The 54,847-nt window shown below is 67.7% G+C and carries 54 protein-coding genes (1 of these 54 cut by a window edge); 16 read left to right on the top strand and 38 right to left on the bottom strand.

The annotated features are described in order from the left end of the window. A partial coding sequence (locus QRN67_RS27220) for an FAD-binding oxidoreductase (RefSeq protein ID WP_285414404.1) occupies positions 1–390 on the bottom strand: 390 nt, incomplete at its 3' end. After that, positions 387–869: a DUF2069 domain-containing protein gene (locus QRN67_RS27225; RefSeq protein ID WP_285414405.1), complete on the bottom strand. Its 483-nt coding sequence runs from the start codon at positions 867–869 to the stop codon at positions 387–389. The genes QRN67_RS27220 and QRN67_RS27225, both read right to left, overlap by 4 nt. Between QRN67_RS27225 and QRN67_RS27230 the strand changes: the two genes are divergently transcribed. Further along, positions 868–2,079 (top strand): YihY family inner membrane protein, encoded by a 1,212-nt coding sequence (locus QRN67_RS27230; RefSeq protein WP_285414406.1) that lies wholly within the window; start codon positions 868–870, stop codon positions 2,077–2,079. The genes QRN67_RS27225 and QRN67_RS27230 overlap by 2 nt on opposite strands. Before the next feature lie 232 nt (positions 2,080–2,311). Beyond that, a complete protein-coding gene (locus QRN67_RS27235) occupies positions 2,312–7,885 on the top strand; it encodes a DUF3320 domain-containing protein (RefSeq protein WP_285414407.1) in 5,574 nt (1,857 codons plus the stop codon). Between the two features lie 93 nt (positions 7,886–7,978). On the opposite strand, the gene QRN67_RS27240 is transcribed toward QRN67_RS27235, so the two are convergent. Further along, entirely contained in the window at positions 7,979–8,317 is a 339-nt protein-coding gene (locus QRN67_RS27240) for an Mpo1-like protein (RefSeq protein WP_285414408.1), read from the bottom strand. A gap of 113 nt (positions 8,318–8,430) precedes the next feature. Between QRN67_RS27240 and QRN67_RS27245 the strand changes: the two genes are divergently transcribed. Together QRN67_RS27245 and QRN67_RS27250 are read left to right on the top strand one after the other, a co-directional pair. Further along, complete coding sequence (locus tag QRN67_RS27245) at positions 8,431–8,814, top strand: thioredoxin family protein (RefSeq protein WP_285414409.1); 384 nt, start codon at positions 8,431–8,433, stop codon at positions 8,812–8,814. 14 nt (positions 8,815–8,828) lie between these two features. Next, a complete protein-coding gene (locus tag QRN67_RS27250) occupies positions 8,829–9,491 on the top strand; it encodes an NAD-dependent epimerase/dehydratase family protein (protein WP_081270261.1) in 663 nt (220 codons plus the stop codon). Positions 9,492–9,497: 6 nt separating this feature from the next. Here QRN67_RS27250 and QRN67_RS27255 read toward each other — a convergent pair whose 3' ends face one another. Next, entirely contained in the window at positions 9,498–10,448 is a 951-nt protein-coding gene (locus QRN67_RS27255) for a LysR family transcriptional regulator (protein WP_285414410.1), read from the bottom strand. A gap of 116 nt (positions 10,449–10,564) precedes the next feature. On the opposite strand from QRN67_RS27255, the gene QRN67_RS27260 reads away from it, so the two are divergent. From QRN67_RS27260 to QRN67_RS27270, 3 genes are all read left to right on the top strand, one after another. Next, positions 10,565–11,995, top strand: a complete 1,431-nt coding sequence (locus QRN67_RS27260) for a M20 family metallopeptidase (RefSeq protein ID WP_285414411.1) — start codon at positions 10,565–10,567, stop codon at positions 11,993–11,995. An 8-nt stretch (positions 11,996–12,003) separates the two neighbouring features. Then, on the top strand, positions 12,004–12,993 hold the full coding sequence (locus tag QRN67_RS27265) for a Bug family tripartite tricarboxylate transporter substrate binding protein (protein WP_285414412.1): 990 nt from the start codon (positions 12,004–12,006) through the stop codon (positions 12,991–12,993). A 136-nt stretch (positions 12,994–13,129) separates the two neighbouring features. Continuing rightward, complete coding sequence (locus tag QRN67_RS27270) at positions 13,130–14,161, top strand: Bug family tripartite tricarboxylate transporter substrate binding protein (RefSeq protein WP_285414413.1); 1,032 nt, start codon at positions 13,130–13,132, stop codon at positions 14,159–14,161. An 18-nt stretch (positions 14,162–14,179) separates the two neighbouring features. Here QRN67_RS27270 and QRN67_RS27275 read toward each other — a convergent pair whose 3' ends face one another. Then, positions 14,180–14,998, bottom strand: coding sequence for an alpha/beta fold hydrolase (locus tag QRN67_RS27275; protein ID WP_285414414.1), 819 nt, complete (start codon positions 14,996–14,998; stop codon positions 14,180–14,182). 1 nt (position 14,999) lies between these two features. Next, positions 15,000–16,310, bottom strand: coding sequence for an O-acetylhomoserine aminocarboxypropyltransferase (locus tag QRN67_RS27280; protein ID WP_081270266.1), 1,311 nt, complete (start codon positions 16,308–16,310; stop codon positions 15,000–15,002). Positions 16,311–16,484: 174 nt separating this feature from the next. On the opposite strand from QRN67_RS27280, the gene QRN67_RS27285 reads away from it, so the two are divergent. Continuing rightward, on the top strand, positions 16,485–16,937 hold the full coding sequence (locus tag QRN67_RS27285; protein WP_081270267.1) for a CBS domain-containing protein: 453 nt from the start codon (positions 16,485–16,487) through the stop codon (positions 16,935–16,937). A 27-nt stretch (positions 16,938–16,964) separates the two neighbouring features. On the opposite strand, the gene QRN67_RS27290 is transcribed toward QRN67_RS27285, so the two are convergent. Together QRN67_RS27290 and QRN67_RS27295 are read right to left on the bottom strand one after the other, a co-directional pair. Beyond that, positions 16,965–17,942, bottom strand: a complete 978-nt coding sequence (locus QRN67_RS27290) for a Bug family tripartite tricarboxylate transporter substrate binding protein (RefSeq protein ID WP_285414415.1) — start codon at positions 17,940–17,942, stop codon at positions 16,965–16,967. A gap of 8 nt (positions 17,943–17,950) precedes the next feature. Continuing rightward, positions 17,951–19,042: an adenosine deaminase family protein gene (locus QRN67_RS27295; protein WP_285414416.1), complete on the bottom strand. Its 1,092-nt coding sequence runs from the start codon at positions 19,040–19,042 to the stop codon at positions 17,951–17,953. Between the two features lie 88 nt (positions 19,043–19,130). Between QRN67_RS27295 and QRN67_RS27300 the strand changes: the two genes are divergently transcribed. Then, complete coding sequence (locus QRN67_RS27300) at positions 19,131–20,084, top strand: LysR family transcriptional regulator (protein WP_285414417.1); 954 nt, start codon at positions 19,131–19,133, stop codon at positions 20,082–20,084. Positions 20,085–20,089: 5 nt separating this feature from the next. Here QRN67_RS27300 and QRN67_RS27305 read toward each other — a convergent pair whose 3' ends face one another. From QRN67_RS27305 to QRN67_RS27315, 3 genes are all read right to left on the bottom strand, one after another. After that, positions 20,090–20,719 carry an N-acetyltransferase gene (locus QRN67_RS27305; RefSeq protein ID WP_285414418.1) on the bottom strand — a complete coding sequence of 210 codons (630 nt, stop codon included), beginning with the start codon at positions 20,717–20,719 and terminating at the stop codon, positions 20,090–20,092. Further along, entirely contained in the window at positions 20,716–21,609 is an 894-nt protein-coding gene (locus tag QRN67_RS27310) for a universal stress protein (protein WP_285414419.1), read from the bottom strand. Before QRN67_RS27310 ends, QRN67_RS27305 begins: the two co-directional genes overlap by 4 nt. A 359-nt stretch (positions 21,610–21,968) precedes the next feature. After that, complete coding sequence (locus QRN67_RS27315) at positions 21,969–23,189, bottom strand: polyhydroxyalkanoate depolymerase (RefSeq protein WP_285414420.1); 1,221 nt, start codon at positions 23,187–23,189, stop codon at positions 21,969–21,971. Positions 23,190–23,270: 81 nt separating this feature from the next. On the opposite strand from QRN67_RS27315, the gene QRN67_RS27320 reads away from it, so the two are divergent. Further along, positions 23,271–23,927 (top strand): glutathione S-transferase family protein, encoded by a 657-nt coding sequence (locus tag QRN67_RS27320; RefSeq protein WP_285414421.1) that lies wholly within the window; start codon positions 23,271–23,273, stop codon positions 23,925–23,927. A gap of 24 nt (positions 23,928–23,951) precedes the next feature. Here QRN67_RS27320 and QRN67_RS27325 read toward each other — a convergent pair whose 3' ends face one another. From QRN67_RS27325 to QRN67_RS27350, 6 genes are all read right to left on the bottom strand, one after another. Further along, entirely contained in the window at positions 23,952–24,299 is a 348-nt protein-coding gene (locus tag QRN67_RS27325) for a DOPA 4,5-dioxygenase family protein (protein WP_106937358.1), read from the bottom strand. Between the two features lie 7 nt (positions 24,300–24,306). Further along, positions 24,307–24,939, bottom strand: a complete 633-nt coding sequence (locus QRN67_RS27330) for a DUF4166 domain-containing protein (protein WP_285414422.1) — start codon at positions 24,937–24,939, stop codon at positions 24,307–24,309. Positions 24,940–24,944: 5 nt separating this feature from the next. Next, positions 24,945–25,997, bottom strand: coding sequence for an SRPBCC family protein (locus QRN67_RS27335; RefSeq protein ID WP_285414423.1), 1,053 nt, complete (start codon positions 25,995–25,997; stop codon positions 24,945–24,947). Positions 25,998–26,034: 37 nt separating this feature from the next. Beyond that, complete coding sequence (locus tag QRN67_RS27340) at positions 26,035–26,982, bottom strand: SAM-dependent methyltransferase (protein ID WP_285414424.1); 948 nt, start codon at positions 26,980–26,982, stop codon at positions 26,035–26,037. 28 nt (positions 26,983–27,010) lie between these two features. After that, the gene (locus QRN67_RS27345) at positions 27,011–27,433 is read right to left on the bottom strand and encodes a thiol-disulfide oxidoreductase DCC family protein (RefSeq protein WP_285414425.1); all 423 of its coding nucleotides are present in this window, start codon (positions 27,431–27,433) and stop codon (positions 27,011–27,013) included. Between the two features lie 62 nt (positions 27,434–27,495). Then, complete coding sequence (locus tag QRN67_RS27350) at positions 27,496–28,074, bottom strand: GbsR/MarR family transcriptional regulator (RefSeq protein WP_285414426.1); 579 nt, start codon at positions 28,072–28,074, stop codon at positions 27,496–27,498. Positions 28,075–28,184: 110 nt separating this feature from the next. Between QRN67_RS27350 and QRN67_RS27355 the strand changes: the two genes are divergently transcribed. Further along, complete coding sequence (locus QRN67_RS27355; RefSeq protein ID WP_106937363.1) at positions 28,185–29,279, top strand: PA0069 family radical SAM protein; 1,095 nt, start codon at positions 28,185–28,187, stop codon at positions 29,277–29,279. A gap of 28 nt (positions 29,280–29,307) precedes the next feature. Here QRN67_RS27355 and QRN67_RS27360 read toward each other — a convergent pair whose 3' ends face one another. After that, a complete protein-coding gene (locus tag QRN67_RS27360; protein ID WP_493198948.1) occupies positions 29,308–29,772 on the bottom strand; it encodes an Lrp/AsnC family transcriptional regulator in 465 nt (154 codons plus the stop codon). A 160-nt stretch (positions 29,773–29,932) separates the two neighbouring features. Between QRN67_RS27360 and QRN67_RS27365 the strand changes: the two genes are divergently transcribed. Beyond that, a complete protein-coding gene (locus tag QRN67_RS27365) occupies positions 29,933–32,194 on the top strand; it encodes an aminotransferase class V-fold PLP-dependent enzyme (RefSeq protein ID WP_285414427.1) in 2,262 nt (753 codons plus the stop codon). Between the two features lie 92 nt (positions 32,195–32,286). Here QRN67_RS27365 and QRN67_RS27370 read toward each other — a convergent pair whose 3' ends face one another. From QRN67_RS27370 to gnd, 5 genes are all read right to left on the bottom strand, one after another. After that, the gene (locus QRN67_RS27370; RefSeq protein ID WP_285414557.1) at positions 32,287–33,735 is read right to left on the bottom strand and encodes an efflux transporter outer membrane subunit; all 1,449 of its coding nucleotides are present in this window, start codon (positions 33,733–33,735) and stop codon (positions 32,287–32,289) included. A gap of 41 nt (positions 33,736–33,776) precedes the next feature. Further along, positions 33,777–35,018, bottom strand: coding sequence for an efflux RND transporter periplasmic adaptor subunit (locus tag QRN67_RS27375; protein WP_285414428.1), 1,242 nt, complete (start codon positions 35,016–35,018; stop codon positions 33,777–33,779). Between the two features lie 4 nt (positions 35,019–35,022). Next, entirely contained in the window at positions 35,023–38,247 is a 3,225-nt protein-coding gene (locus QRN67_RS27380) for an efflux RND transporter permease subunit (protein ID WP_285414429.1), read from the bottom strand. 103 nt (positions 38,248–38,350) lie between these two features. Next, positions 38,351–38,905 carry a GNAT family N-acetyltransferase gene (locus QRN67_RS27385; protein ID WP_285414430.1) on the bottom strand — a complete coding sequence of 185 codons (555 nt, stop codon included), beginning with the start codon at positions 38,903–38,905 and terminating at the stop codon, positions 38,351–38,353. Positions 38,906–38,922: 17 nt separating this feature from the next. Further along, positions 38,923–40,344, bottom strand: coding sequence for a decarboxylating NADP(+)-dependent phosphogluconate dehydrogenase (gnd, locus tag QRN67_RS27390; RefSeq protein ID WP_081268581.1), 1,422 nt, complete (start codon positions 40,342–40,344; stop codon positions 38,923–38,925). Positions 40,345–40,493: 149 nt separating this feature from the next. On the opposite strand from gnd, the gene QRN67_RS27395 reads away from it, so the two are divergent. Continuing rightward, entirely contained in the window at positions 40,494–41,459 is a 966-nt protein-coding gene (locus QRN67_RS27395; RefSeq protein WP_285414431.1) for an AraC-like ligand-binding domain-containing protein, read from the top strand. Positions 41,460–41,480: 21 nt separating this feature from the next. Here QRN67_RS27395 and arsH read toward each other — a convergent pair whose 3' ends face one another. The 4 genes from arsH to QRN67_RS27415 are packed head-to-tail and all read right to left on the bottom strand — an operon-like array spanning position 41,481 to position 44,238. Next, positions 41,481–42,215, bottom strand: a complete 735-nt coding sequence (gene arsH, locus QRN67_RS27400) for an arsenical resistance protein ArsH (RefSeq protein WP_285414432.1) — start codon at positions 42,213–42,215, stop codon at positions 41,481–41,483. Next, positions 42,184–42,618 (bottom strand): arsenate reductase (glutaredoxin), encoded by a 435-nt coding sequence (gene arsC / locus QRN67_RS27405; protein ID WP_285414433.1) that lies wholly within the window; start codon positions 42,616–42,618, stop codon positions 42,184–42,186. Before arsC ends, arsH begins: the two co-directional genes overlap by 32 nt. Next, a complete protein-coding gene (locus tag QRN67_RS27410; RefSeq protein ID WP_285414434.1) occupies positions 42,615–43,907 on the bottom strand; it encodes an arsenic transporter in 1,293 nt (430 codons plus the stop codon). The genes arsC and QRN67_RS27410 overlap by 4 nt, the downstream gene beginning before the upstream one ends. Positions 43,908–43,914: 7 nt before the next feature. Then, positions 43,915–44,238 carry an ArsR/SmtB family transcription factor gene (locus QRN67_RS27415; protein ID WP_106937374.1) on the bottom strand — a complete coding sequence of 108 codons (324 nt, stop codon included), beginning with the start codon at positions 44,236–44,238 and terminating at the stop codon, positions 43,915–43,917. Between the two features lie 148 nt (positions 44,239–44,386). Between QRN67_RS27415 and QRN67_RS27420 the strand changes: the two genes are divergently transcribed. Continuing rightward, positions 44,387–45,115 carry an alpha/beta fold hydrolase gene (locus QRN67_RS27420; protein ID WP_285414435.1) on the top strand — a complete coding sequence of 243 codons (729 nt, stop codon included), beginning with the start codon at positions 44,387–44,389 and terminating at the stop codon, positions 45,113–45,115. 10 nt (positions 45,116–45,125) lie between these two features. On the opposite strand, the gene QRN67_RS27425 is transcribed toward QRN67_RS27420, so the two are convergent. From QRN67_RS27425 to QRN67_RS27470, 10 genes are all read right to left on the bottom strand, one after another. Continuing rightward, positions 45,126–45,740, bottom strand: a complete 615-nt coding sequence (locus QRN67_RS27425) for a 3'-5' exonuclease (protein WP_081268588.1) — start codon at positions 45,738–45,740, stop codon at positions 45,126–45,128. Further along, a complete protein-coding gene (locus QRN67_RS27430; protein WP_285414436.1) occupies positions 45,737–46,150 on the bottom strand; it encodes a TfoX/Sxy family protein in 414 nt (137 codons plus the stop codon). Before QRN67_RS27430 ends, QRN67_RS27425 begins: the two co-directional genes overlap by 4 nt. 61 nt (positions 46,151–46,211) lie before the next feature. Next, positions 46,212–46,601 carry a VOC family protein gene (locus QRN67_RS27435; RefSeq protein ID WP_285414437.1) on the bottom strand — a complete coding sequence of 130 codons (390 nt, stop codon included), beginning with the start codon at positions 46,599–46,601 and terminating at the stop codon, positions 46,212–46,214. Between the two features lie 23 nt (positions 46,602–46,624). Continuing rightward, positions 46,625–47,119, bottom strand: a complete 495-nt coding sequence (locus QRN67_RS27440; RefSeq protein WP_234382446.1) for a GNAT family N-acetyltransferase — start codon at positions 47,117–47,119, stop codon at positions 46,625–46,627. 49 nt (positions 47,120–47,168) lie between these two features. Then, the gene (gene fghA / locus QRN67_RS27445; protein WP_285414438.1) at positions 47,169–48,047 is read right to left on the bottom strand and encodes an S-formylglutathione hydrolase; all 879 of its coding nucleotides are present in this window, start codon (positions 48,045–48,047) and stop codon (positions 47,169–47,171) included. Next, a complete protein-coding gene (locus tag QRN67_RS27450; protein WP_285414439.1) occupies positions 48,044–48,964 on the bottom strand; it encodes an alpha/beta fold hydrolase in 921 nt (306 codons plus the stop codon). Before QRN67_RS27450 ends, fghA begins: the two co-directional genes overlap by 4 nt. 21 nt (positions 48,965–48,985) lie before the next feature. Beyond that, positions 48,986–50,092, bottom strand: a complete 1,107-nt coding sequence (locus QRN67_RS27455; RefSeq protein WP_106937382.1) for an S-(hydroxymethyl)glutathione dehydrogenase/class III alcohol dehydrogenase — start codon at positions 50,090–50,092, stop codon at positions 48,986–48,988. A 39-nt stretch (positions 50,093–50,131) separates the two neighbouring features. Next, on the bottom strand, positions 50,132–50,776 hold the full coding sequence (locus QRN67_RS27460) for a glutathione S-transferase family protein (protein WP_285414440.1): 645 nt from the start codon (positions 50,774–50,776) through the stop codon (positions 50,132–50,134). Beyond that, positions 50,773–51,621, bottom strand: coding sequence for an aromatic ring-hydroxylating oxygenase subunit alpha (locus QRN67_RS27465; protein WP_285414441.1), 849 nt, complete (start codon positions 51,619–51,621; stop codon positions 50,773–50,775). The genes QRN67_RS27460 and QRN67_RS27465 overlap by 4 nt, the downstream gene beginning before the upstream one ends. An 8-nt stretch (positions 51,622–51,629) precedes the next feature. Continuing rightward, positions 51,630–52,301, bottom strand: a complete 672-nt coding sequence (locus tag QRN67_RS27470; protein ID WP_285414442.1) for a Rieske 2Fe-2S domain-containing protein — start codon at positions 52,299–52,301, stop codon at positions 51,630–51,632. Positions 52,302–52,385: 84 nt separating this feature from the next. Here QRN67_RS27470 and QRN67_RS27475 point away from each other — a divergent pair, with 84 nt between their 5' ends. After that, the gene (locus QRN67_RS27475) at positions 52,386–53,357 is read left to right on the top strand and encodes a LysR family transcriptional regulator (RefSeq protein WP_285414443.1); all 972 of its coding nucleotides are present in this window, start codon (positions 52,386–52,388) and stop codon (positions 53,355–53,357) included. A 39-nt stretch (positions 53,358–53,396) separates the two neighbouring features. Beyond that, on the top strand, positions 53,397–53,837 hold the full coding sequence (aroQ, locus tag QRN67_RS27480; protein ID WP_081268598.1) for a type II 3-dehydroquinate dehydratase: 441 nt from the start codon (positions 53,397–53,399) through the stop codon (positions 53,835–53,837). A 10-nt stretch (positions 53,838–53,847) separates the two neighbouring features. Here aroQ and QRN67_RS27485 read toward each other — a convergent pair whose 3' ends face one another. Beyond that, a protein-coding gene (locus QRN67_RS27485; protein ID WP_081268599.1) for a SpoVR family protein crosses the window boundary here: on the bottom strand, positions 53,848–54,847 show its 3' portion. Its footprint extends 524 nt past the window's final position; 1,000 of the gene's 1,524 nt are visible here — the last part of the coding sequence; its start codon lies off the right edge, out of view; the stop codon is at positions 53,848–53,850.

Here is a 54,847-nt window from a genome sequence, read left to right on the forward strand (position 1 = left end):
CAGGAAGCCGGCCTTCTCGGCCGTTTCCTGCAGGGTCTGCAGGATGCAGCCGGCCCCCACCGTCATGGTGAGGTTGGCGGCGTCGATGGTGCGGATGGCGTTCAGGCGCTGCAGGCTCAGCACCACCTGGGTGCCGCTGTCGTCGGGGATGGAGCCGACCGCCAGGCCGGTGTTGCCGCCCTGCGGCACGATGGCCGTGCCGGCGGCGGCACAGGCCTTGACCACGTCGGCCACCTGCTGGGCGTTGGCCGGGCGCACCACGGCCAGCGACTTGCCGCGCGCGCGCTTGCGCCAGTCCTGTTCGTAGGCGGTGAGGTCGCCCTCGTTGAGCACGTGCTGGGCGCCGACGAGGGCGCGCAATTGGTCGATCAGGTCGGAAGAAGAAGTCATTGGGTGGAAGCCTCCAGTGGGCGCGAGGTGGCGGCAAGGGCCTTGGCGTGGCGCAGGCGCAGCCGCACGTGCCATGCGCAGGCCGCGAAGAGCACGAGGCACAGCAGCACCTCGACCAGCGCGAGCACCTGGCCCACGCCGTTGGTGTCGCTCCATGCGCGCACCACGCCCTCGGTGAAATAGAGCCAGATCATCAGGCTGACCCAGCGGTAGGTGTACATGCGGTTCTTCCACAGGCCCGCGAGCGGAATGACCAGCGGCAGCACCTTCAGCGCCAGCAGCGAGCCGCCCGGGCGCAACGGCGCCAGCCACAGCTCCCAGGCCAGGCCCAGCACGATGAGGCCGACGAGGCTGCCCACGGCGGCCCAGCGGGTCGCGCGAACGGAGGAGGGCGGGAGCGGGTGGTCGGACACGTTGGGCGGCGAAGAAGGGAGGGCGCCCGGCGACAGGCCGGTGGCAACGAAAAGAGCGGATGGCATGATATCCGCCATGAATCGTCGGCAGCTTTGGAGGGATCTTTCGCGTTTTCCGTGGCGCAACACCGCGGCGGTACTGGGCGAGCGTTTCCGCGAAGACAAGCTCGGCCTCACGGCCAGCAGCCTGACCTTCACCACCACCATCGCGATGGTGCCGTTCTTCACGGTGGCGCTGGCGCTGTTCACCGTGTTCCCCATGTTCGCCAAGATGCAGGGCCGCCTGCAGCGCTGGCTGATCGAGAGCCTGATCCCGGACAACATCGCGCGGCAGGTGCTCGGCTACCTGAACCAGTTCGCGAGCAAGGCCAGCGGGCTGGGCATCGCGGGCCTGATCGTGCTGCTGATCACCGCCATTGCGCTGATCCTCACCATCGACAAGACGCTCAACAACATCTGGCGCGTGCGCTCGCCGCGGCCGCTGGCGCAGCGGGTGCTTATCTACTGGGCCACCATCACGCTGGGGCCGCTGATCCTGGCGGTGAGCCTGTCGACCACGTCCTATGTGTTCTCGGCCTCGCGCGACGTGGTGGGCGGCACCATGGTCAAGCTGGCCTTCGACAGCCTCGAGTTCATGCTGCTCGCGGCCGGCATGGCCTCGCTCTACCACTACGTGCCCAACACCAACGTGCGCTGGTCGCATGCGTGGGCCGGCGGCATCTTCGTGGCGGCGGCCATCGAGATCGCCAAGCGCGTGCTGGGCTACTACCTGAGCCTGGTGCCGACCTATTCGGTGCTGTACGGCGCCTTCGCCACCTTCCCGATCCTGCTGGTGTGGATCTACGTGGCCTGGGTGATCGTGCTGCTGGGCGCGGTCATCGCGGCCTATCTGCCGAGCCTGCTGACGGGCGTCGCGCGGCGCGGCGGCACCGCCGGCTGGCCGCTGCAGCTGGCCATGGAATCGCTGCAGCACCTGGCCCGCGCGCGCGCCACGCCGGCCAAGGGCATGGGCGCGGCCGAGCTGGTGACGCGCATGCGGGTCGATTCGCTGCAGCTCGCGCCGGTGCTCGAGACGCTGGTGGCGCTCGACTGGATCGCACCGCTGGCGGAAGAGCCCGCCAACGAAGATCCGCGCTACGTGCTTCTGGCCGACCCCTCGACCCCCATCGAGCCGCTGCTGAAGGAACTGCTGATGCCCCGGGCCGAGCCGCTCGAAGACCTCTGGCAGAAGGGCCCGCTGCGCTCGTTAAGGCTGGGCGACGTGCTGTTGGTTTGAGAGAAAGCCCGCTAGACCGGTGGGCGGGAGTTGCCGCCTGCCTGCACGCCAGATTGATGCGTGGCTCGCTCTACGGGCATAGCCTTATTCGCACCTACGCACAATGTGTTACTTTACATAACCGATTGAGACGGTTGTCGATCATTGTGACGACTGAACCCGTCTCCATGCTTGGGTTACTTCGCCGCGCGTGCTGTCGATAAAGCACCGTCGGTCCAGTCGAAAGTGACGGATGTCTGAATCTGAATCCTCTGTTTTTCAAAGCAATCTGCCTCTGGAGATCAAACTGGAGCGCGCTCGGATGGAATTGCTAGACCTTTCTGCACGAAATCGTCTTTTGCATATTCCACGTTTTTCAAAAAGCGCCAAGACCATTGACGTTATCGACGAGAAATCTTCGGAGGTTTTTCGTCTTTTGGTACGAGAGAACAAGGCGTTCACTTTCGTTGCCGGACGACCGGATCGAACTGGTAACGATGCAGCGGATGACACGGAAGATGAGGAAGAAATTTCCACGGTTGAGCTTGCTCAACCCGAGGAAGTCGAGGGAGAAGCAGATGCGCGAGGCGTGTTCCTGCGACACACCGACACCAAGCTTCAAACACGGATGACGCCTAAGGGGCTACAAAAGCGCCTTTTGGATCTCTATCACGATGCACGCACGCTCGAGGAAGAGCAGGGCGTGAATATCCTCTTCTTGGCACTCGGTACTTTGAATTGGGTGGATCCGAACAAGAAGGAAAACATTCGCAATGCTCCTCTGATTCTGATTCCAGTCAGTCTGGAGCGCGGAACCGCAGGCGAAAAGTTTCGGCTTCGGCTGCGACCGGAGGACCAGACCTCGAACCTGTCGCTAGAAGCCTACTTGGACCGAGTGCACGCGCTCAAGCTCCCCACCTTCGATGGAGGGGATGAGTTCGAGCCGTCGGCATACCTTGATGCCGTCGCGGAAGCCATATCGACTAAGCCCGATTGGGGTGTATCCCCAGACAACATCGTCCTGGGGTTCTTCTCGTTCGCCAAATTTCTGATGTACAGAGATCTGGATCCTGAAAACTGGCCCGCAGTGGGAAAGCTGACGGACCAACCGATGATTCGCTCGCTCTTGTCCGACGGCTTTGAAGGTGGAGAGCCACTCATGCCGGAAGACCTACCGCTCGACGCTCATATTGAGCCCGACGAGATGCTTCACATCGTCGACTGCGATAGCTCGCAGACCCTGGCCGTTCACGACGTGCGCCGCGGACGCGATCTGGTCATACAGGGACCACCAGGCACGGGAAAGTCGCAAACCATCGCCAACGTCATCGCGTCGGCCGTCGCAGACGGCAAGACCGTCCTCTTCGTCGCAGAAAAAATGGCTGCGCTCGATGTTGTGAAGAGACGCCTGGATCAGGCGGGCGTAGGCGACACCTGCCTTGAGCTCCACAGTAACAAGGCGAACAAGCGGATCCTGCTCGATGAACTGCGGCGAACCTGGGAACTGGGCTCTCCAAGGGGAGAGTTCCCATCCGCATTGACCGCAAAACTCAAGAACGCGCGAGACCTTCTCAACAGTCATGCTTCCCGCATGCATGCGCCTCACATGCCTTCGGAATTGACTGCGTATAACGTCATCGGACATTTGACCCGCCTTCGACAGGAGGGCCAAAGCCCTGTAGATGTCTCTCTGGACGGTGCAACCTCGTGGTCACCTGATGACTTTGCAGCTCGCAGTCGCCTAGTTCACGAACTTACGCAGCGCATTGATGAAATTGGTCTGCCCGCCAGCCACCCGTGGAACGGCGTGGGACTGGATATGGTGCTGCCGACGACTGTTGAAAGATTGATCCCAAGGCTGGAAGGTCTTAGTGCGGGCATCGAGCGTGTGCGTAATGAGGTGGTCGACCTCGCTGAGGCTCTGGAGTTGGGCTCTCTACCTGACACGTTTGCGGATGTCCGCAGAGTTCGCGAGTTTGCGGAGATTGTTGAGTCTGCGCCTGCTTTTTCCAAGCTTGCGTTGATCTCGCCGATATGGGACCAAGGCCTGACTCAGGTCCGAGAGCTTGTCGATCACGGACTGATGTTTGAACGGGTATCGAGTGAGCTATCGCCCTTACTCTCTGCACAGGCGCTTAGTACGTCAATCGACGGCCTGGAGGCCGGATTGGCTTGGCTCCCGGTCAACATCTCATCCGATGTGTTCAACATCGCGCGACAGCTGGCGGAAATCCTTCCGCTGTTGCAGGCCGATGCCGAGCGTTTGCGGATCGAGTTGGGCTCGGTTGGCGCGATCGATACGTTCGCCGCAATGGCAAAGATGGCCGCTACCGGCGAACGTGTTGCTGCTGCGCCTGATGCCAGTCCCGATGCCTTCGCCGCAACCGTCTGGGATCATGGCGTCGAGCAGGCCGGTGACTTGGCCGATGCCGTGGCCGCACTAGAGGAAGCACGTGGCAGGATTGGAAATCGCCTGTTGGACGCGGCTTGGAACATCGACGTAAGGGCCGCACGGCAGTCCCTGGCGACAAATACGGGTTGGCTCAGGCATTTCAACAGCGATTGGCGCAAGGCGAGAGCGCTCGTGCGTTCGATCATCAGCGATCAGAATGAACAGATATCGGAAGTTATAAAGCTCCTCGATATTCTCATGCGAGGGCAAGCGTCAGCAGCCAAAGTCCGTGACGGCGACAACTTTGGTCGCTCGGCATTCGGTGCGGACTGGCGGGGTGAACGGTCTGCGAGTGCTCCATTGTTGGCGCTAGTTGCGTGGATGCGCACGCTGAGAGGCTTGGGGGCCGAGCCGCGACTGATCGCTGGAAAATTGGCCCAGCGCACTGAAGTTGGTGACCGGGCCCTCCAGTTGAGAAGACTCCTTGACCGTACTCAGCCGCTCCTTACCAAGCTGTGGTCCGATCTCGCGACCGTCGCATCAGATGCCATGAACGGTGCTGCCTCTGTGGAGCGCGCTCCACTGGAGCTGATCGAACTCCGTGTCAGGGGAATGGTCTGGGCAGATGACCTTTCAGGTCAAGTGTTGAAGACGGTGCCGGAAAGGCTGAATGAGCGCTTGGATCTGATTCGACGCCTAGCGGCATGGCAAGAACTGGCCAAGACAATAGGTACCGATGATGCAACTGGCCGCCATGCGTTCGACGTCGCCTGGGCCGGGCTTGCCTCCGACTTCAGGCTCCTTTCCTCTGGATTCGTTTGGATCAAACAGAATAGCGCTCACAGGCACCTTGCAGCGAGGCTCCCGCTTCGCCAGGAGATTGCTGAGCGCGCGCGAGGTGTAGAGCGTGCATCCGAAGCGGCATCGTCCGAACTTGGGGAACTGCTTACTGAGTTACGAACGGACGCCGCCGCGATCTTCGGTACGTCTTCCACAGCAGTGGTATCTATAGGCGCTGCAGGCGGCAAGCTGGCGGCTTGGCTTGCGAATCCTGAACAACTGTCGAAGTGGGTCACCTACCGGGAGCGCGCGAACAAGGCCCGGGCAGCGGGGTTGACTCAAATCGTTGATCGCCTTGTTGATGGACGGCTGAAAACCGAAGCGGCGCGCTCGACGTTCGAGATTGCGTACTACGAAGCGATGCTGGCTGAGTTGGTTCAACTTGATGTCGAACTCGGGCGGTTTGACGGAAATCTTCATGCCCAGCAGGTTCAGGAGTTTGCAAGTCTTGATCTGCAGCGCATCAAAGCAGCAAGCATCGAGGTCGTGAGGATCCACCATCGGAGGATCCCGCCCCGCGACGGCGGCGTCGGCCCCGTCGGCGTTCTCCGCGCTGAGATGGCGCGGCGTAGGGGACACATGCCGATCCGGCAACTCATGCAGAAGGCCGGGCCCGCCATACAGGCTCTGAAACCGGTGCTCATGATGAGTCCTTTGTCTGTGGCGCAATTCTTGACGCCTGGACGCCTGACCTTCGATCTTTTGGTGATGGATGAGGCAAGTCAGATCCAGCCTGTCGACGCGCTCGGCGCAATCGCGCGTTGCAAGCAAGTCGTCGTGGTCGGGGATGAAAGACAGCTTCCACCAACGAAATTCTTCTCCAAGATGACTGGTTCGCAGGGTGGCGAGGAAGACGATGACGGCACCCCGGTGGCGGACATCGAAAGCATCTTGGGATTGTTTGTCGCGCGAGGTTTGCCGCAGCGCATGTTGCGCTGGCACTATCGCAGTCGGCATCAATCCTTGATCGCGATCTCGAACAGTCAGTTCTACGAGAACAAGCTCTTCATTGTGCCGAGCCCGTATACCCAAGAAGCGGGGATGGGACTGCGCTTTCATCACGTTCCAGAGGGCATCTTCGACTCAGGTGGTACCGGGACTAATGCCACTGAGGCTCGGGTGGTGGCAGAAGCCGTTATTCGGCATGCCAAGACTAGTGCGGAGCAATCGCTGGGTGTGGCTACTTTCTCCGTATCTCAGCGCCGCGCAATTCAGGACGAACTGGAATTGCTGCGCCGATTGAATCCGGATACGGAAGACTTCTTTCACGCACATCCAAGCGAACCTTTTTTCGTCAAGAACCTGGAAAACGTGCAGGGAGACGAACGCGACGTCATCATCATTTCAGTCGGCTATGCCAGAAATGCGCAGGGGTATATGGCCATGCGCTTTGGCCCACTAGGAGCAGATGGTGGCGAGCGTCGTTTGAATGTGCTTATCAGCCGTGCAAAGCGACGGTGTGAAGTGTTCGCCTCAATGACGGATGAAGACATCGACCTTAGTCGGGCGAAGGGCAAGGGTGTCTTCGCATTCAAGCTGTTCCTCCACTACGCACGTACAGGCCGACTTTCGGTTGCGCAGACGAGTGGTAGGGAAATGGATAGCGTTTTCGAAGAGCAAGTAGCCCGCGCACTCCAAGCGAAAGGCTATCAAGTTCACCCGCAGGTTGGGATTGCTGGATTCTTCATCGACTTGGCGATCGCAGACTCGCAGCGCCCTGGGCGATACTTGATTGGCATTGAATGCGATGGTGCTTCATATCACTCGGGCCGATCCGCAAGAGATCGAGACCGACTGCGTCAAGCTGTGCTCGAAGACCATGGATGGATTATTCATCGCATCTGGAGTACGGACTGGTTCCAACGCCCAAGTGAACAATTGGAACGAACGGTCGCGGCGATCGAAGCTGCGAAGACGGAACTGGATGCAAGACTTGAGAGCGGCCAGCTGAATCAGCGTGCGGTTCCTGTGGCGATCGTCACCGTGGACCGAGGCGATGTCTCCGAGATCGGGTTATCAGACACCGAAGACGGCAATCCCTCCGATCACCTTTACGTTGAGGCCAGTCCCTTGAGATCGGGGCAATACGAGCTTCACGAGACTCCTGTTGGAATGATGGCTGATCTGGTTGAGCAGGTGGTCCGTGTTGAGGGGCCGGTTCACATCGACGAAGTGATCGCACGACTTCGCACGGCATGGGGGCTTTTGCGTGCCGGTGCGCGGATTGAGGCTGCAGTCGAACAGGGAGCGGGTCTGGCTTTGAGCAGAGGGCGAATTACCCGCGATGGTGCATTTCTTTCCAGCCCGGGACATGACCCATTTCCTCGCAACCGTAGTGCTACGTTGTCACCGGGCCTTCGAAGGCTGGAGATGATTTCTCCGCGTGAGCTTGCGGTTGGTGCTGTTCATATCGTTACAACGAATTTCGGAGCGACCGAAGACGAGATCGTTGTTGCTGTTTCTCGTATGCTTGGTTTTAAGGCTACCAGTACGCAGCTTCGTAAGCTGATTTCCTCGACGATCAAAGACCTGCTGGACAGTTCGACTTTGCGGATGGAGGACAAAATGATCGTTGCCGCGACGTTGCGCACTTAGAGCTCTGCTTCGAGCGTTACTTGCTCAAAGCAGTAGTAAGGAGCGATGGCAGGGGACCCCGCTCCGCTGGTGGGCAAGGTCTAACCAAGCTGCCTAGATCTTCACCCGCCCCAGCCAGATGTCGCGGTACATCGCCCAGTCGCCCATGAACGAATAGAGCGGCCGCTTGAACGAGGCCGGCTTGTTCTTCTCGAAGCCGAAGTGCCCGATCCATGCGAAGCCGTAGCCCGCCACCAGCCCGGCCAGCAGCCACAGCGGGTTGAGCGTGACCACCAGCGCCACCAGGCACAGCAGCGAAATCGTCGAGCCAGCGAAGTGCAGCCGGCGGCAGGTGAGGTTGGCGTGCTCGGTCAGGTAGAAGGGATAGAACTGCGCGAAGCTCTTGAATTGGCGCGGATCGACGGCAGATCCCGTGGCAGTCGTGGTGTTCATCGTGCGAGTCTCCTGTGCCCCCGGAACCCGTTGGCGGAGGGCTTTGTCCATAATAGCCACGACCTTGCGACCGCACCATCCGGTCTTCCGATCACACCTTTGACGCATCAGCCTTGAGCGCACTTCCAAGCACCCCAGAATCCGCCGAGCCCGCCAGCGATGCGCCGTGGGTCGTGTGCCTGTGCGCCGAATGGTGCGGCACCTGCCGCGACTACCGGCCGCTGCTGCAGCAGGTGGCGAGCGCACACCCGGAGTTCCGCTTCGCCTGGGTCGACATCGAAGACCACGCCGACATCGCCGATGCATTCGACGTCGAGACCTTCCCGACCCTGCTGGTGGCCGGTGCGGATGGCACGCGCTTCCTCGGCCCGCTGCTGCCGCATGCGGAGACGCTCTCGCGCATGCTCTCGGCGCTGCAGCCGCCCAAGCCTTCGAGCCTGGATGTCGACCTGCTGCTCGCGGTGCTGAACAGGAAGCCTGCCGTCTTCACGGTCTGACCGGAACCCTGCCCATGAAAATCCTGATCTTCGGCGCCACCGGCATGGTGGGGCAGGGCGTGCTGCGCGAGTGCCTGCTCGCGCCCGACGTCGAAAGCGTGGTGGCCGTGGGCCGCAGCGCCACCGGCCAGCAGCATCCGAAGCTGCGCGACCTGGTGCACAAGGACATGTACGACTACGGCGCCATCGAGCCGCAGCTCCAGGGCTTCGACGCCTGCTTCTTCTGCCTGGGCGTGTCTTCGGTCGGCATGAAGGAGCCGGAGTACAAGCGCATCACCTACGACCTGACGCTGGCCGCCGCCACCGTGCTCGCCAGGCTGAATCCCGGCATGACCTTCACCTACGTGACCGGCGCGGGCACCGACAGCAGCGAGCGCGGCACCAGCATGTGGGCCCGCGTGAAGGGCGCGACCGAAAACGCCTTGCTGCGCCTGCCGTTCAAGGCGGCCTACATGTTCCGCCCCGGCATGATCCAGCCGATGCACGGCGTGCGCTCGAAGACGCCGCTCTACGACGCCGCCATCCGCGTGCTCGGCCCGTTGCTCGGCCTGGCCTACCGGCTCTGGCCGAACCGGGTGACGACCACCGAGAAGGTCGGCCGCGCGATGCTGGCCGTGGCGCGCAACGGCGCGCCCAAGGTCGTGCTCGACCCGGCCGACATCAACGCGCTGGGCTGAGCCTGCTCAGGCAGCAGCGGCGGCGCCCGCGCGTGCCCGCCCGAGCTTGCGCCGGCCCGCGCTGGCGATCGCAGCCACCAGGTGCCCGACGAATTCCTGCGCCAGCGGCGGCAAGGTGCGGCCTTCGAGCGCCAGCACCTGCAACTGCCGCTGCTGGAGCGGCGCTTCGGCGAACGGCCGCGCCACCACGGTGCCCGCGTCGATCAGGTGCATCACCGTGAGGTGGCCCGACAGCATCACGTCGGGCGTGCGCAGCAGCGGCAGCAGCACCGACGAGAAATTGCTCACGAAGATCGCCTGGTAGCGCAGGCCCTGCAGGCTGCAGGCCTGGTCGAACAGTTGGCGCGCGGTAACGCCCTTGTCGCCCACCGCCAACGGGTAGCGCACCGCGTCGGCCACCGACACCACGCGCTGGCGCGCCAGCGGATGGTCGGGCCGCAGCACGGCGTATACCGGCGCGGTGGCTGTGTGCGCTATTGCCAGGCCGGGTTCCGGCGCCACCACGTACTTGAGGCCGATGTCGGTCTCGCCGCGCGCCAGCAGCGCGCTCACGCCGTCGGGCGAGCCCACGTGCAGCTCGAGCTGGCAACCAGGGTGCGCCTGCTCGAAGCTGCGCATCACCAGCGGCATGAAATGCCCCGCGAAGCCCTCGGTGCAAGCCATGCGGATTCGCCGCGCCCCCTGGCCGCCGAGGTCGCGCACCTGCTCGACCACCTGTTCGATGTCGAGCTGCGCATTGCGCAGGTGCGCCGCCAGCCGCTCGCCCGCCGCCGTGAGCGCCATGCCGCGCGCATGCCGCTCGAACAGCGGCGTGCCCAGGCTGTCCTCGAGCTTGGCGATCTGCCGGCTCACCGCCGACGACGCGACGTAGAGCCGCGCCGCCGCCTGGTTGACCGAGCCGCTGCGCGCCACTTCGAGGAAGTGCCGCATCGGGATGCTGAGAAGCGGAAGGGTCATGTGCGCCGGACGGGTGTTGCCTTGAAGGCAATGGTAGCTTGCCAAAACGATGCTGGAAGCATCGGCCTTCAGGCCTTGTACTTGCTCCACCCCATGCAAGGACAAGGAAACACTTCATGCAACGCACCGACAGCCTGGCCGCTGCCACGGCCTATTTCGACGGCGGCGGCTTCTTCGCCGACCTCCAGCGCCGCGTCGCCTTTCGCACCGAAAGCGACACCGGCGCCGCCACGCCCGCGCTCGAGGCCTACCTGCGCGAAGAGATGATTCCGCCCCTCTCGGCGCTCGGCTTCGCCTGCGAGGTCATCGCCAACCCGGTGCCCGGCGGCGGGCCCTTTCTCATCGCGCGCCGCATCGAGGACCCGTCGCTGCCCGCGGTCATGACCTACGGCCACGGCGACGTGGTCAGCGGGCAGGACGCGAGTTGGGAAGAGGGCCTCGCGCCGTGGGCGCTCACGGTGCGCGGCGAGCGCTGGTACGGCCGCGGCACGGCCGACAACAAGGGCCAGCACAGCATCAACCTGGGCGGCCTCGCCGCTGCGCTGCAGGCGCGCGGCGGGCGCCTGGGCTACAACGTGACCTGGCTCGTCGAGATGGGCGAGGAGGCCGCTTCGCCCGGCCTGCACGCGGTGTGCGCGCAGGAGCGCGACAAGCTGCGCGCCGACCTCTTCATTGCCAGCGACGGCCCGCGCGTGAGCGCCCTGCGGCCCACGCTGTTCCTGGGTTCGCGCGGCGCGGTCAACTTCAGCCTGCGGCTGCGCGCCCGGCCGCGCGGCTACCACTCGGGCAACTGGGGCGGCGTGCTGGTCAACCCGGGCACGGTGCTCAGCCATGCGGTGGCTTCGCTGGTGGATGCGCGCGGCCGCATCCTGGTCGAGGCCCTGCGCCCACCGCCTGTCTCGCAGGCGGTGCGCGACGCGCTCGCCGACATCGCCATCGGCGGCGGCACGGACGATCCCGCCGTCGACGAAGGCTGGGGCGAGCCCGGCCTGAGCCCGGCCGAGCGGCTGGTGGCCTGGAACACCATCGAGGTGCTGGCGCTCGGCGCCGGCTCCGCCGTGCGGCCGGTCAATGCGATTCCCTCGGAGGCCGTGGCGCATTGCCAGTTGCGCTTCGTGGTCGGCACGCCCTGGCAGGACCTGCGGCAGATCGTGCGCGCGCACCTCGATGCGCATGGCTTCGAGCAGGTCGAGGTGGCGATCACGCTGACCGGCGCGGCCACGCGGCTCGACGTGGAAAACCCGTGGGTCGGCTGGGCCCGGCAGTCCATCGAGCGCAGCAGCGGGCATCGCCTGGACCTGCTGCCCAACCTCGCGGGCTCGCTGCCCAACGATGTGTTCGCCGACCTGCTGGGCCTGCCGACGCTGTGGGTGCCGCATTCGTACCCCGCCTGCGCGCAGCACGCACCCAACGAGCACCTGCTCGCGCCGCTGGCGCGCGAAGGCCTGCAGATCATGGCCGGCCTGTACTGGGACCTGGGCGAGCCGGGGCTCGCGCCGTGGGCCGCCGGGCGGCTGCCGGCATCCGTTTCTTCTTCCTCCTCCTGACTCGCACCATGAACCTCGCCATTTCACGCCGCCGCTTCGGGCTGCTGCTTTCCGCTTCCGCCGTGCTGGGCCCCCATGCGCCCGCGTTCGCCCAGGACGCCTGGCCCGAGCGCCCCATCAAGCTCGTCGTGCCCTTTCCGCCGGGCGGCGGCACCGACCTCGTGGCGCGCGCGATGGGGCAGACCCTGTCGGAGCGCCTCGGGCAGCCCATCGTCGTCGACAACCGGCCCGGTGCCTCCACCATCATCGGCACCGACGCCGTCGCCAAGGCCGCGCCCGACGGCTACACGCTGCTGCTCTCGGGCTCGACCAGCTACAGCGTGAACCCGGCGCTGCGCGCAAAGCTGCCGTACGACCCGGTGCGCGACCTGGCGCCCGTCGCCATCGTGGCGCGCACGCCGCTGGTGCTGGTGGTGGGCAAGGGCACGCCGTGGCATTCGGTGCCGGAGCTCATCGCGGCCGCCAAGGCCAGGCCGAAGAGCATCCGCTATGCCACCTTCGGCTCGGGCTCGGGCCCGCACCTGGCGGGCGAGCTGTTCGCGCTGGCGGCCGGCATCCAGCTGCAGGACATTCCGTACAAGGGCAGCAGCCAGAGTTCGATGGCCGTGATCGGCGGCGAAATAGAAGTGGGCATCGACACCGTGGCGGCGGTGGCACCGCATGTGCGCTCGGGCAAGCTGCGTGCGCTGGGCATCGTGGGGGCCACGCGCTCTAGCATGCTGCCCGAGGTGCGCACGCTCGCCGAGCAGGGCCTGCCCGATGCCACCTTCGACGCCTGGTACGGCTTTGCCGCGCCGGCGCGCACCCCGGCGCCGGTGATCGACAAGCTGGCCCGCGCGGTCACGGCCACCATGGCCAATGCCTCGCTGCAGGGGCAGCTGCGCGCGCAGGGCATGGAGCCGGTGGCCATCGGCTCGGCCGCCTTCCGCGCGCAGATGGAGGGCGAGATTTCGCGCTACCGCGCGCTGGCGCACCGCGCGGGCATCGCCGCCGAGTAGATGCCGGGCAGGTAGGACAGGTGCGCGAACTCGGCCCCGTGGGCTGCACGGATGGATGGCATGGGGCAAACTGGAAATCTGTTCGTTGCCCGTGCGGCAACCGGCCGGGCCGCTCGCCCGGCCCGGCGCGGATTCCATGACCCAGCTTTCGTCCCGCATTCTCGGCGTTCTTCTTCATGCCCTGCTCGTCCTCCGGCGCTGGGGGCAGGGCGTTCTGCTGTGCCTGGCCGCGGTGTCGGGCGCCCATGCGCAGACGGCTGCGAAGGGCGACTGGCCGCAAAGGCCGATCCGCATGGTGGTGCCGTTCACGGCCGGCGGCGGGAGCGACGTCGTGGCCCGTGTCCTCGCGCGGCCGCTGTCCCAGCAACTGGGCCAGCCGGTGTTCATCGACAACAGGCCGGGCGCGGCCACCGTCATCGGCACCCAGTACGTCGTGCGTTCGGTGCCTGACGGCCACACGCTGCTGCTGTCGGGATCGACCAGCTTCAGCATCAACCCGGCGCTGCGCAAGAAGCTGCCTTACGACCCGGCGCGCGACCTGGCGCCCATTGCCATCGTCGCGCGCAGTTCGCTCGCGCTCGTGGGGGGCAAGGACACGCCCTGGCATTCGCTGCCCGAGCTGATCGCGGCGGCCAGGGCGCACCCGGGGCGCATTCGCTACGGCACCTTCGGCCCGGGGTCGGGCCCTCACCTGGCGGGCGAGATGCTTGCCGCCGCAGCGGGCATCCGGCTGCAGGCCGTGCCCTACCGCAACACGGGCCAGCTTGCCGTGGCCCTGAGCGCCGGCGAAGTGGACCTGGGCATCGAGGTGGCGGGCGCGGTGGCGCCGCTCGTGAATGCGGGCCGGCTGCGTGCGCTGGCCGTGTTCGGCGCCGGACGCTCCGGTACGTTGCCCGGGGTGCGCACCCTGGCGGAGCAGGGCTTGCCCGATGCCACGTTCGAAGCCTGGTTCGGGCTGGCTGCCCCGGCGCGCACGCCGGCGCCGGTGCTCGACGCGCTTTCCCGGGCGGTCACGCGGGCCATGGACGACGCGGCCCTGCAGGCGAACCTGCGCGCACAGGGCATGGACCCCGTGACGGTCGGCCCGGAGGCCTTCCGCAAGGAGGCCGAGAGCGAGATCTCGCGCTACCGCGTGCAGGCCGACCGCGCGGGCATCTCGCTGGACTGAGCCGCCAGCGCGGCGGCTTCAGGCGGCAGGCGCCGCGTTCAGGAAGTCGCGCAACGCGAACAGCACCGCGTCCGGCGCCTCGCTCATCAGCGCGTGGCCGGCGTGCACCGTCACCACCTTGCCGCTGCGGGCCTTGCCCACCAGCGCCATGGTGGCACGCGGCGGCGTCATCTGGTCTGCGTCGCCGAGCAGGAACAGCACCGGGCACTGCACCTTTTCCATGGCCGCTTCGCCGTTGGCGTAGTCGTTGCAGGCCTTGAAGCCGATGTGGAACACGTTGGCGTCGCGGTTGCTCGCGAGCACGCGGCGCATCAGCGCGCGCGAGCTGCCGTAGAGCCAGGTTCCAGGCCCGAGCGAGGAGGGCGGCGGCGCCAGCAGCGCATGCGAGAAGGTGTTGACCATGGCGATGGCGCGCTGCGGGTCGTTGAGCGCGCCGTCGAGCAGCGCGGGCGACACCGTCATCGGATAGGCCGTGCCCACCATCGCCAGGTGCGACACGCGCCCGGGCGCGCGCGCAGCGGTCTCCAGCGCAATGAGCGAGCCGAAGCTGTGGCCGACCAGCGCGGCTTTCTCCACGCCCGCCGCGTCGAGCAGCGCGATGACGAACTGCGCCGCCTCTTCCACGCTGGCGGGCGGCGGGCCTTCGCTCTTGCAATGGCCGGGCAGGTCGACCGCCAGCACGTTCCAGCCGTGGTTGGTGAACCAGCGGGTCTGCAGGATCCACACGCTGTGGTCGTTCAGCACGCCGTGGATGAACACGGCCGTGGGCCTGGCCGGGTCGAGCGGCTTGCCGCCGGTGTAGCAGTAGGTGCCGTGGCCGTTGACGATGTAGTTCATGTCAGGCACCCGCCTTTTCCGCCGCCTTCAGCGCGCGCTTGAGGTCGTCGATCAGGTCGGCAGCGTCTTCCAGGCCGATCGACAGGCGGATCGTGCCTTGCGATATGCCCGCGCCGGCCAGCGCCTCGTCGGTCATGCGGAAGTGGGTGGTGCTGGCCGGGTGGATCACCAGGCTGCGGCAGTCGCCCACGTTGGCCAGGTGGCTGAACAGCTTGAGCGCTTCGATGAAGGCCTTGCCCTGCGCCCGGCTGCCCTTGATGTCGAAGCTGAACACCGCGCCGGCGCCGCGCGCGCCGTGGCGCAGCAGCTTCTGCGCGAGCGCGTGGCTCGGGTGCGACTCGATCAGCGGGTGTCCCACGCGCGACACGAACGGGTGCGCGGCCAGGAATTCGACCACCTTCTGCGTGTTGTCGATGTGGCGCTCCATGCGCAGCGGCAGGGTCTCGATGCCCTGCAGGATGAGCCAGGCCGTGTGCGGGCTCATCGACGCGCCGAAGTCGCGCAGGCCTTCGCGGCGGGCGCGCAGCAGGAAGGCGCCGACGGTGCTTTCCTCGCTGAACACCATGTTGTGGAAGCCGTCGTAGGCCTGCGTGAGCTCGGCGAACTTGCCCGACTTCTCCCAGTCGAAGCTGCCGCCGTCGACCACCACCCCGCCGATCACGGTGCCGTGGCCTGACAGGAACTTGGTGGCCGAGTGGTAGACCAGGTCGGCGCCCCAGTCGAAGGGCTTGATGAGGTAGGGCGAGGTGAGCGTGGAGTCGACCAGCAGCGGCACGCCGGCTTCGTGGGCGATGTCGCTCACCGCGGGAATGTCGAGCACGTCGAGCCCGGGGTTGCCCACGGTTTCGCCGAAGAACAGCTTTGTCTCGGGCCGCACGGCGTTGCGCCAGCCGTCCAGGTCGCCGGGCTTGACGAAGGTGGTCTCGATGCCGAAGCGGCGCATCGTGTAGTGCAGCAGGTTCTGCGAGCCGCCGTACAGCGCCGTGCTGGCCACGATGTGCGAGCCCGCGCCCATCAGCGTGGCCACCGACAGGTGCAGCGCGGCCTGGCCGCTGGCGGTGGCGATGGCGCCGATGCCGCCTTCGAGCGCCGACACGCGCTGCTCCAGCACCGCGTTGGTCGGGTTGCTGATGCGCGAATAGACGTGGCCGGCGCGCTCCAGGTTGAACAGCGCGGCGGCGTGGTCGCTCGACTCGAAGACGAAGGAGGTGGTGAGGTGGATCGGCACGGCCCGCGCGCCGGTGGCGGGGTCGGGCGAGGCGCCGGCGTGCAGCGCGAGGGTGTCGAAACCGGGGTCGGAATAACCGGGCATGAAGGCCTTTCTGTGTCTGAGCGTTGTCTCCTGGCAATGCCCCGTTACGTCTGCAATTCATGCGTCCGCGACAAGGGCGCTCAGGTCGGCGTCGATTGTGGGCTATATTCAAAAACGGCAGGCCCGCCCAGTACACCAGAGATAGCCGAGATTGAGTCCCGAGAGGAGCACACGATGAAAGTCAGCGACATCCTTCGCGTCAAGGGCAACACGCTCTTCACCATCACGCCAGACGACCCGCTGGCAGACGCCGCCAACACCATGGCGGAAAAGGACATCGGTTCGCTGGTGGTCATGGAGCACGGCGACCTGGTCGGCATGCTCACCTTCCGGGAAGTGATCGTCGCCATCGTCAACAACGGCGGCCAGGTCGGCACCACGCTGGTCCGCAAGGCCATGGACGACGCCCCCGTCACCTGCACCCTGGAAACCGACCTCGACGAAATCCGCCGCATCATGCTGGAGCGCCACGCGCGCTACATGCCCGTCATGGACAAGCGCATGCTGATGGGCGTGATCAGCTTCTACGACGTGGCCAAGGCCGTGGTGGACAGCCAGAACTTCGAGAACAAGATGCTCAAGGCCTACATCCGCGACTGGCCCGCGGAAGACGAAAAGACCGGCTGAGCGCTGCCTCCGCGTTGGAGGCGAGCCCTACTCTTTGATGTTGGCGTTCTGCACGATCTTCTGGTTGCGTGCGTATTCCGCCTGCACGAACTTGCCGAACGACTCCGGCGTGCCGCTGCCCGGCAGCGCGCCTTGCTCCATCAGCTTGGAGCGCACGCCTTCTTCCTGCAGCACCGCATTGAGTTCCTGGTTGATCTGCGCGACCACCGCCGGAGGCGTTTTCGCGGGCGCGAAGATGCCGGTCCAGCTCACCATGTCGAAGCCCTTGAGGCCGGGCATCTCGTCGAAGGTGGGCACGTTCGGCAGCGTGGGCAGCCGCTTGGTGCTGGTGATGCCGAGGGCCTTCAGGCGCTTGCCGTTCACGTGCGGTATGGCGCTGGTGCTCACCAGCATGGCCAGGTCGACCTGGTCGCCGATCACGTCGGTGGCAATCTGCGCGCCGCCGCGGTAGGGCACGTGGGTGACGAAGATGCCGCTGCGTTCCTTCAGCAGTTCCATGGCCAGTTGCAGCACCGTGCCCACGCCCGAGGTCGCGTAGTTGTACTTGCCGGGCTTTGCCTTCGCGAGCTTCACGAAGTCGGAAAAAGTCTGGGCCTCCAGGCCGGGCCGCGCCACCAGCACCATCGGCGCGGTGTTGAGCAGGCCGACCGGCGCCAGGTCTTTCAGCGGATCGAAGCGGAAGGCGGTCGGGTTCACCAGCTTGCCGATGGCGATGGCGCTGTCGGGGCCGACCACCAGCGTGTAGCCGTCGGGCGTGGCGTTCACCGCCTTGGCCACGCCGATGGCGCCGCCCGCGCCGCTCACGTTCTCGATGACGACCGACTGCTTGAGCCGCTCGCCGAGGCGCTGCGCGACGAGGCGCGCATTCACGTCCACGCTGCCGCCGGCGGTGTAGGGAACGATCAGCGTGATGGGCTTGGCCGTGGGCCAGGCCTGCGCGAGCGCCGCGGTGGGCAGGGCGGCGAAAAGCGCGGCGGTGAGAAGCAGGCGGCGGGGAGTGTTCATGGCGTGGGTCATTCGAGGATGGTGGGGGCGGGTTCGGTGTCGAGGCGGGCGCGCAGCGTGTCGAACGCGTCGCTCCATTGCGTGCGCCATTCGCGGCGCTGCGTGTCGTCGATCCACGCGCCGTCCAGGCCGTTGTGCATGAAGCCGCGTAGGTCGTCCAGGCCGAAGCCGAAGTCGCGCACCATCATCAGCCATGCCTGCGTGGGCGTGACCTTGTGCAGCGTCGGGTCGTCGGTGTTGGGGTGGATGCGCAGGCCCAGGCCCGGCATCCTGCGGATCGGATGGTCCAGCGCCCAGCGCTCCGGCGGCAGCGTGCGCAGGTAGTACGAATTGGTGGGCACCACGGTGAAGATCACGCCGCGCTCTGCGCACTGGCGCGCGTAGTCGGGCTGGTCGACCACCGTGTAGCCGTGGTCGATGCGGTCGACCTGCAGCACGTCGAGCGCGGTGCGCACGTTGGTCCAGGGCATGCCGAACTCGCCCGCGTGCGCGGTGGTCTTCAGGCCGGCTTTCTTCGCGTCGGCATAGGCCTGGGTGAACAGCTCGGGCGGCCGGTCGTTCTCGCGGTAGTCGATGCCGATGCCGATCACCTCGTCGCAGCGGTGCGCCTTGACCCACTCCACCATTTCCACCGCGGCCTGCGGGCTGGCTTCGCGGTCGATGGCGGCGATGAGCCGGCCGGTGATGCCGAAATCCTGCTGCGCGTCGTGGATGGCGCGCACGATGGCCGCCTGCGCCATCGGATAGGCAATGCCCGATTCATGCACCGTGCCGGTGGGGTTCCAGAAGAACTCCGCATAGCGCACGTTGTGCGAGGCCGCGTCCTGCAGGTATTCGAGCGTGAGCTGGTACAGGTCGCCGGGGCCGCGCACCAGCTGGGCGTCGAGCGCGCGCAGCACGCGCAGCACGCCGACCGGCTTTTCGCCGCGCGTGTAGAAGCCCTCGATCTCGTCGGTCGCCAGCGGCGCGCCGGCGCGCAGGTTGAGCTGCTTGAAGGTCTCGTGGCGCACCGTGCCGAACAGGTGGCAGTGCAGCTCGGCCTTGGGCATGGCCCGCAGCATCGATTCCAGCGTGAAGGGAGCAGGGGTGGGGCTGGTCATGCTGACCAGTCTAGTAATTGCCTCCTCATAAGGAAAATTTTGAATTTCTATAATTTGATTCACTGAATCAATAACCGAGGATGCGTCCATGGCCGCCTTGCCCCTGCGTGCGCTCACGCTGCGCCAGCTGCAGTTCTTCTCGGTGCTGGTGGAAGAAGGCCAGTTCGGCCGCGCTGCCAGGCGGCTTTCCATCACGCAGCCGGCCCTGAGCAACGCCATCAAGCAGATGGAAAAACTGCTGGGCGCCGAGCTGCTGACCCGTTCCACCCACCGGCTGGAACTCACGCCCGTGGGTGCCGAGGTGCTGGCGCGCACCGATTTCCTGGTCAACACCTTCGACGTGGCGCTGCGCGACATCGAAAGCACGGTGCAGCGCGGCCGGGCCTTCGTGCGCGTGGGCGTCATTCCCTCGGCCAGTGCGCGCGTGGCGGCCGCGGCCAGCGAGTTTCTGGGCAGCGGCCAGCGCGAGGTGGAGCTGGCCTGGCGCGACGCGCCGTCGAACACGCTGCTGGCCGAGCTGCGCAGCGGGCAGATCGACATGGCGGTGGCCGCCATCACCGAGCCACCGGGCGGGCTGACCTGCATCGACCTGTTCCGCGACCCGCTGGTGCTGGTGGTGCGGCGCGACCATGCGCTGGCGGCCGCCGGCGACGCGAACTGGGAGGCCATCGGCAAGGAGCGGCTGGTGCTGTTCGAAAGCGGCAGCATGCCCGCGCTGGGCAACCCGGCGCGCGCGCAGTTCGCGCAGGGCGCGGAGCCCTACCGCGTGAGCTATTCGGAAACGCTCTATGCGCTGGTGCGCAGCGGGCAGGCGCTGGGGCTGATGCCGCGCCTGTACACCTCTTCGCTGCGCGACCCCGAACTGGCCGTGGTGCCGCTGCTGAAGCCGCGCGTCGAACGCCGCGTGGTGCTGGCCTACCTGCCGGGGCCGATGCGCAATGTGGTGGCGCAGGAGCTGATCGCGTTCCTGCGCGACAGGCTTCCGCAGGCCGGCGAGGCCACGGTGCGGCGCGTGAGCAAGGCGCCGCGCGCGCGGCGCTGAGCGCTTCAGGCCATCTGCGTCTCGCGCCGGAAGCGCTCCAGCGTCCAGCCCTGGCCGAGCAGGAACATGCGCGTGTGCAGCTCGGCCAGCGTGGCGCGCCCGACCTCTCTGCCAAGGTAGCTCAGCTGCTTGTTGCGCAGGTCGGCAAAGCCCGCCTCGCAGTGGCGCGACAGGCTCTGCCAGAGCGCATGCGCGCCCGGCGACTGCCGCGCGCCGCTCATGAGGCAGATGCCCCGGCCCAGCGCCCAGCGGTACACGGCGGAGGCCAGCCCGCGCCGCTGGTAGGCCGGGTCGTACTGCGAATGCGGCGCGCGGACGTGGCGGTCGGCCCTGCGGTTGAGCTCGATCAGCCGGTTGAACACGGTGTAGCCGACGAGTCTGTCGCGGCGCGTGTCCTCGATGTAGACGTACAGCTCGCCGTCGGCCTCGCGATAGCGTGCGCGCAGGCCGGGGTCGCCGAGCGCGAACTGCGGCATGTCGTGCAGGCGGGCGCCCATCGTGCGCATGCGTTCGTGCACTGGCACCAGCGTGTCAGCTGGCCTGGCCTTGCGCGGATCGACATCGATGCGCAGCTCGGCCGGCCTGAAGCGCCACCAGACCGGCTGCATCGGAGGGAATGCCAGCGCGAGCGTCATGCCGCACCCCTCTGCGCCAGCGCCGCGGCGTGCTGACCCTGCCGTGCGGCAAGCGCGCAGTGCGGCACCACCAGCACGTCGCCCGTGGACCAGCGCAGCACGCGGAGCGCCACGCTGCCAAAAAGAAAGTCCATCAGCGCGCAGCGCCTGCGCTTGCCGACCACCAGCAGGTCGGCCTTCGAGTACTGCTGCTGCACGGCCGCCTGCCGCGCCGGATCGCCGCGCCCTATCGACGACACCACGCGGTTGCGGCGCGCGATCGACGCATCGGACAGCCACAGCATTCGTTCGCGCGCATGGCGGGCGCACGCGTGGCGGTAGGCGTCGATCACGTGCGACGACACGTCGGCGTAGCGCAGCTTGCCTTCGTGCATGGGCGTGAAGGCGTGGAACAGCTCGATGTCGGCCTGGCCGTCGAAGGCGCAGGCCAGGTCGACCAGGGGGCGCGACTCTTCCATGAGATCGACGGCGACGAGGATTCGGCCATAGCCGCCGGCGCGCGCATCGAGCCGCGCCACCAGCACCGGCCGCTGCGCCGCCCGCACCAGCTGTTCGGCCGGCTGGCCGTGGAAGAAGGCCGCGAGCGAGCGGTCGGGCTCGTCGCCGATCACCACGAGGTCGCACCACTGCGCCTCGTGCGCGGCGCCGTCGAGGCGCCCGCGCGTGTCGTCGATCTTCTTGACGAGGATGCCGAAGCGCTCGGCCACCTCCAGGCATAAGGCGCCCAGGCCGCTGGCCGCATCGGCATCCGCAGGTCCGGCGAAGGCGGCGGGCGCGTACATGATCTTCAGCAGCGCGCCGTGCGCCGCCGCGATGTTGGCTGCACGCACGACAGTGCGCAGGCCGTGCGCCGACAGGTCGGTCACCGCCAGGATCGATTGGATGTTCATCGTCAGTGTTCTTTCCGCATGACAAAGCCGGCCGCCGGCCACGGCGAAGCGGCTGGCAGCGAGCGAAGGAATCAGCTGGGGAAAGCGCGGCGTGCCCGTGCGGGCGCGCTACCGCGCGGGGCTTGGGCCCGGCGGTCGATGAAAGGTGCTGAAGAAAAGGGAGGGGAGGAGGGAGGCTGACCGCCGGGCTCAGAGATCTGCGAGGGTCGGATGCGACCCTGCAGCCGTGCACGCAGTGAAGACTGCGCGCGGCGTGCTGCGGATGAAAGCCTGGCGTTGCATGGGCCCGAGTGTAGGAAGCCCGGCGCGCAAGGGCAAACAATGGCCTCACGGCCCTTGCCGGATTGGCGCGTTGCGGCTCAGCCGTTCAGCTCGGCCGCCGCGTGGATGGTTTCGCGCACGCGCGGGTAGATCTGCGCATTCCACTTGCTGCCGCTGAACACGCCGTAGTGGCCCACGCCGGCCTGCAGGTGATGCGCCTTGAGGTAGGGTCGGATGCCGGTGCAGAGGTCTTGCGCCGCCACCGTCTGGCCCACGGCGCAGATGTCGTCGCGCTCGCCCTCCACCGTCAGCAGCGCGGTGCGGCGGATGGCGGCAGGGTTCACGGTGCGCTCGCCCACGGTGAGCTTGCCGCGCGGCAGGTCGTAGGTCTGGAACACGCGCTCCACCGTCTCCAGGTAGAACTCGGCCGGCAGGTCGTTCACGGCCAGGTACTCGTCGTAGAAGTTGCCGATGGTGCGGGCCTTGTCGATGTCGCCCTCGACCAGGTGGGTGTACATGTCCTGGAACTGCTTCTTGTGGCGCTCCGGGTTCATGCTCATGAAGGCCGACAGCTGCAGGAAGCCCGGGTACACGCGCCGCATGGCGCCTGCATGCGGCCAGGGCACATGGCTGATGAGGTTGCGCCGGAACCAGTCGATCGGCCGGTCGGTGGCGAGCTTGTTGACCGTGGTCGGGTTGATGCGGCAATCGACCGGGCCGGCCATCAGCGTGAGGCTGCGCGGCGTGGCGGGGTTGTCGTCCTCGGCCATCAGCGCGGTGGCGGCCAGCGCGGCCACGCAGGGCTGGCAGACCGCCACCATGTGCACGCCCGGGCCCACGGCCTCCAGGAAACGCATGAGCTGCAGCGTGTAGTCGTCCAGGCCGAACCGGCCCTCCCAGAGCGGCACGTCGCGCGCGTTGTGCCAGTCGGTCAGGTACACGTCGTGGTCGCGCAGCAGCGTGCGCACGGTTTCGCGCAGCAGGGTCGCGAAATGGCCCGAGAGTGGTGCGACCAGCAGAACGGGCGGGTGCACCGCTTCGGTGTCCTTCCTGAAGTGCAGCAGGGTGCCGAAGGGCGAGACCAGGGCTTTTTCCTCGTGCACGGCCACTTCAGCGCCGTCGACCGTCACGCTGGCAATGCCGTAGGGCGGCCGCGTGTGCGTCAGCCGCATGCGCGAGAACACCTCGAACTGCGCTGCCATGCGCCGCAGCATGGTGCGCTCGGTGCCGTCTTTCCACAGCGCCTGGCCCAGGTACTGCGCGGCGAGCCTGGCAGGCGACAGCATGTCGGCTTGGTTCTGGTAGGCCCGGTACAGCATGGTTCTGGCGCAGGCAAGTTGCGGGCCAGCCGCATGGCATGGCGCTTGCACGCAGCGAGGCAACGCCCAAGGAGCTTCAAGATGGCCAAACCCGTTCTCACCATCAGCAGCAAGAACTACGGCGCGTGGTCGCTGCGCGGCTGGCTGATGTGCAGGCTGGCCGGGCTGGACTTCAGCGAGAAGGTCATCCCGCCGGACGACCCGGCCATGAAGGCCGAGATGCTGCTGCTGTCTTCGTCGATGCTGGTGCCCTCGCTGCAGCATGGCGGCGTGAAGGTGTGGGACACGCTGGCCATCGGCGAGTACCTCAACGAGATCAAGCCCAAGGCCGGACTGCTGCCCGACGACATCGCCGCCCGCGCCCACTGCCGCGCCATCTGCGGCGAGATGCATTCGGGCTTTTCGTCGATGCGCGGCGCACTGCCGATGAACATCAAGGCCCATTTCAAGAACTTCAAGGTGTGGTCGCGCGCGCAGGCCGACATCGACCGCATCGTCGCCATCTGGCGCGAATGCTTCAAGGCCTACGGCGGCCCCTTCCTGTTCGGCAAGCAGCCGGGCATGGCCGACGCGATGTACGCGCCGGTGGTCACGCGCTTCCTGAGCTACGACGTGGCGCTGGACAGCGCGTGCGCGGCCTACTGCAAGCGGGTGATGGAGCTGCCGGCCATGCAGGAATGGGTGGCCGCGGCGAAGCAGGAGCCCGAGGAAATCGACGAGCTCGACGCGGAGTTCTAAAAAAACGGGCGCGAGCTTCGGAGGCTAGTGCCGGAACATCCGCAGGTCGAGCGCGCTTTCCTCGCCCAGCCACATGGCATGGGCCGTGTGGTCCGCGAAGTCGTCGCCGGTCACGCCGTGCACGAACACATCGAGCCCGTTGCGGTTGGCCTCGAGCCAGCCGATGACCTGGTCGAACTCGGCGGCGTCGAATGCGAGCTGGCAGCTCCAGTGCGGATGCGGGCCCACCAGCCGCTCGTGCACGCGGCCGACCACCACCATCAGCTCCTGTCCGGCGCGCTCGCAGAGGCTGCGCGCCTGCGCCAGTGTGTCGGGCGCGAAATAGACGTGGGCGTGGTACTGGGCGTAGAGGTTTTCGGGGCGGCGTGGCATGGTGGGCTCATTGTGGGCCCGGGCGCGGGCCGAGGTGAAAACGCCCGCTGTAGCGGAACACGTCGCCGAACCAGCGGTGGCGCAGCAGCATCTTCATGGTGAAGCGGTCGGCGTCCTGCGGGTCGGGCCGCTCTTCCACGTAGGCGGTGCCCAGCAGGAGCGCCAGCGGCAGCGGAATGCGCAGCCCCGCCACGCGCCAGATGTAGCCCCGGTCGCGGAACACCAGCGCGCCTTCTTCCGCGCTCACGGCCAGCCGCATGCCGATGCCGAAGCGCACGTACTCGATCACCTCGCCGCCCCGGCGCGCGTCGTGCGCCATGTACGAGCGGAAATGGAAGGGCGGCCTGCCCGGAAAGCGGAAGACCCGGTCCCAGTGGAGCGTGGCGTCGTCGGGGCGGCAGCTGTAGTGCACTTCGATGGGCACGTCCTTGCCCTGGTGCGGCACCAGCGCGCCGAACAGCCGGCCGAGGGGCATCAGCAGCGCGGCCCAGCGGGCGTGCCAGACCTCGCTCATCGTGCCGCGCACGCACACGTGGTCGTCGGAGAACGGCGCCATCGCGTAGTGGCGGCGGATGACGTCGCCGAGCCGTTCCCAGGCGGGGCCGAGCGCCTGCTGGAAGACCGGTGCGGTGGGCGGCATCGTCGTCATCCGGGCGCCGCCGCGCCGGCCGTGGCTTCGGCGCGTGCCTTGTAGAAGCGCAGGATGTTCTCGGATGCGTCGGCCAGCAGCAGGTGCATGACGCGGTCCGCATACCAGTTGAAGCTGGTGCTCATGCGCCACGACACCGCAACGCGCAGCTCGGTGCCGCCGTCGCGCGGCGTCAGCGTGTAGGTGGCGTCGCGCAGGTCGAAGTACTGGCCGCCGATCATCACGTGATCGTCGAGCGCACCGGCCGGGAAAGAGTCGGGCGAGAAGCGGAAGCGCCACTTCAGCTGCCGGTTGGGCTGCCATTCGGTGATGACTTCCTCGAAGTGCACGTTCTTCTGCCACTGCACCTGGCGCACGCGGCCTTCGGCCGTGTCGACCGTGACGCCAGACACCGGCATCGGCACGCCGATGCGGTAGGCCCAGGCGTCGCCGACTTCGGCGGGGCGGATGTCGCGCGCCGCGTTCAGCTCGTGCCACACGCGCTCGGCCGGCGCGGCAATGAAGAGCGTGCGCGACGTGTTCGACAGCCGGTCCGGGTTGGGCAGCTGCGGCTCGATGGCGCCCAGCACCAGCGGCAGCACCGCGAAGCTGTAGATGGCCTGCTTCGGCCAGTTGGTGATGCGGCACACGATGCCCATCGCCAGTCCTCCGACGCTGCCCATCACCGCGAACAGCGGCACGATGACGACGGCGCAGATCAGCCCCTCGATGAACACCGCCAGCGTGCCGCCGACGAAAAGCGCCGTTGCCACCCACGGCGCCCAGAGGTAGTAGCCCCAGCTTCGGCGCTCGATGCGCTCGGCCATGTACACGGTGACGGCGCCGCACAGCGCGGGCACGAAGTACACGAAGGAGCCGAGCATCGGCGAGAAGCGCTGGCCCGGGCCGCCGCTGAAAATGATGCGAAGCACCAGCGCGATGGCCGCGCCCGCCAGCATCGGCCAGAACCATGCGAAGGGCATGGCGCCGCGGGATTGGGGCGGCAGTTCGCCGGGTGCCTGGTCTGGCGCGAGCGCGGCGAGCCTGCTGTCCTGATTGTCTTCTTGCATGCGTAGCTTTCTGCTGGTTGTTTCTTCTCGTGTTCGCTCAGCCGGCACTGCGCGTGGCCGTGACCATGCAGTAGTCGAAGTCGCGCCAGAACATGCCCAGCGCCAGCGCGCAATAGCTGGCCACGATGTGCTTGCGCCGCCACGCGCCGAGCTTGCCGCGCGCCTTCCAGAGTTCGGCCAGGGTGAAGCGCGTGGCCAGCACCGGAATGTGCAGCGCGCTGGGCGCGACGCGCCAGCGCAGCGACTTGCATTCGATGTCCTCGAAGCCGTTGTCGCGCAGGGCGGCGATGAAGTCGTCGCGAACGGCCAGCGTGGGCACGGCCCAGCTGTCGGCCCACAGGCGGTGCAGCCAGCCGGCCACGCGGCCGGGCTTGCGGCGCAGCAGGAAGCCGTCGGCCACCGCCAGCCGGGCGCCGGGCTTGAGCAGGCGCGCGGCCTCGCGGATGAAGTCGGCCTTGGCGGTGCCCTCTGCATAGCAGGCGCTCTCCAGGGCCCATGCACCGTCGGCCTGCGCGGCGGGCAGGCCGGTGCGGGTGTAGTCGGCCTCCACGTGGGCCATGCGGTCGGCCACGCCTGCCGCCGCATCGAGCCTGGCGGCGATGCTGTTCTGCACGGCCACGTTGGTCACGGTCACTGCGTAAAGCGACGGGTTGTCGCCCACCAGCGTGCGCGCGGTGGCGCCGGCGCCGCAGCCCATGTCGATCACGCAGCGGCGGGGCGCGGCGCCGGGTTGCGCATCGGCAAGCCGCAGCGCGCGGCCGACCACGCGGTTCATCTCGACCAGCATGCCTTCGCGCCGAAACGGGTTCAGCCCGGCGCGCCAGAAGCCGAAGTGCATGTTGTAGCTGGGGCTCCAGGCGCTGTAGTCGAACGCGACTTCGGTGAAGTAGACCTGGGTGTCTTCAGCAGTGATGGAGGTGCCGGCAGGTGCCTGTGCGGGCGCTTCGAGCGGCAGGCGCAAGTCGGGCTGGAAAACTGTGGGCATGGCTGTTCCCTCGGGTGGTGTTTTTTCTTCAGAGGCGGCAGTTGCCGTCGTTGCAGGTAGGCGCGACGCGTCCCGCCAGCCGTGTCGCCAGCCAGCGCGGAATGCGGTAGCGGTTGCGCGCCAGCAGGGCATAGGCGCGGTCGGCCAGCGGCGCGACCAGCGGCAGGTCGAGCAGGCCGCCGCCGCTGGGCAGGCCCACCGCCGCGCGGCTCGCGCGGATGGCCGCCACGCCGACCAGCACCCGGCCCGTGGCGTCCACCGCGTGGATCCCGGCCATGAGCGCGTCGCGCGGCGCCGGCCCGTCGCTGAACGATGCCGGCGAGCAATCGACGAAGCGCAGCCGGCCCGCGGTGTCGCGCGCCCCCAGGTTGCCCATTTGGGCCGAGCAGATGGCGCAGCTGGCGTCGAAGTACAGGGTCAGCGGATAGGCGGGGAGGGCGTCGCGGCTCATGGCATCCTTTGTTCTCGATATTTCTGTCAAAACAGAAATTGAAGGGCAAAAAAAGAGAAGGTTCAGATCATCGGCAGGCTGGCGTGGTGTGCGTCGGAGTCTTCGTCCTTGCCGCCCTTGTCGCCGCGCACGAACTTCTGCACGTTGGCGCCCAGCGTCAGCACCTTGTCGAGCGTGCCCGGCGACAGCCGCAGCATTTCGTCGGCCCAGGTGGCGAGCTTGTTCATGAGGTCCATGGTGGAGCGGATGCGGTCCTGCGCATCGGGCGGTTCCTTCTGGAAATCGGGGCTCGAGACCAGTTCGCGCAGCACGCGGATGGTCGGGTCGAACTCGCGTTCCTTGCGCTCGCGCACCACGGTGCGGAACAGCTCCCACACGTCGACGCTGGTCTCGAAATAGTCGCGCCGGTCGCCCAGCGTGTGGGTGACGCGCACGAGGTTCCAGGCCTGCAGTTCCTTCAGGCTGTTGCTGACGTTGGAGCGCGCGACGCCCAGGGTTTCGGACAACTCCTCGGCATGCATCGGCTTGCCGTGGGCGAAGAGCAGCGCGTGGATTTGCGAGACGGTGCGGTTGACGCCCCACATGGACCCCATTTCGCCCCAGTGGAGGACGAACTTGCGTTGAATTTCTGTGAGTTCCATGGCTTGGAGTTTAGGATTTGCGAAATTTCTGTCAAGAGAGAAATGTAAAAAGCGGGCAGTCGCAAGGAAACGGTGAAATACTGTACAAATACACAGTAACGAGATTCGCCATGCCCGCAGCCCACATCCCCATCCACGCCATCAAGGGCCGCGGCGCGGCCACGCAGCTCGCGCATCGTTTCTCCAAGGACGAGCGCAATGCCTTCGACGACGGCTGGGGCACGCTCGAAGACGGCGTGGCCGAGGCGCAGGAGCTGCAGCCCATCGCCACCGAGGTGCGCTTCGAAGACGTCAAGTCGGCGCTCAACGAGAACGACTCGCCCGACATCTACTTCGACCGCTCGCTCAACCCCTACCGCGGCTGCGAGCACGGATGCATCTATTGCTTCGCCCGGCCCACACACAGCTACCTCAACCTGTCGCCCGGCCTCGACTTCGAGACCAAGCTGATCGCCAAGCGAAACATCGCCGACATGCTGCGTACGGAACTCGGGCGCAAGAGCTACCGGCCCAGCTACATCGCCATCGGCACCGCCACCGACTGCTACCAGCCCATCGAGCGCGACTTGAGGCTCACCCGCTCGGTCATCGAACTGCTGCAGGAAGCGCGGCATCCGTTCGCGCTGGTCACCAAGTCGAGCGCCATCGAGCGCGACCTCGACGTGATCGCGCCCATGGCGGCCGACCGTCTTGCGGCCGTGTACGTGACCGTGACCACGCTCGACGGCGAACTCGCCCGCAAGCTGGAGCCGCGCGCCGCGGCGCCGCACCGCCGGCTGCGCACCATCCGCACGCTGACCGAGGCGGGCGTGCCGGTCGGCGTGAGCGTGGCGCCGCAGATTCCCTTCGTGACCGAAGACATGGAACAGGTGCTCGAGGCCGCATGGGAAGCCGGCGCGCGCAGCGCCTTCTACACGGTGGTGAGGCTGCCGTGGGAGGTGGCGCCGCTCTTCAAGGAATGGCTGGCGCTGCACTATCCGCAGCGCGCCGATCGCATCATGGCGCGCATCCACGAGATGCGCGGCGGCAAGGACTACGACGCCGACTTCGCCACGCGCATGAAGGGCTCGGGCCTGTGGGCCGACCTGATCCACCAGCGCTTCGAGAAGGCGACCAACCGACTGGGCTACAACCGCGAGCGCATTCCGCTGGACATCACGGCGTTCAGGCCGCCTGGCGCAGCGGGGCAGGGCAGCCTGTTCTGAACGGCGGCGTGGCCGCTTCGCGAATCTTCTACACGTAGCCCAGCGGCAGCGCCGTGGTCTGCTTCAGTTCCTGCATGGCGAAGCTGGAGCTGACGTCGTGCAGGTTCGTGCCCGAGATCAGTCGCTTGTAGACGGCGTCGTAGGCGGCGATGTCCGGCACCACCACGCGCAGCAGGTAGTCCACGTCGCCGCTCATCCGATAGAACTCGACCACTTCCGGAATGGCATGGACCGTGGCCGTGAAGCGGTCGAACCACTCCTGCGAGTGCGTGCTGGTCCGCACCGACACGAAGACCGTCACCGCCACGTTGACCTTGCGCGGGTCGAGCAGGGCCACCGAGCGCGTGATGACGCCCGCCTCCTTGAGCCGCTGGATGCGCCTCCAGCATGGCGTGGCGGACAGGCCCACCTGCTCGGCGATCTGCGCAACCTGCAGCTCGGCGTCTTGCTGCAGGAGATCAAGAATCTTGATATCTATGGAATCCAGTTTCATCAAATATCCTTGATTGAGCATGGGATTCCAATCTTATCGGTATCGGCAGCATAAAACGCAAGCTGCTGCTCCGCCCCGGGCGGCAGACTCTTCCGGGTGCGCGGCGTGGTCGCCCGCCACGCCCGCAAACGCCTGCATCTCTTCTCCCGGAATCACCTGAATGGACATCTACCTCGACGCCAACGCCACCACGCCCGTTCTGCCTCGCGCCCGGGCCGCGGCACTCGCAGCCATGGCCGACGACTTCGGCAACCCCAGCAGCGTCCACAGCACCGGGCTGAAGGCGCGCGCGCTGATGGATTCGGTGCGCTCCCGCGCGCGGCGGCTGCTCGGTGCGCCCACGGGCGACCTGCTGTTTCTCAGTGGCGCCACCGAAGGCATCCAGACGGCGGTGCTGTCGGCGCTGAGCGCGCTGCGCGGCCGCGAGGACGTGGACTGCGTGCTGTACGGCGCGACGGAGCACAAGGCGGTGCCGGAAGCGATCAGCCACTGGAACAAACTGCTGGGCCTGAACCTGCGCGTGCTGCCCATCCCGGTCGGCCGAGACGGCCGCCATGACCTGCATTGGCTGCGCGCGCATGCCGCACGTGCCGGTCTGGTCTGCACCATGGCCGCCAACAACGAGACCGGCGTCGTCAGCGACCTGGAAGGCATCGCCCAGGCGCTCGACGGGAGCCCGGCGCTGTGGATGGTGGACAGCGTGCAGGCGCTGGGCAAGCTCGAGCTCCGGCTCGAAGCCCTCCGCATCGACTACGCGCCGTTCTCGGGGCACAAGCTCTATGCCCCCAAGGGCATCGGCCTGCTGTACGTGCGCGCCGGCGCGCCGTTCACGCCGCTGATGGCGGGCGGCGGCCAGGAGGGCGCATTGCGCTCGGGGACCGAGAACATGTCCGGCATCGCCGCGCTCGGCACCGTGCTGGAAGCGCTGGAAGACGGCCACACCTTCCGGGACGCTCTCACGCTGGAGGCGTACCGCGACCGCATCGCCGCCGCGCTGAAGAATGCGTTCCCCGGCGTGGTGTTCAACGCGCCCTTTGAACTGAGCTTGCCGACGACCCTTAATTTCTCGGTGCCCGGCCTCGACTCGAAGCTCCTGCAGGACCTGTTCGACGCGGCCGACGTGCGGGTGAGCGGTGGCTCGGCCTGCGGCGCGTCGAAGGCGCTGCCGAGCCACGTGCTGCAAGCCATGGGGCTGCCCGCCTGGCAGGCGGCCTCGGCCGTGCGCCTGTCGTTCGGTCCGGCCAGCGACGCGGCCTTCATCGACGAAGCCTGTGAAAGGATCGGCTCCTGTGGCGCGTCGCTGCGCGCAAGCTGCCTCAATACCGGCGCCGACACCTCCCGTCCGGGCGACGCGCTCGACGGCCTGACCCGCTTCGTGGCCGGCGGTGCATGCTGCTACCTCCTGGCGGATGCCGGCAGCCGCCGCTGCGTGGTCATCGATCCGCTGCCCGAGTTGACCGGCCGCATCGCGCAGCTGCTTCGCTGCCAGGACTACACGCTGGCCGCCGTGCTCGACACGCACAGCCATGGCGATCATGTTTCCTCGGTGGGCGAATTGCGCGCCGCGCTGCCGGAACGCCTTGTCCAGCAAGGCGAGGTCGATGCGCTCGGCTGGCCCCTGGGCGCCGATGCCATCTGCCTGGGCGCGCAGACGCTGACCCGGCTGGCAACCCCCGGGCACACCGCCGACTCGACCGCCTACCTGCTGCACGACGAGCAGCTGAAGATCCGCCTGGCATTCGTGGGCGACACGGTGATGCCCGGCGCCCTGGGGCGAAGCGATTTCGCGCAAAGTGCGCCGCTCGCATTCGGCCCCTCGCTGAAGCAACTGGCGCAGGCCGCGGGCCCCGGCACGCTGCTGCTCCCGGCGCACGACTACGACGACCGCTTCGCGAGCACCCTGGCCCGCGAATGCGCGGCCCAGCCGCTGCTCGCGCAGGTGCTGTCCGGCAGCATCGACGCGGCAGGCTTCGCCTCGGCAAAGGCCGAACTGGAGAAAGACCTCGCGCTGACCGAATACCAGACCCTCGCCTGCGGTGCGCGCATCGACAACGGCTGCGCCGGCGCGGGCCACGAGTTGAACGCCACGCAGGCGCAGCGGCTGCTGCTCGAGCACCCGGGCCTGGTGCTGGTGGACGTGCGCGAGCCCTACGAGCAGCGCGTGAGCGAATCGTCGCCCTTCGGTGCCGACACCCACCCCGAGGCTGTGCCGCTGTCGGGGCTTCTGAATGCGCTGCCCGGCTGGATGGCGCTGCCGGCCGGTGCGCCGGTGCTCTTCTACTGCCGAAGCGGCAATCGCAGCGCGCAGGCGGCCAAGGCCCTGCGCCGGCTCGGCCATGCGCAGGCATGGAGCCTGGCGGGCGGCCTCGCGCTGTGCTCCGCTGCGGGCGCCGTCGCGCAGCCGGCGGCGTCAATGCACTGAGCCAGGAGAGCTCGAGCGGAATCGCTCCGACAGTGACGACGTGCGTCGATCGACCAGCAAGGCACCAAGTCGCGCGAACAGAGCCTTGCCGTTCAACCGGCCTTCGCAATCCGATCGATGCCGACGGCGGGGCAAGACGACGCCGGGGCCTTGCCGGGCTCATCCGCGCCGCACCAGTCGCCACCCAGCGCCTTCACCAGGAACACCGCCGTCAGCAGCCGCTGCCCCCGCAGCTGCGCGGCCTGGCGTTCCACCGTCAGCAGCGACTGCTGCGCGGTGATCACGTCGAGGTAGGTCGACGCGCCGCCCTCATAACGGCTGGTGGCCATGTCGAGCACGCGGCGCGCGGCCGTCACGGCGGCCTGCGCCTGGGTCGTTGCGCTGTCGAGCGCGGCAAGCCCGGTGATGCCGTCTTCCACTTCCTGCATTGCGGTCAGCACGGTGCGGCGGTAGTTGCCCACGGTGACGTCGTAGCCGGCCTTCGCGAAATCGACGTTGGCGCGGATGCGTCCGCCGTCGAACAGCACCTGCGTGGCCGACACGCCCAGCGACCACAGCAGGCTCGGGCCGTTGAACAGCGTCTCGATCATCCGGCTGTCAACGCCCACGGTGGGCGAGATGAAGATGCTCGGGTAGAAGGCCGCGGTGGCGACGCCGATCTGCGCGTTGGCGGCGGCCATCGCGCGCTCGGCCGAGGCCACGTCGGGCCGGCGCTGCAGGATCTCGGAGGGCACGCCCAGCGGCACGGCCGGCGGCCTGATCTCGCGCAGGTCCACCGGCAGCGAGAAGCTGGGCGCCGGCGTGCCGGTGAGCGTGGCCAGCGCATGCTCGTACTGCGAACGCTGCTTCCTCAGCACGTCGACCTGCGTCAGCGTGGTCTCCAGCAGCGCCTGCTGCTGCGCCACGTCCAGGCCCGACACGGCGCCCAGGTCGTGGCGCGCCGTGACAAGCTCGAGCGCGCGGCGCTGCAGTGCGATGGAGCGGGTGAGCACGTCGAGTTCGACGTCGGTCGAGCGCAGGTTGAAGTAGCTGCTGGCCACGTCGGCGCTGAGCAGCAGCCGGGTGTTCTGCAGGTCGGCGGCCGATTGCTCCGCCGACGCCTTGGCACCCTCTACCGTGCGCTGCACGCGGCCGGCCAGGTCGACTTCGTAGCTCGCATTGAGCGACAGCGCGAAGTCGCTCTGCACGGTCGTCGAATTGGGCGTCGCGTAGTTGGTGAGCGGGCGGTTGGCGGAAATCCTCAGGCGCGAGGCGCGGGTGCCGAGGCCGACCTGCGGATACTGGCCGGCCGCATTGGCCGCGAGCGTGGCACGCGCCTGCGCCAGCCGCGCATTGGCGATGGCCAGCGTGGGGCTGCCGGCCAGCGCCTGCTGCTGCAGCGCGTCGAGCTGCGGGTCGCCGAAGCGGCGCCACCATGGGCCCTTTTCGGCAGTGTCGCTCGGCGTGCTCACGCGCCAGGGCTCCTCCAGCTTCCAGCTGACCGGCAGCGGCGTGTCCGGCGTCTTGTAGTCGGGGCCGACCGCGCAGCCCGCCAGCAGCATGGCGACGAGCAGCGCGAGCGCAGCGGCCAGGCGCGGCGGCGTCACGCCGGGGCCTTCGGTGTCGGCGCCTTCGCCGGCGGCGCTTCGGGCGCCACCGCCACCACGTCGCCTTCGGCCAGCGAGTCGGACGGGTTCAGCACCATGCGGTCGGTTTTCTCGAGGCCGTCGATCACCTCGACGTTCTCGCCGTAGTTGCGGCCCAGCGTCACGGCGCGCAGGTTGACGCGGCCCTGCGCATCGACCACCGCGATGCGCGTGCCCTCGGCGCGGAACAGCAGCGCGTTCGACGGCACCGAGAGCGTGCGGCTCGCGGCCAGCGGCAGCGAAACCTGCACATAGGCGCCCGGCAGCAGCGCGCCGTCGCTGTTGGGCAGCGACACCTCCACCTGCATCATCCGCGTGGTCGTGTCGATGGAGCCGGCGGTGCGCGCCACCTGGCCCTTGAAGGTCTGGCCGCGCAGCTCGGCCTGCGTCACCACCACGGGCTGGCCGGTCTTCACGAGCTGGGCGTAGGCCTGCGGCACATTGATGTACACGCGCAGCGGATCGGTCTGCGCCAGCAGGAACAGCGCGCGACCGGCGCCGCCGCCCGCGCCCGCGTCGATCAGGTCGCCCACGTCCACGTTGCGCCGCGTGATCACGCCCGCGAACGGCGCCACCACGCGCTTGAAGCCCTCGGTCTGCTTCAGCCGCTGCACGTTGGCGTCGGCCGCCGCCACGTTGGAGGTGGCCTGCGCCACCGCGCTGCGGCGCTCGTCCAGTTCCTGCTGCGAGACCACATCCTTCTTGCGCAGCGCTTCCCAGCGCTCGGCGGTGCTGCGCGCCAGTTCCAGGCCGGAGGCGGCCTGTGCGCGCGCGGCCACGGCCTGCGACAGCTGCTGGTCGATCTCGGGCGTCTCGATCTCGGCGAGCAGCTCGCCCTTTTCGACGCGGCTGCCGATGTCCTTGGTCCAGCGCTTGAGGTAGCCGCTGGCGCGCGCCGAAATCGGTGACTGCACGAAGCCCTGCAGCGTGCCCGGCAGCGACAGCGTCTGGCCGGCGGTGGGCACGCGGGGCAGGGCGGTCTGCACGTACTGCTTGGCGCGTTCGGTCGTGCCCGCTTCGAGCGCGCGGGCGTTGGCGATGCGCACGAACACCGTGCGTGCCGCGCCCAGCCCCAGCAGCACGAGGACGATCAGCACCAGCCAGCGCGTGCGCCGCACGATCTGCCGGCGGCGCAGCAGCTCGCCGTCGCTCTCGCCGGTGGGATGGATGGTCAATGCCGCGTGGCGTTGCTCCGTCATGAAATCAATTCTCCTGGGGCGTTGCGCCCGCTGGCGGTTGATGCTGCTGCTGGGAGGCTTCACGCGCCGCCCGGCGGCGGGCAAGCCGACTGTGCACTCCCGCGAACACGGCGGGTACGAAAAACAACGTCGACACCGTGGCAAAGACCAGGCCACCGATCACCGCACGGCCCAGCGGCGCGTTCTGCTCGGCGCCTTCGCCCAGGCCCAGCGCCATCGGGATCATGCCGATGATCATCGCCAGCGCCGTCATCAGCACCGGCCGGATGCGGGTGGCGCCCGCTTCCAGCGAGGCCGACAGCGGCGGGATGCCGGCCTGCAGCCGCTCGCGCGCGAAAGACACCAGAAGAATGGAGTTGGCCGTGGCCACGCCCATGGTCATGATCGCGCCCGTGAGCGCCGGCACGCTCAGCGTGGTGCCGGTGATGAACAGCATCCACGCGATGCCCGCCAGCGCGGCCGGCAGCGCGGTGATGATGATGGCCGCGTCCAGCCACGACTGGAAGGTGACCACGATCAGCAGGTACACCAGCACGATGGCCATCGCCAGCCCCACGCCCAGGCCGATGAACGACGACTGCATGGTCTGCACCTGCCCGCGGATGTCGACCCGGCTGCCGCGCGAGAGCTTGGGCCGCATCTCGTCGACCAGCTTCTGCACCTTGGAGGCCACGCTGGCCAGGTCGGTGCCCTGCACGCTCACGTACACGTCGATCACCGGCGCGATGTTGTAGCGCGACATGACGGCCGGCTGCCGGTCGGCCTGCGTGCTCACGAGGTTGCCCAGCAACTGCTGCGAGCCGGGCCCGCCCGCGCCGCCGCTGGCGCCCACCGGAATGTTGAGCAGCGAATCGAGCGAATCGACCGTGTACTGCGGCGTCTGCACCGCGATGCTGTAGACCACGCCGTTGGCCGGGTTCAGCCAGAAGGCGGGCGCCGTCTGCGAGCTGCCCGACAGCGCGATGAGCACGTTCTGCCCCACGTTCGAGGCGGTCAGGCCGTACTGCTGCAGCCGCGTGCGGTCCATCTGCAGGCTCAGCGCGGGGCCGTCCAGGCGCTGGTGCACGTGGGCATCGACCGCACCGGGAATCTGCCGGATCGCCTTGGTCAGTTCGGCCGCGCGCGCCGCATTGCCGGCCATGTCGTTGCCGCTGAACTGCACGTCGATGGCCGCTGGCAGGCCGAAGTTCAGGATCTGCGTGACGATGTCCGCCGGCTGGAAGAAGAACTCGATGCCCGGAAAGCGCTTGGGCAGCTCGGCCCGCAGCAGCGACACGTGCTGCTCGGTCGGCTTGTGGCCCTCTTTCAGCGACAGCAGCAGCTCGCCGTCGAAGGTGCCGATGGTGCCGGCGTTGCTGTACGACAGGTTGATGCCGCTGTTGGGAATGCCGAGGTTGTCCAGGATGGTTTCGAGCTGGTCGGGCGGCACCAGCTCGCGGATGGCGGCTTCGACCTGGTCGGTGAGGCGCGCGGTTTCTTCGATGCGGGTGCCGGTGGGCGCGCGCAGGTGCAGGCGGATCTGGCCTGCATCGACGGTCGGGAAAAAGTCGCGGCCCAGTGCCGGGTAGAGCAGGCACGACAGCAGGCAGAAGCCGAGGAACAGGCCGATGAAGCCGGCGCGCCTGGAGAGCACCGCCGACAGCACTAGCGTGTAGGCACGGCGCACGCGTTCGAAGCGCTGGTCGAAGGCGCGGTAAAGGCGCTGCAGCGCGCTCTGTCTTGCGCCTTCGCCCGGCTGCGATTGCTGCGGGCCGTGCGAGCCGCCCATCAGCAGCATCACCAGCGTCGGCACCAGCGTGCGCGAGAGCAGGTACGAGGCCAGCATGGCGAACACCACCGCCTCCGCCAGCGGCACGAACAGGAAGCGCGCCACGCCCGAGAGAAAGAACATCGGCACGAACACGATGCAGATGCACAGCGTGGAGACGAAGGCGGCCGAGCCGATCTCGCCCGCGCCCACCTCTATGGCCTCCTTCAGCGGCGTGCCCATGTGCAGGTGCCGCTCGATGTTCTCGATGGTCACGATCGCCTGGTCGACCAGGATGCCCACCGACAGCGCCAGCCCGCCCAGCGTCATGAGGTTGAGCGTTTCGCCCAGCGAGTACAGCACCAGGATGGACGCCAGGATCGACAGCGGAATGGTCAGCCCGATGATCAGCGTGCTGCGCCAGTTGCCCAGGAACAGCAGCACCATCGCGGCGGTGAGCGCGGCGGCCAGGATGGCTTCGAACACCACGCCCTTCACGGCCGCCTTGACGAACACGGACTGGTCGAACAGCGGCGTGATCTTGATGTCCTCGGGCATCGTCTGCGCGGCGACGGGCAGCATGGCGCGGATGTTCGACACGATGTCCAGCGTGGAGGCGCCGCCGTTCTTCAGCACCGACAGCAGCACGCCGCGCACGCCGTCCTGGCGCACCACGTTGGTCTGCGGCGAGAAGCCGTCGCGCACGTAGGCCACGTCGCGCAGGTAGGTGGTGGCGCCGTTCACCGTGCGGATCGGCAGGTCGTTCAGGCCCGCGATGGCGTCGGGCGAGCCGTTCATCTTCACGTTGTATTCGGTGGCGCCGAACTTGGCCGTGCCCGAGGGCAGGATCAGGTTCTGCGTGTTCACCGCGTTCACCACGTCGGCCGGCGAGAGGCCGCGCGCCTGCAGCGCCTGGGTGTCGAGGTCGACAGAGATCAGCCGATTCTTGCCGCCGTAGGGAAAGGGAATGGCCGCGCCCGGCACCGTGATGAGCTGCGGGCGCAGCTGGTTGACGGTGGCGTCGAACAGGGAGTTTTCAGAACGCGTGGGGCTGGAGAGCGCCAGCTGGATCACCGGCACGCTGGAAGCCGAATACTTGATGACCAGCGGCGGCGTGATGCCCGGCGGCAGCTGCCGCACCTGCGCCTGCATGGAGGCCACCACCTGCGAGATGGCCATCTCGATGTTGGCCGTGGGCTGGAAGAACACCTTGATGATCGATACGCCCGCCAGCGACTGCGACTCGATGTGCTCGATGTCGCTCACCGTGGTGGTCAGCCCGCGCTCGACCTGGCCCGAGATGCGCTGCCCCATTTCCTGGGCCGGCAGGCCGGTGTAGTTCCAGATGACGCTGACCACCGGAATGTTGATTTCCGGAAAGATGTCGGTCGCCATGCGCGCCAGCACGAAGGGCGTGGCCAGCACGATCAGCATCGCCATGACGATGAAGGTGTACGGACGACGCAACGCAAGCTGGACCATGGCGGGGGCTCTCTGCTTCCGACGGAAAAAGGTTTCGCATCATAAGGAAGTAGATTTAAGTTTGCTGGCCAGGTCAGGGCGGCTGTCGCGCTTTACCAAATGGCTACGTTGCCGGCGCCTGGAGCGCCAGCCGCAACTGCGTGACATTCGGGTTGCCCGGATCGCGCCGCACCTTGAAGCCCAGCTTGCGCGCCAGCGCCAGCATCGCGACGTTGTCGAACAGCGTGATGTCCGCGAGCTGCCTCACACCTGCATCGGCCGCCGCATCGATCAGCTTGCGCATGAGCTTGTGGGCCACGCCCCGGTGCTGCCAGGCGTCGGCGATGACCACCGCGAATTCCGCGACGTGCGCCGTCTCGGGTGTGTCGCCGCGCACGTAGCGCGCCACGCCCACCTGCTGCTCGGCGCCGTCGGCCACGGTGGTCGCGATGAGCGCCAGTTCGCGGTCGTAGTCGATGTGGGTCATGCGCCAGAGTTCGTCCGGCTGTGGCTTGCGCGGCGACAGCAGGCGGCGGTAGCCGGTTTCGTTCGACAGGCCCGCCACGAATGCCGCGTGCATGGCCAGGTCGTCGGCGCGGATCGGGCGGATGCGCACCGCCGTGCCGTCGCGCAGTTGCCAGTCCTCGACCAGGTGGCTGGGGTAGTCGAGGGCCGGCATGGCATCGCTCGGGCGACTCAGCCGATGACTTCAGGCCAGTCGGTGTGGAAGAACTGGCCTTCGGGCTTGTCGACGCGCTCGTAGGTATGGGCGCCGAAGAAGTCGCGCTGCGCCTGCAGCAGGTTGGCCGGCAGGCGCTCTGTGCGGTAGCTGTCGTAGTAGGCCAGCGACGCGCTGAATGCCGGCACGGGAATGCCGTTGCTCACCGCCAGCGCCACCACTTCGCGCCAGCTCTGCTGCGTGCGGTTGAGCAGGTCCTTGAAGAACGGGTCGAGCATCAGGTTGCCCAGCGCCGGGTCGGTGCGGAAGGCGTCGGTGATGCGGTTCAGGAAGCGCGCGCGGATGATGCAGCCGCCGCGCCAGATCGATGCGATGCCGCCCAGGTCGAGCTTCCATTCCTTCTTGTCGCCCATCGTCTTGATGAGGTCGAAGCCCTGCGTGTAGCTGATGACCTTGGAGGCATAGAGCGCGTCGTGCACCTTGGCCACCAGCGCCTTCTTCTCGAGCGACAGCTCGATCTTCGGCCCCTGCAGCAGCTTGCTGGCCGCCACGCGCGCCTTCTTCTGCGACGACAGCACGCGCGCCTCGACGGCGGCGTTGATGGTGCTGATGACCACCGCGTTCTCGGCCGCGTTGATCAGCGTCCACTGGCCCGTGCCCTTCTGGCCGGCCTTGTCGAGGATCACGTCGACGATCGGCTTGCCGGTTTCCGGGTCCTTCTGCTCGAGCGCCTTGGCGGTGATCTGGATCAGGTAGCTCTGCAGCTCGCCGTCGTTCCATTCGTTGAAGATGGCGGCCATCTCGTCGGTGCTGAAGCCGGCCGCCTTGAACAGGCTGTAGGCCTCGCAGATGAGCTGCATGTCGCCGTACTCGATGCCGTTGTGCACCATCTTCACGTAGTGGCCCGCGCCGCCGGGGCCGATGTGAATGACGCAGGGATCGCCGTCGACCTTGGCCGCGATGCTCTCGAAGATCGGCTTCATCACTTCCCAGGTGGAAAGCGGGCCGCCCGGCATGATCGACGGGCCCTTGCGCGCGCCTTCCTCGCCGCCCGACACACCGGCGCCGATGAAGCGCAGGCCCTTGCTGCTCAGGTAGGCGTCGCGGCGCTCGGTGTCGGTGTAGAGGCTGTTGCCGCCGTCGATGACGATGTCGTCCTTGTCGAGCAGCGGGATGAGCTGCTCGATCACCTGGTCGACCGGTGCGCCGGCCTTGACCATGATCTGGATCTTGCGGGGCTTGGCCAGGCTCTGGACAAACTCCTCCAGCGTCTTGGTGCCCACCAGCTTCTTGCCGGGGTTGGCGGCAATGAAGGCTTCGGTGGTGGCTTCGGTGCGGTTGTACACGCTGACCTGGAAGCCGCGGCTTTCCACGTTCAGCACGAGGTTCTGGCCCATCACGGCCAGGCCGATCAGTCCGAAATCGCTTTTGGTGCTCATGGCCCTTCTTTCATTCATGTGCGCGGGCGGAGCGCTCCGCGCACGGGGTTTGGTTCCAGAACCATTTTGCCGGGGTCGGGAAAGGGCCGCAGTCGGAGGCGGTCTATACCCGCTTGGCAACCCGGCGGGGCTTGGGTATGTTCGCGCGCATGAGCAATGCCATCCACCGCTGGTCGACCGACGCCGTGCCGCCCGCGCAGCGGCTGGACTACTGGGTCGGCGCGGTGTGCGAGGGCTTCCTGGAGATGGACGTGACCAGCCCCGAGGCCGGGCGCTTCGGTGCCACGCTGGAGTCGGCGTCGCTCGGGCCCATCGTCGTGAACCGGGTGCGCGGCAGCGCGCAGGACGTCTACCGCACCCGCCGCGCCATCGCCCAGAGCCGCCACAACTACTTCTACCTGCTCTGCAAGACCGACTCGGCCTGGGTGGCGGTGCAGGACGGCCGCTCCGCGCGGCTGCTGCCCGGCGACGCGGTGCTGGTCGATTCGCGCCGGTGCTACGAATTTCACCTGCTGCAATCGGCCGACACCCTCTCGCTCGAACTGCCGACCGCCTGGGTCGACGAATGGATACCCGATGCCGGCGACCAAGTGGCGCGGCGCATCGACGGGCAGGCCGGGTGGGGCGGCGTGCTGTGCGGCTTTCTTCGGCAGCTGTCGCCGGAAGTTGCAGTGCAGCCGCCGCTGCCCGCCGGCTTGCTGAGCGACCAGCTCGGCAGCCTGCTGGCGCTGGCGACCGGGCAGGGGCAGTCGAGCGCGCCCGACAGTAGCCGGGAGGCGCTGCGCCGCCGCGTGCTCGACGCCACGCGCGAGCGGCATGCCGAACCCGGCCTCACGGCCGCGAGCGTTGCGCGCGGGCTGGGCATTTCGGAGCGCAGCCTGCACCGCTGCCTGGCCTGCGGCGTCGGCGAGGGTGAAGGCGCCATCACCTTCGCCGGCGCGCTGGCGGGCTTCCGGATGGCGGCGGCGCGCCGCATGCTGGGCGACGCGCGCTTCGACCGGCTGGGCATCGCGGAAATCGGCTTTCGCGTGGGGCTGACGGACGCGTCGCACTTCGTGCGGCAGTGCCGTGCGCACCTCGGCGCCACGCCGGGTGAACTGCGCCGCCGGCGCTGAGCCGGCAGCCGCCGCGCGCGCTCAGATGGCGCGCAGGTTCACCCGCCTTGAAAGCGCCTGCGCGCTTTCGCGCCGCTCGCTGTAGCGGTCGACGAGGTAGCCGGCACAGTCGCGCGTGAGCAGCGTGAACTTGACCAGCTCCTCCATCACGTCGACCACGCGCTCGTAGTACGGCGAAGGCTTCATGCGGCCGGCCTCGTCGAACTCCATGAAGGCCTTGGCCACCGACGACTGGTTGGGGATCGTGAGCATGCGCATCCAGCGCCCGAGCACGCGCAGCTGGTTCACCGCGTTGAACGACTGCGAGCCGCCCGACACCTGCATCACCGCCAGCGTCTTGCCCTGCGTGGGCCTTACCGAACCGACCGACAGCGGGATCCAGTCGATCTGCGATTTCATGATGCCGGTCATGGCGCCGTGCCGCTCGGGCGATGTCCACACCATGCCTTCGGCCCACTGCGCGAGGCTGCGCAGTTCGCTGACCTTCGGGTGGTCTTCGGGCGCGCCGTCCGGCGGGGGCAGGCCGTGCGGGTCGTAGATGCGGGGCTCGGCGCCCATGGCGACCAGCAGGCGCGCGGCTTCCTCGGTCAGCAGCCGGCTGTAGGAACGTTCGCGAAGCGAGCCGTAGAGCAGCAGGATGCGCGGCGCATGCGTGGCGCGCTGCGCGGGCAGCAGGGAGTGCAGCCCGGGCAGGCGGAAGGCCTCGGGGTCGAGGTTGGGAAGGTCAGGGGCGAAAGACACGCTGGCCTTTCGCATCGATGACGGGCTCGCCATCCTCCTTGGAAAACGCACCCTGCTGCGGGCGCGGGAGGATGTCGAGCACCAACTCCGAAGGCCGGCAGAGGCGCGTGCCCAGCGGCGTCACCACCACCGGCCGGTTGATGAGGATCGGGTGCGCCAGCATGAAGCCGATGAGCTGCTCGTCGGTCCACTTCGGATCGTCGAGGCCGAGTTCGTCGTACGGCGTGCCCTTGCGGCGCAGCAGGTCGCGCACCGGCATGCCCATCTGCGCGATCAGCCGCTGCAGCGTGGCGCGGTCCGGCGGGTTCTTCAGATACTCGATGACGGCGGGCTCCTCGCCGGAGTTGCAGATCAGCGCGAGCACATTGCGGGACGTGCCGCAGCCGGGGTTGTGATAGATCGTGATGTGGTTGTTCATGGCAGTGCGATGCTCAGTCGAAGCGCCAGTGCCGCCAGGGTGAAGAACAGCACCGGCAGGGTCAGCACGATGCCGACCCGGAAATATTCACCCCAGCCGATCAGCGTGCCCTTCTTCGCGAGCACGTGCAGCCAGAGCAGCGTGGCGAGGCTGCCTATCGGCGTGATCTTCGGGCCCAGGTCGCAGCCGATCACGTTGGCGTAGACCATCGCTTCCTTCACCGCGCCGCTCGCGGCCGACGCGTCGATGGAAAGCGCCCCGACCAGCACCGTGGGCATGTTGTTCATGACCGAAGACAGCACCGCCGCGAGAAAGCCCGTGCCCATTGCCGCACCCCAGACGCCGCCCTGCGCGAACACATCGAGCAGCGCCGCGACCTGCCCGGTGAGCCCCGCGTTGCGAAGCCCGTACACCACCAGGTACATGCCGAGGGAAAACACCACGATCTGCCAGGGCGCGCCGCGCAGCACGCCGCGGATGCCGATCACCGGACCGCGCCCGGCCACCGCCAGCAGCACCACCGCGCCGAATGCGGCCACAGCGCTCACTGGCACGCCCAGCGGCTCGAGTCCGAAGAAGCCGACCAGCAGCAGCGCGAGCACCACCCAGCCGGCGCGGAAGGTCGCCGGGTCGCGGATCGCATCGGCAGGCGCCTTGAGCCGGGCCGCGTCGTAGCGTGCCGGAATGCCTCGGCGGAAGTACAGCATCAGCACCAGCAGGCTCGCGAGCACCGCCGCGATGTTCACCGGCACCATCACCGAGGCATACGCGCCGAAGCCGATCCGGAAGAAGTCGGCCGAGACGATGTTCACGAGGTTGGACACGATCAGCGGCAGGCTCGCGGTGTCGGCGATGAAGCCCGCCGCCATGACGAAGGCGAGCGTGGCCGCGGGCGTGAAGCCGAGCGCGGCCAGCATCGCCATCACGATGGGCGTGAGGATCAGCGCGGCGCCGTCGTTGGCGAACAGCGCCGACACCGCCGCGCCCAGCAGCACGACGAACGCGAACAGCAGCCTGCCGCGCCCGCCGCCCCAGCGCGCCACGTGCAGGGCGGCCCATTCGAAGAAGCCCGCCTCGTCGAGCAGCAGGCTGATGACGATCACCGCGACGAAGGTGGCGGTCGCGTTCCACACGATGCCCCAGACGACGGGAATGTCGGACAACTGGACCACGCCGAGCAGCAGCGCGATGACGGCGCCGAGCGATGCGCTCCAGCCGATGCCCAGGCCGCGCGGCTGCCAGACGACCAGCACGAGCGTGAAGACGAAGATCAGGACGGCGGTCAGCATGCCGGGCTCAGCAGCCGCATGCCGAAGGAGCCTCGACGGCGCAGGCCTCGCCCTGGCAGCAGTTCTCGCCGAGGTAGCCGAGCAGGGCGTTCATCTGCTCGAAGGCGGCGCGGTACACGAGGTTGCGCCCCTGCCGTTCCTGCGACACCAGCCCCGAATTCATCAGTTCCTTGAGGTGGAACGACAGGCTGGTGCCGGGCACCTCCAGCGATTCGGTGAGTGCGCCGGGCGTCAGGCCGGCAGGGCCGGCGACCACCAGCGCGCGGAACACGCGAAGGCGAATGGGTTGCGCCAGGGCGGCGAGGGAGCGGACGACGTCGTTTTCTTCCATATTTCAAGTATCGTTGAATAATCGAATGGAAGCAATCGCGCCGGGGGGCCTTGGCACGAATCGGCCATCCGGCTGGCAGGCATGGGCTATTCAAAATGGATCACTGTTTCTAAAGTGCTCATCCGTCGCAACAACGAAAGAGACTCCCATGTCAGACACCTACGTTCTGGTTCACGGCGCATGGCACACCGGTGCCGAGATCGAAGCCGTGGCGGACGGCCTGCGCGCGGCCGGCCACACCGTGCATTGCCCCACGCTCGCCGGCAACAACCCCGGTGACGACCGCGCCAGCACCGGCCTGGAAGACGCCATCGCCTCGGCCGTGCGCTACATGGAGGAAAAGAACCTCACCGAGGTGCGGCTGGTGGGCCACAGCTACGGCGGGATGGTGATCTCCGGCGTGGCGGACCGCATCGCTGCGCGGTTGAAGCGGCTGGTCTACATCAACGCCTTCGTGCCGCTGGACGGCGAATCGCTCAACGACATGGTGCCGCCGCACTACGTGAGCATGTTCGATGCCGTCGCCGAGGCCAACGGCAACGCCGTGACCTTGCCGTTCGAGATCTGGCGCGAAGCCTTCATCAACGATGCCGACCTCGCCACGGCCACCGCCGCCTACGCCAGGCTCAACCCGCATCCGTACCGCACCTTCACCGACAAGATCCGGCTCAAGCAGCCGCTGGCCGCGCTGGCGCTGGGCAAGTCCTACGTCAATTGCCAGCAGGACACGGCGATGCCGCACGGCCTGCCGTGGCATCCGCGCCTGTCGGAGCGGCTGGGGCTGTTCAGGCTGGTGGAGTGCCCCGGCAGCCACGAGATGTTCTTCTCCAACCCGGCGCGGCTGGCGCAGGCCATCATCGAGGCGGGGCGCGACTGAGCGCGCGGGGTCAGCGGCTGCTGAAGAGTGCGTCGTACACGCGGATCGACGCATAGGCGTCGTTCGCGGCGTAGCGGATCTGCGCCTCGGTGAGCTGCCTGTTGGCCCAGTTCGAGGTGGTCGCCTTGCGCGACTTGATGAAGCGGCGGTTGAACACCAGCGCCACCGCCGCCTTCACGCCGACCGACTTGCGGTAGCCGCGCCTGCGGAATTCGTCGTCGATGTCGAACACCGCCTTCGGCTCGATGCCGAGGCGGTTGCGTATCAGCGTGAGGTCGCCCGACAGCCCGAAGCCGACCTTGCGCAGCTCGGTCGATGCAATGAGCGCGGCCACCACCGGGTTGCACTCCGTGCGGTGCAGCTGGAACAGCCAGGCCGTGTCGCGGGTGGAGAACTGCACCACGTGCGGGCCGCCCGACACCTCGTTCTTTGCGAAGGTGGGCTTGGATTCGGTGTCGAAGCCGGCAATGCCCGCGGCCAGCAGCGCGCCGGCCGCATGCTCGGCGTCCTGCAGCGTGGCGACGACCACGATGTCTTTGAGGCCGAGGCCTTCGAAGGGTTCGAGCAGCGCGATCTGTTCGCGCTCGGGCAGGGGCGGGAGTGCCGGCTTGTGTTGCTCGCTCACCGGGAGGCTGCTTTCGTTGTCGTCTTTTTCTTCACTGCGGCTTTCTTCACTTCGGCTTTCTTTGCGGGAGGTTTCTTCTGTTTGGGCGGCTGGCCCGAGCGCAACGCGGCCTCGTAGGCGCGGCGGCCCCAGAGGGCGGCCTCGTGCCGGTCCTCGAACAGGTCCGCCGGAGCCAGCCGGTAGGACATCGGCATCGACTGGCCCTGGCGTTCGTAGGTGAAGGGCGGCAGGTCCAGCGCGCCGAAGTGCGGCGCGCTTTCTGCGTCGGCCTTGAGATAGAGCGTGTCGTTCACCACGAGGGCGATCATGCGGTCCTCATGCCATATGCCATGGCCGCCGAACATGCGGCGCGTGCGAATGCGGCCCAGGCGCTCGAACACCTCGTGCAGGCTGTCGACGAATTCGCTCATTCGACAACCTTCGTGCTTCGCACTGCGGAGCGAGCTTGCTTGGGGCGGCCCGGCGCTGCGCTCATGCTGTGATCTCGATGCGGTTGCCGTCGGGGTCCAGCACCACGCTCTCGTAGTAGCCGTCGCCGGTGCGGCGCGGTCCGTCTAGCAGCGGGTAGCCGTCGGCTTTCAGGCGCTGGGTGAGCGCGTCGACGGCCGCGTCGGAGCCCACGCTGATGGCCAGGTGCGTCCAGCCCATGCGCTGGGCGCCGGCCTCGGCCGTCACCGGGGAGAGCGTGGAGGTGGTCATGGCCTCGATGCGCGCGCCGTCGCCCAGGCTCAGGAAGCACGAGGCGAAGCCCTTGGCCGGGTTGGCGTACCCCGCGCCGGCGGTGGCGCCGAAGTAGTCGACATAGAAGCGCTTGCAGCGTTCGAGATCGGTGGTCCAGAGTGCGATGTGATCGATGCGCATGGAGGGCGGGAAGAGAGGCTGGATCAGCCCACGCGCCACGGCGGGCGAGCGGGCGACCAATGGTAGGCGATGCGTTCGCGGCCGCTGCCCGGATGGCGGTCGACCGTGCCGCGCTCCAGGCCGTAGCGCTCGTAGAAGCGCTGCGCCGAGGTGTTGGTCACTGCCACGTGCAGCCGCCAGCCGGTTGGAATGCGCACGCAGGCCTCGTCGAGCAGCGCCTTGCCAAGGCCCTGGGCGCGCAGGTGCGGTTCCACGAAAAGCTGTGCCACGTACTCGCGCCGCTCCAGCAGCACCATGAACGCCAGCACCTGGCCCTCGCGTTCCGCCAGCACCACGTCGGCGGGCGGGCCGAACTCGGTGTGCACGCGATGCAGCCAGTGGCCGATGGGTTCGATGAAGGCGGCGCCGCGGTTGGCCGCCGTCCAGGCCCGTCGCCAGATGCCGGCCAGCACCATGTTCTCTTCTGCGGAGCCTTCGCGCGACCGCAGGTGGAAGGCGGGAATTTGGGCGGCGGACATGCGGCTCATGATACGGCGCGAGTCCGCCCCGGTCGACCCGGGCCGCCGCTCAGGCGCGCAGGCTCTGCGCGTGGTGCGCGATGTGGTCGGCCATGAAGGTCTGGATGAAGTAGTAGCCGTGGTCGTAGCCCGCGTGGCGGCGCATCGTGAGCGGCTGGCCGGCGGCGAAGCAGGCCGCCTCGAACGCCTCGGGGTGCAATTGCTCCGCGAGGAATTTGTCGCTCAGCCCCTGGTCGATCAGGATGCCTTGCGGGTAAGGCGCGGCCACCTGCGACTTCATGAGCGCGCTGGCGTCGTGCGAGAGCCATTGCGCGCGGTCGTCGCCGGGCGCGCCCAGGTAGCCGGCGAAGGCCTTCTCGCCCCACGGGCACTGCGTGGGCGCGCAGATCGGCGCGAAGGCAGAGAGCGATTTGAAGCGCCCCGGATGCCGCAGCGCCAGCGTGAGCGCACCGTGGCCGCCCATCGAGTGGCCGAAGATGCCGACGCGATGGCCGTCGATGGCGAAGTGCGCGGCCACCAGCGGCAGCAGCTCGTGCACGATCCAGCTCTCCATGCGCCAGTGCGTGGCCCAGGGCTCGGCCAGGGCGTCGAGGTAGAAGCCCGCGCCGATGCCGAAGTCCCAGTTGTCCTTGGCGCCCGGAATGCGCTCCACCTCGGCGCCGCGCGGGCTGGTGTCGGGTGCGATCAGCGCAATGCCCAGGCTCGCGGCCATGCGCTGCGCGCCGGCCTTCACCGCGAAGGTTTCTTCGTTGCAGGTCAGGCCCGCGAGGTAAAGCAGGGCGGGCACGGCGCCGTTCGCGGCCTGCGGCGGCAGGTAGACCGAGAAGCGCATCTGCAGGCCGATTTCGTGCGAGCGGTGCTCGTGGAAGCTCTGCACGCCGCCGAAGGCGTGATGCTCGGAAAGGGTCTTGGGTGTGTTGTCTGTCATGGGGTGTTGTTGCGCAACGCGGGGACCAGTTCGAGCACGGCGTCGGCAAAGGTGCGCGGCGCTTCCTGCGGCATGTTGTGGCCCACGCCGGGCACGAGGCGGTGCGAGCGCGGGCCGGAAAAGCGGTGCGCGTGGGCCGTCGCCTCCGCCGGCGGGCGCACGCCGTCGTCGATGCCGTCGAAGGTGATGGTCGGCACGGTGATGGCGGGCTGGGCCGCGAGCCGGCGCTCGATGTCCGCGTAGGCCGGGTCGCCCGGCACCAGGCCGAAGCGGTGGCGGTACGACTGGATCACCACGTCCACGAAGTCGGGGTGGTCGAAGGCCGAGGCGCTGCGCTCGAAGGTGGCGTCGTCGAACTTCCAGGTCGGCGACCACAGCTTCCACAGCAGCTTCGTGAATGCCCTGCGGTCTTTCTCGAGGCCTGCGCGGCCGCGCTCGCTGTGGAAGTAGTACTGGTACCAGAGGCTGTGCTCGTTGGCCGGCGTGTCGGGCTCCATCGCCTTCGCGATGTTCTGGATGTTGTAGCTGTTGAAGGACACCAGCCCCGCCACGCGCTCCGGCCACAGCGCCGCCACCACGCAGGCGGCACGGCCGCCCCAGTCGTAGCCGGCCAGCACCGCGCGTTCGATCTTCAGCGCATCGAGCAGCGCGAGCAGGTCGGCGCCGAGCGCTGCCTGCTCGCCCGAACGCGGCGTGGCGTCGCTCAGGAAGCGCGTGGCGCCATAGCCGCGCAGGTACGGCACGATCACGCGGCAGCCCTGGCCGGCCAGCATCGGCGCGACTTCCGAGTAGGTGTGGATGTCGTACGGAAAGCCGTGCATCAGCAGCACCGGCGGGCCGTCTGCCGGGCCGGTCTCGAAGTACGCGACTTCGAGGACGCCGGCCTCGACCTTCTGCAAGGGCTCCATGCGTGTCATGGCCGGTGCCTCCGGGGCTTTTTAGTAGATGACCACGCCGCGGATGGACTCGCCGCGCTTCATGAGGTCGAAGCCCTTGTTGATGTCCTCCAGCGGCATGGTGTGGGTGATCAGGCTGTCGATGTCGATCTTGCCTTCCATGTACCAGTCGACGATCTTCGGCACGTCGGTGCGGCCGCGCGCGCCGCCGAAGGCCGAGCCTTCCCACTTGCGGCCGGTGACCAGCTGGAACGGCCGCGTGCTGATCTCCGCGCCGGCCTCGGCCACGCCGATGATGATGCTGCGGCCCCAGCCCTTGTGCGTGCATTCCAGCGCCTGGCGCATCACCTTGGTGTTGCCGATGCACTCGAAGCTGTAGTCGGCGCCGCCGTCGGTCAGCTGCACGATGGCATCGACGATGTTCTCGTGGTCCTTCGGGTTCAGGAAGTGCGTCATGCCGAACTTGCGGGCCATGGCTTCGCGCTCGGGGTTCAGGTCGATGCCGATGATCTTGTCGGCGCCCACCATCCTGGCGCCCTGGATCACGTTCAGGCCGATGCCGCCGAGGCCGAACACCACCACGTTGGCGCCGGCTTCCACCTTGGCGGTGAAGATCACCGCGCCGATGCCGGTGGTCACGCCGCAGCCGATGTAGCAGACCTTGTCGAAGGGCGCGTCCTCGCGGATCTTGGCCAGCGAGATCTCGGGCGCCACGGTGTAGTTGCTGAAGGTGCTGGTGCCCATGTAGTGGGCGATGGGCTTGCCGTCGAGGCTGAAGCGGCTGGTGCCGTCGGGCATCTGGCCCTTGCCCTGGGTGCCGCGGATCAACTGGCACAGGTTGGTCTTGCGGCTCAGGCAGAACTTGCACTGGCGGCATTCGGGCGTGTACAGCGGAATGACGTGGTCGCCCTTCTTCAGGGTGGTGACGCCGGGGCCGACGTCGACCACGATGCCCGCGCCTTCATGGCCCAGGATGGCGGGGAAGATGCCTTCGGGGTCCGCGCCCGAGAGCGTGTAGTAGTCGGTGTGGCAGATGCCGGTGGCCTTGATCTCGACCAGCACTTCGCCGAACTTGGGGCCTTCGAGGTCCACGGTTTCGATGGTGAGCGGCGCTCCGGATTTCCACGCGACGGCGGCTTTGGTTTTCATGGTGTTGGGTTCTTCAGAAGGCGGGAGGGGTGAGGATACTCAGGCGGGGCCAGCGGGGAAGATACCCGACATGCCGATGAACCCGCGCACGTGGCGGACATTCCACACCCAGTTTCGCAGTGCGGGAAATTCGTCGAGCGAAATGCCGCCTTCGCCGGCCAGCGCCACGTACGGAAAGCAGGCGATGTCGGCAATGGTCGGCTCGGGCGCGGAGGCCAGCCAGCGCAGGCCCGCGCTGGCCTGTTCCGCCAGATGGTCGTCGAGCACGCGGAACACGGCGCGCGCGCCGCTGCGGCATGCCTCGATGTCCAGTTGGTGGTAGCCGAGCGCATCGTGCAGCCGCGCGGCCGAGGCGGTGCGGGTGATCTCATCGGCGGTGGCGAGCCACATCGCGATCTGGCCGCGCAGCCTGGGGTCGTCGGGATACCAGCGGCCCTGCGGGTCATAGCGGCTCGCGAGGTAGACCAGGATGGCCTGCGCATCGCGCAGCAGGAAGCCGTCGTCGTCGAGCACCGGCAGCTGGCCGAGCGGGTTGACCCTGGCCAGGAACGCGGCCGACTTGTGTTCGCGGCCCGGAAAGAAATCGACCGGCACCGTCTGGTATTCGACGCCGAGCCACGCCAGCATCTGCCGCACCTTGAAGCAGTTGCCCGACAGCGGGTAGTCGTACAGCTTCACGGTCATGCCGCCGCCCTCACGCCGAAGCGCATGCCGCGCTCGCGCAGCCAGCGCCGGTAGGTGACGGAGGAGGTGTCGCCGCGCGTCGGCGTCTCGGCGCGGCCTTCGAGCGGCATGCGCTTGAAGGCGTGGTTCTCCAGAATGGGCTTGTCCTGCCCGAAGATGGTGTGCTGGAAGGCGATGAGCTCCGCGTCGGTGGAGTCCTCGTCGAAGCAGGCGAGCATGGTGTGCGCGATGACACGCTCGTCGTCCACGGGCTGCAGGAAAAGGCCGATGGCGTCGAGCTGCCCTTCGCGGAAGCTCGACTTGTAGAGCATGGCCGAGAACGGCTGCATCACGCGGTACTTGTAGAGCACCTCGCTGCCTGAGCTGTCGTGCGCGGCCGAGGCCCGGGGCTGCCAGAAGCGGCAGTCGGTGGCCCAGATCTCGCCGGTGGCGGGCTCGACCTGCACCTGGTATTGCGCCACCTCGGTGTGCGGCACCTTGCCGAGGTAGTCGGCATGCACGAAGGGAAAGTGCGCCATGTCCAGGAAGTTCTCGATCACGCGCAGGCCCGACACCGCCACGCCGATGCCGCCGCAGTCGATGGTGCGGCGGCCGGGCTCGCTGTATTCGGGAAAGTCGAACAACGGGCGCGCCGGTTTGCCGCTGGGGCAGGCCCAGAGGTAGCCGTAGCGCGACTGCACGGCCAGCGGCTGGTTTCCGAGGCGGCACCGGGGCGTGCCGTCGGAGTCGTCGATCCACAGCTGCACGGTCTCGCCGAGCAGACGGGTGGTGCGGGGTGCGGCCGTGGCGGGGCCGATGACGAGCCAGTCGTCGAGCATGTTGGGGTCGTCGGTGACGAAGGGCATGGGATCTTTCAGCCGAGGGCTTCGATGTCGGCGCGCAGGCTGCGCGCGGCGGTGTGCAGGGCCTGCATGGCGAGGGAGCCCGGGGCGGCGTCTGTCCAGAGTTGGACGAAGGCGAGCCGGGGCTGGGCGTCGAGCACGAGCGCGGCGGTGGCCACCCCGTCGAGCTGGCCGCGCCAGGCGCCCGAGGCTGCTTCGGCGATCAAGCCGCGTTGCGCCAGTGCCGCTCGCACGGTGTCGGCGGGCGTGTTCACGGTCAGCGTGCGGCAGAAGTGCCAGCCGGCGGGCACGGCGTCGGCCAGGGCCGGTGCCGCGGGCGTCGCCTCCGGCGACAGGCGGACCCAGAGCATTCCGGCAGCCTCCGCCGTCGCGAAGGTCTTGGCGCAGACATTGCGCGGCGCCTGCATGGCCGGGTGCGCCGGGATGCGGGTGCATTGCCCGCTGCCGGCCGCGTACTGCCAGCCGTGGTACGCGCAGGCCAGGTGGTTGTCGACCACCTGCCCCAGCGTGAAGCGCACGCTGCGGTGCGGACAGCGGTTTTCCCAGGCCTGCGCGGTGCCGTCGGTGGCGCGCCAGAGCGCGAGTTCCTGGCCTTCGGCAAAGCCGGCGACGATGTTGTCGCCGGGGCGAAGATCGGCCGAGCGCGCGACGGGGTGCCAGATGGCGGTGTTCTGTGTGTTCATGGCGGTGATACCGTACCGCTTCCCACGCACCGATGAAAGCCACATGGAGAGACGCTACTTTTCATTCCTGCAACGCCGGGCCGCATGAGCCGGATCGATCTTGCACTGGTCGAGGCCTTCGTGCTGGTCGCGAAGAGCGGCAGCCTGACCAGGGCCGAAAGCCTGTCGGGCACGTCCAAGGCCACGCTGAGCAGGCAGCTCACGCGGCTCGAAGAGTTGCTGGGTGCCCAGCTGCTGCTGCGCAGCCCGCGCCGCATCGCGCTCACCGAGGCGGGGCGCGCCTTTCTGCTGCGCGGTGAGGGGCTGCTCGACGAAGTGACGGGCCGGCTTGAGGCGGCCAGCACGGAGATCCACGAGCTGACCACGGGCGTGTCGGGACGCCTCTCGCTGCTGTCGGACACGCAGTTCAGCACCTCCTTCGTCTGTCACGTGGTCAAGCTTTTCCTGGAAGCGCACCCCGAGGTGCGCTGCCAGCTCGACGTGGCCAACGGCTTCCATGCCCCGCGCATCGGCGACGTCGACTGCTATGTCTGCGCCGAGCCGCCCGACGCGCCGAACCTCGTGGCCAAGCTGCTGGGGCGGCTGAACTACGGGCTCTACGCGAGTCCGCAGTACCTGGCGCGGCACGGTGCGCCGTCGTCGCCGGCTGAGTTGGCCGCGCACCAGTCCATCGTGATGAAGGAGCCTTCTTCGGGGCGTTCGCAGGTGCTGCTGGTGTCGGGCGCGCAGAGCTTTGCCTTCCAGCCCGAGCCTGCCTTCGAGACCAACGACCACTGGGTCATGAAGACCTTTTGCATCGACGGCCTGGGCATTGCGCTGCTGCCGGCCTTCTTCGTGCGGCCGGAGGTGGAGCAGGGTGTGCTCGCGCCGGTGCTGCCGCAGTGGCAGCCCGAGCCGCGCCGCATCTACTGTGCCTACCAGCGCCAGCGCTACATGGGGCAGAAACTGCGCGCGTTCGTCGACCTGATGGCGCGCTGCGTGGTCGACATCGACTCTTACAACTACTACGTCGGGTCATCGGCCGCGCGGCGCCGCCGGACGGCCGCGAGACCATAATCGGCGCCTGCCAGACCGACCCTCATTCATACAGCCATCATGAAGAAAATCCTCGTCCTCAACGGCCCCAACCTCAACCTGCTCGGCACGCGCGAGCCCGAACAGTACGGACGCGACACGCTGGCCGACGTCGAACGGCTGTGCAAGGAAACCGGCGCCAAGCATGGCGTTGAAATCGAATGCCGCCAGTCGAACCACGAAGGCGTGCTGATCGACTGGATCCAGGAGGCCGGCCGCGAGGTGGCGGCGGGCAACATGCTGGGCGTGGTGATGAACCCGGGCGCCTATACGCACACCTCCATCGCCCTGCACGACGCCATCAAGGGCGCGAGCGTGCCGCTGATCGAACTGCACATCTCGAACGTGCACGCGCGCGAGCAGTTCCGCCACCACTCTTACATCTCGCCGGCGGCGAAGGGGATCATCGTGGGCCTGGGCGTGAAGGGCTACACGCTCGCCATCGCGGCGCTGGTGCCCTGACTGCCCTGAACTAGTACTGCTGCTTCGGCGCCGCCGCCTTCCAGCTGCGGCTGACGCGGCCCTGGCTGTCGACGCTTTCCAGGTGCACGTCGAAGCCCCAGAGCCGCGCGACGTGCTTCAGCACTTCCTCGGCGCCGTCGTGCAGCGGCAGGTGGTTGCGCTGCGTGTGGCGCAAGGTCAGCGAGCGGTCGCCGCGCGTGGCCACGTTCCAGACCTGGATGTCGGGCTCGCGGCTGCCGATGTCGTACTGGCGTGACAGCGATTCGCGCAGCGCGTGGTAGCCGCTATCGTCGTGGATGGCCGACACCTCCAGCTCCGACTCGCTCTGGAAATCGCGGATCGAGAACAGGCGCAGGTCGCGCATCGTCTTCGGGCTCAGGAACTGGCCGATGAAGCTCTCGTCCTTGAAGTTGCGCATGGCGTAGTCGAGCGTCTTGACCCAGTCGGTGTCCACGAAGTCGGGGAACCAGCGGCGGTCTTCCTCGGTCGGCTTCTCGCACACGCGGCGCAGGTCGGTCATCATCTTGAAGCCGAGCGCATACGGGTTGATGCCGCTGTAGGCGCGGTGCCCCACCGGCGGCTGGTAGATCACGCCGGTGTGCGAGCTGAGCCATTCCATCATGAAGCCATCGGCCAGCTGGCCCCGGTCGTACATGGTGTTGAGCAGCGTGTAGTGCCAGAAGGTGGCCCACCCTTCGTTCATGACCTGGGTCTGGCGCTGCGGGTAGAAGTACTGCGCGATCTTGCGCACGATGCGCACCACCTCGCGCTGCCAGGGTTCGAGCAGGGCGGCGTTCTTCTCAATGAAATACAGCAGGTTCTCCTGCGGCTCCGACGGGAAGCGCTTCGACGAATCGGCCTCGGCAGCCTGCTCGCTCTTACGCGGCAGTGTGCGCCAGAGGTCGTTCACCTGCTGCTGCATGTGGCGCTCGCGCTCGGCGCGCTGGGCGCTTTCCTGCGCCAGCGAGCGCTTCTGCGGACGGCGATAACGGTCGACGCCGTAGTTCATC

It is taken from the genome of Variovorax sp. efr-133-TYG-130 (assembly GCF_030208835.1).
In the GTDB taxonomy this organism is placed as follows: domain Bacteria; phylum Pseudomonadota; class Gammaproteobacteria; order Burkholderiales; family Burkholderiaceae_C; genus Variovorax.

What these genes read in the sequence shown, in the direction of transcription:
- QRN67_RS27230 (WP_285414406.1), top strand. Translation starts at nt 868, where the DNA reads ATGATATCCGCCATGAATCGTCGGCAGCTTTGGAGGGATCTTTCGCGT.
- QRN67_RS27225 (WP_285414405.1), bottom strand. Translation starts at nt 869, where the DNA reads ATGCCATCCGCTCTTTTCGTTGCCACCGGCCTGTCGCCGGGCGCCCTC.
- QRN67_RS27235 (WP_285414407.1), top strand. Translation starts at nt 2,312, where the DNA reads ATGTCTGAATCTGAATCCTCTGTTTTTCAAAGCAATCTGCCTCTGGAG.
- QRN67_RS27240 (WP_285414408.1), bottom strand. Translation starts at nt 8,317, where the DNA reads ATGAACACCACGACTGCCACGGGATCTGCCGTCGATCCGCGCCAATTC.
- QRN67_RS27250 (WP_081270261.1), top strand. Translation starts at nt 8,829, where the DNA reads ATGAAAATCCTGATCTTCGGCGCCACCGGCATGGTGGGGCAGGGCGTG.
- QRN67_RS27255 (WP_285414410.1), bottom strand. Translation starts at nt 10,448, where the DNA reads ATGACCCTTCCGCTTCTCAGCATCCCGATGCGGCACTTCCTCGAAGTG.
- QRN67_RS27260 (WP_285414411.1), top strand. Translation starts at nt 10,565, where the DNA reads ATGCAACGCACCGACAGCCTGGCCGCTGCCACGGCCTATTTCGACGGC.
- QRN67_RS27265 (WP_285414412.1), top strand. Translation starts at nt 12,004, where the DNA reads ATGAACCTCGCCATTTCACGCCGCCGCTTCGGGCTGCTGCTTTCCGCT.
- QRN67_RS27270 (WP_285414413.1), top strand. Translation starts at nt 13,130, where the DNA reads ATGACCCAGCTTTCGTCCCGCATTCTCGGCGTTCTTCTTCATGCCCTG.
- QRN67_RS27275 (WP_285414414.1), bottom strand. Translation starts at nt 14,998, where the DNA reads ATGAACTACATCGTCAACGGCCACGGCACCTACTGCTACACCGGCGGC.
- QRN67_RS27280 (WP_081270266.1), bottom strand. Translation starts at nt 16,310, where the DNA reads ATGCCCGGTTATTCCGACCCCGGTTTCGACACCCTCGCGCTGCACGCC.
- QRN67_RS27285 (WP_081270267.1), top strand. Translation starts at nt 16,485, where the DNA reads ATGAAAGTCAGCGACATCCTTCGCGTCAAGGGCAACACGCTCTTCACC.
- QRN67_RS27290 (WP_285414415.1), bottom strand. Translation starts at nt 17,942, where the DNA reads ATGAACACTCCCCGCCGCCTGCTTCTCACCGCCGCGCTTTTCGCCGCC.
- QRN67_RS27295 (WP_285414416.1), bottom strand. Translation starts at nt 19,042, where the DNA reads ATGACCAGCCCCACCCCTGCTCCCTTCACGCTGGAATCGATGCTGCGG.
- QRN67_RS27300 (WP_285414417.1), top strand. Translation starts at nt 19,131, where the DNA reads ATGGCCGCCTTGCCCCTGCGTGCGCTCACGCTGCGCCAGCTGCAGTTC.
- QRN67_RS27305 (WP_285414418.1), bottom strand. Translation starts at nt 20,719, where the DNA reads ATGACGCTCGCGCTGGCATTCCCTCCGATGCAGCCGGTCTGGTGGCGC.
- QRN67_RS27310 (WP_285414419.1), bottom strand. Translation starts at nt 21,609, where the DNA reads ATGAACATCCAATCGATCCTGGCGGTGACCGACCTGTCGGCGCACGGC.
- QRN67_RS27315 (WP_285414420.1), bottom strand. Translation starts at nt 23,189, where the DNA reads ATGCTGTACCGGGCCTACCAGAACCAAGCCGACATGCTGTCGCCTGCC.
- QRN67_RS27320 (WP_285414421.1), top strand. Translation starts at nt 23,271, where the DNA reads ATGGCCAAACCCGTTCTCACCATCAGCAGCAAGAACTACGGCGCGTGG.
- QRN67_RS27325 (WP_106937358.1), bottom strand. Translation starts at nt 24,299, where the DNA reads ATGCCACGCCGCCCCGAAAACCTCTACGCCCAGTACCACGCCCACGTC.
- QRN67_RS27330 (WP_285414422.1), bottom strand. Translation starts at nt 24,939, where the DNA reads ATGCCGCCCACCGCACCGGTCTTCCAGCAGGCGCTCGGCCCCGCCTGG.
- QRN67_RS27335 (WP_285414423.1), bottom strand. Translation starts at nt 25,997, where the DNA reads ATGCAAGAAGACAATCAGGACAGCAGGCTCGCCGCGCTCGCGCCAGAC.
- QRN67_RS27340 (WP_285414424.1), bottom strand. Translation starts at nt 26,982, where the DNA reads ATGCCCACAGTTTTCCAGCCCGACTTGCGCCTGCCGCTCGAAGCGCCC.
- QRN67_RS27345 (WP_285414425.1), bottom strand. Translation starts at nt 27,433, where the DNA reads ATGAGCCGCGACGCCCTCCCCGCCTATCCGCTGACCCTGTACTTCGAC.
- QRN67_RS27350 (WP_285414426.1), bottom strand. Translation starts at nt 28,074, where the DNA reads ATGGAACTCACAGAAATTCAACGCAAGTTCGTCCTCCACTGGGGCGAA.
- QRN67_RS27355 (WP_106937363.1), top strand. Translation starts at nt 28,185, where the DNA reads ATGCCCGCAGCCCACATCCCCATCCACGCCATCAAGGGCCGCGGCGCG.
- QRN67_RS27360 (WP_493198948.1), bottom strand. Translation starts at nt 29,772, where the DNA reads ATGAAACTGGATTCCATAGATATCAAGATTCTTGATCTCCTGCAGCAA.
- QRN67_RS27365 (WP_285414427.1), top strand. Translation starts at nt 29,933, where the DNA reads ATGGACATCTACCTCGACGCCAACGCCACCACGCCCGTTCTGCCTCGC.
- QRN67_RS27370 (WP_285414557.1), bottom strand. Translation starts at nt 33,735, where the DNA reads ATGCTGCTGGCGGGCTGCGCGGTCGGCCCCGACTACAAGACGCCGGAC.
- QRN67_RS27375 (WP_285414428.1), bottom strand. Translation starts at nt 35,018, where the DNA reads ATGACGGAGCAACGCCACGCGGCATTGACCATCCATCCCACCGGCGAG.
- QRN67_RS27380 (WP_285414429.1), bottom strand. Translation starts at nt 38,247, where the DNA reads ATGGTCCAGCTTGCGTTGCGTCGTCCGTACACCTTCATCGTCATGGCG.
- QRN67_RS27385 (WP_285414430.1), bottom strand. Translation starts at nt 38,905, where the DNA reads ATGCCGGCCCTCGACTACCCCAGCCACCTGGTCGAGGACTGGCAACTG.
- gnd (WP_081268581.1), bottom strand. Translation starts at nt 40,344, where the DNA reads ATGAGCACCAAAAGCGATTTCGGACTGATCGGCCTGGCCGTGATGGGC.
- QRN67_RS27395 (WP_285414431.1), top strand. Translation starts at nt 40,494, where the DNA reads ATGAGCAATGCCATCCACCGCTGGTCGACCGACGCCGTGCCGCCCGCG.
- arsH (WP_285414432.1), bottom strand. Translation starts at nt 42,215, where the DNA reads ATGCGAAAGGCCAGCGTGTCTTTCGCCCCTGACCTTCCCAACCTCGAC.
- arsC (WP_285414433.1), bottom strand. Translation starts at nt 42,618, where the DNA reads ATGAACAACCACATCACGATCTATCACAACCCCGGCTGCGGCACGTCC.
- QRN67_RS27410 (WP_285414434.1), bottom strand. Translation starts at nt 43,907, where the DNA reads ATGCTGACCGCCGTCCTGATCTTCGTCTTCACGCTCGTGCTGGTCGTC.
- QRN67_RS27415 (WP_106937374.1), bottom strand. Translation starts at nt 44,238, where the DNA reads ATGGAAGAAAACGACGTCGTCCGCTCCCTCGCCGCCCTGGCGCAACCC.
- QRN67_RS27420 (WP_285414435.1), top strand. Translation starts at nt 44,387, where the DNA reads ATGTCAGACACCTACGTTCTGGTTCACGGCGCATGGCACACCGGTGCC.
- QRN67_RS27430 (WP_285414436.1), bottom strand. Translation starts at nt 46,150, where the DNA reads ATGAGCGAATTCGTCGACAGCCTGCACGAGGTGTTCGAGCGCCTGGGC.
- QRN67_RS27435 (WP_285414437.1), bottom strand. Translation starts at nt 46,601, where the DNA reads ATGCGCATCGATCACATCGCACTCTGGACCACCGATCTCGAACGCTGC.
- QRN67_RS27440 (WP_234382446.1), bottom strand. Translation starts at nt 47,119, where the DNA reads ATGTCCGCCGCCCAAATTCCCGCCTTCCACCTGCGGTCGCGCGAAGGC.
- fghA (WP_285414438.1), bottom strand. Translation starts at nt 48,047, where the DNA reads ATGACAGACAACACACCCAAGACCCTTTCCGAGCATCACGCCTTCGGC.
- QRN67_RS27450 (WP_285414439.1), bottom strand. Translation starts at nt 48,964, where the DNA reads ATGACACGCATGGAGCCCTTGCAGAAGGTCGAGGCCGGCGTCCTCGAA.
- QRN67_RS27455 (WP_106937382.1), bottom strand. Translation starts at nt 50,092, where the DNA reads ATGAAAACCAAAGCCGCCGTCGCGTGGAAATCCGGAGCGCCGCTCACC.
- QRN67_RS27460 (WP_285414440.1), bottom strand. Translation starts at nt 50,776, where the DNA reads ATGACCGTGAAGCTGTACGACTACCCGCTGTCGGGCAACTGCTTCAAG.
- QRN67_RS27465 (WP_285414441.1), bottom strand. Translation starts at nt 51,621, where the DNA reads ATGCCCTTCGTCACCGACGACCCCAACATGCTCGACGACTGGCTCGTC.
- QRN67_RS27470 (WP_285414442.1), bottom strand. Translation starts at nt 52,301, where the DNA reads ATGAACACACAGAACACCGCCATCTGGCACCCCGTCGCGCGCTCGGCC.
- QRN67_RS27475 (WP_285414443.1), top strand. Translation starts at nt 52,386, where the DNA reads ATGAGCCGGATCGATCTTGCACTGGTCGAGGCCTTCGTGCTGGTCGCG.
- aroQ (WP_081268598.1), top strand. Translation starts at nt 53,397, where the DNA reads ATGAAGAAAATCCTCGTCCTCAACGGCCCCAACCTCAACCTGCTCGGC.